We start from the raw sequence: 57671 nt of genomic DNA, 5'->3' as shown, positions 1-57671 counted from the left end.
AAATCGGTGCAAAAGGTAAAACATTAATCGATGTAATTCAAAACGGTGAAGCACAACTTGTTGTGAACACATTAACAAAAGGCAAGCAACCAGCACGTGACGGCTTCCGTATTCGTCGTGAGTCAGTAGAAAACGGTGTACCATGTTTAACATCACTTGATACTGCTGAAGCGATGCTACGTGTAATCGAGTCGATGACATTCACTGCTGAAGAAATGCCAAAAGCGGAGGTAGTACACTAATATGATTCGCCAAGAACGAATGACGGTCGTTCAGCAATCGAAAATTGCTCATAATATTTTTGAGCTTACAGTACAAGGCGAGCTTGTCCAGGAAATGACTCCTGGGCAGTTCGTGCATGTACGTGTAGCCGATATGTTCGAACCGCTATTACGACGTCCAATTAGTATTGCCAATATTAATAAGGAAACAAATGAATTTACGATGATCTATCGTGCAGAGGGTCGTGGAACTGAAATTTTATCGTTAAAACAAGTAGGCGATACGATAGATATTTTAGGGCCAATCGGTAATGGCTTCCCGGTTGATGCAGTACCAGAGGGCGGTACGGCATTGCTTGTAGGAGGCGGTATCGGTGTACCTCCATTATATGAATTAGCTAAGCAATTAAATGCACGTGGTATACGTACAATTCATGTATTAGGATTCCAATCGGAAAATGTTTGTTTTTATGAAGAACAGTTTAGCCATTTAGGCGATACACATTATGTCACAGCGGACGGAACAAAAGGAACAAAGGGGTTTGTGACAAACTTATTAGATGAGTTACAGCCTGAGTTTGATGTGTTCTATTCATGTGGACCACTGCCGATGTTAAAAGCACTAGAAGCACAATTCCCAGATAAACCAGGTTATTTATCCTTTGAAGAACGTATGGCTTGTGGGATTGGTGCATGTTTCGCTTGTGTATGCAACACAACAGAAAATGTCGAAAAAGATTATGTAAAAGTATGCTCAGATGGGCCAGTATTCCCGAAAGGAGTTGTGGCACTATGAGCCGTATCAATATTTCGTTACCAGGATTAGAACTAAAGAACCCAATTATGCCAGCGTCAGGCTGTTTTGGCTTCGGTCGTGAATACGCACAACTGTATGATTTATCAAAGCTAGGTGCGATTATGATTAAAGCGACGACAGTAGAAACACGTAGCGGGAATCCAACGCCACGTGTAGCAGAAACTTCAGCGGGTATGTTAAATGCGATTGGGCTTCAAAACCCAGGAATTGAGAAAGTAATGGCAGAAGAACTTCCTTTCTTAGAAGGGTATGATGTACCAATTATCGCGAACGTTGCGGGTACTGAAGTGGCAGACTATGTAGAAGTAGCGGAGCGTATTTCGAAAGCACCGAACGTTCATGCATTAGAATTAAATATTTCATGCCCGAACGTTAAGTGTGGGGGCATTCAATTCGGTACAGATCCAGCGACTGCGCGTGAATTAGTAGAGGCCGTTAAAGCGGTATCAAGTGTGCCAGTCTACGTAAAACTTTCACCGAACGTAACCAATATTGTGGATATCGCAAAAGCGGTAGAAGCAGGTGGTGCAGACGGAATTACGATGATTAATACACTGATCGGTATGCGTCTGCACGAAAAAACAGGAAAGCCAGTGATTGCAAATGGCACGGGCGGTTTATCAGGCCCAGCGGTTAAACCAGTAGCGATTCGTATGGTATATGAAGTATATAAAAATGTAAATATTCCGATTATTGGAATGGGCGGTGTGATGAACGCACAAGACGTAGTCGACTTTATGTCAGCAGGTGCTTCAGCTGTCGCGGTTGGTACGGCAAACTTTGTCGATCATTTCGTATGCCCGACGATCATTGATGCGCTACCAGCAAAGTTAGACGAGCTAGGTGTGGAGCATATTACAGAACTTATTGGAAGGAGTCACCGTTAACATGAACGATAAACCGATTATTGCACTAGACTTTCCAGGTGAGAAAGAAGTGTTTCAATTTTTAAGCCAGTTTGAGGAGCAACTTTTTGTCAAAGTGGGCATGGAGTTATATATGCAGGAAGGGCCAGATATCGTGCGCAAAATTAAAGAACAAGGCCACGACATTTTCCTAGATTTAAAACTTCATGACATTCCAAATACGGTAAAGTCTGCAATGAAAGGTTTAGCACGATTAGGTGTGGACTTAGTTAATGTTCATGCAGCAGGTGGCAAACATATGATGGAAGGTGCACTGGAAGGCTTAGAGGCAGGTACCCCTGTAGGGAAAAAGCGTGCAGCTTTAATCGCCGTAACACAACTAACATCAACGACAGAAGAACAAATGCGCAACGAACAACGCATTGATCTGCCTTTAATTGATGCTGTACTACATTATGCACAGCTCACAAAATCAGCTGGTTTAAATGGGGTTGTTTGTTCAGTGCATGAAGCACGTGCCATTGCAGAGGTATGCGGTGAGGACTTCCTTCGCGTAACGCCAGGTATTCGCATGGCAGGCGGAGAAATACATGACCAAAAACGCATTGCAACACCGGACGGGGCACGTCAAGACGGTTCGTCATTAATCGTAGTAGGACGTGCTATTACAGGCGCAGCTAATCCAGTAGCTGCATATAAAGAAGTTTGTGAATTATGGGAGGCAAAATAATTATGACATTACAAAACGAAATCGCACACGCTATGCTAAAGGTTGGGGCAGTAGAATTAAACCCAACAGATTTATTTACTTGGGCTTCAGGTATTAAATCACCTATTTATTGTGACACACGTTTAACGATTTCAGATCCTGTTATTCGTAAACAGCTAGCAAATGGATTAGCACAAAACATTAAAGAATTTTTCCCTGAAACAGAAGTAGTAGCAGGAACTGCCACAGCAGGTATCCCACACGCTGCTTGGGTATCGGATATTTTAGAGTTACCAATGGTATACGTACGCTCAAAAGCAAAAGAGCACGGCCGCGGCAACCAAATCGAAGGCAAATACGCACCAGGTCAAAAAGTAGTTGTAGTAGAAGATATCGTATCAACAGGCGGCTCTTCGATTACAGCAGTTGAAGCATTACGCGCAGCAGGCTGTGAAGTAGTAGGCGTCGTATGTGTGTATACATACAACTTACCAAAAGCAGAAAAAGCATTCGACGAAATCGGCGTGAAATATGTATCCTTAACAAACTTCGATTACTTAGTAGAAGCAGCAAACGAATCAGGCGCAATTCAAGCAGATCAAATCCCGTTCTTGAAAGAGTGGCACGCAAAACTTAAAGCTGGAGAGCTTTAAGTTTTGTATGCGACGAGGATTGTGATTGCGTAGCAATGACAACCGCAGGAGCATAGTGGATGGAAGCCCAGCATGAGCTGGGCTTTTTTGCGTAAAGCAGGGAATTTACAAAAAATAATTGAAATTATTGTGGTTCTATATAGAGTTGGCGGAGTAGCAGTAAAAAAAGGAAGAGTGTAGCGTGTCTCTACATAGAAAATTTAAGTAAAATTTAACCTAATTTTAACCTTTATAATCTATAGTAGAAGCTAATGGAGCTTATATAATTCTTATGAATATTCAAAAAATAACACCTTGCATTGATAGGAAGTTTCATTTCTGAAGATGTTAAAGCTTTTTAGAAGGAGGTGTAAATATATGGTAACTATACAAATTCTACCGTTACCGCCTGTGCAAAAACCAGGAAAAGGAAGTGGTTTTGGTAAATAATAAGGCTAGAAAAAAGGGTTTGACCTATTAAGGTTAAACCCTGTAATGTCCTACTATTAGAATTTATATATTAAGTGATAGATATTAAGCACGGTGATGGCTCATGTTGAAACATTGAGAGGAAGATGGGTCAAGGAGTGCATTGAGAAATCATTGTAGTGAATGAACTATGCTAAAAGATTCAAGATTCTATTTTATGAATGAAGCATAAATATTCTTGATCAAAATATTTAAAATTATAGTGGTCATTTTACATATATATCTATTTTCATTAATGGAAATTGGGTGACATTCGTTCATAGTGATGGAGGGTGAAGAGATGAAATTGGTTCTATGTAAGAAGGAAGAAGATTATGAGAAGTTCATCCTATTCTTTTTGCGTAATCGAAATATATTTTCTAATGATTATTCATTACTAGAAGCTGTTGGCAGTCTTTATATTATGATGGGTGAAACAAATATTGTTAATTTTATCAATGATGAAGACGAGATAATCGCGGCAATTTGCTATTCATATGGGACACGTGAAAATAATTTTGAGGACAAACATATGGTATTCGTAGATTGTGCCATTGTAGAAAAGCAGTATCAAGGTAGCTTAGTATTCGTTCGTTATTTTCAACAATGGATAAACTATCTTGAAAGAGAGGATGGAAAGCCAGAGGAAATTCAATTTCATGCGCATCGTCATCATAAATATGTCCATGGTTTATATAATAAATTTGCTAAAGTTATAGGAGAAACAGAAGATCAGTTCGGTATAAAGGATGTGTTTTCCGTAGAATATGATCGTTTGGTAGCCTACCTTGACAGATTTAATAGAGAGAAAGTGTATAAATAATAACCCAATTTGTTACTTATCATTTTTATTTATATTTCCCTAAAAAATATTTCTTCACCTTTATTTGTGATTCAGAAAAAACTCTAGCAATCCGTTAGCTAGATTAGCGCCACTCATAATCATTCCTTCTTTAACCTATAGACCAACTATTATTCGTCAAAATGATGAAAAAGGGTACAGTGATATATTGTTTATAAGTCTTGCATATATATTCTAAAAATACTCATGTTCTCACTACTTTCGCATAAATATTAAGAGGATTTTTAATTTTAATATTTCCACTTTTAAGAGTAAAAATGAAAACATTATCCTATTTTCTTGAAAAGATGAAGGAATTAGTGGGCGAAGATTATATATCGACTAGAAAAGATGAGTGCTACAATTAGCAATTCAAGCATATGATTTTTTAAACTATCAAACTAGCTAGTCAATAAAGCAAAGACACAACTTGCGCTAAAATAGAGCGAGTTGTGTCTTTTAAATTCATTACAGTTTAACAATCCAGCCAAAAGGATCTTCTAGCTTACCAGTTTGTATACCTGTTAATGTATCATATAATAATTGTGAGACTGCCCCAATCTCACCGTTGTTCAGGACAAACTTTTCGTCTAAATATTTTAACTCGCCAATTGGTGAAATAACAGCAGCTGTCCCTGTTCCGAATGCTTCTTCTAATTGTCCGTCTTTATGTGCTTGGATGATTTCGTCAATAGAAATGCGGCGTTCCTCAACTGGGATTTGTTTATAATGTAAAATGTTGATGATCGAATCACGTGTAATCCCAGCTAAAATACTGCCGTTTAATGCAGGAGTGATTACTTTCCCGTTAATTTTGAAGAAGATATTCATGCTGCCTACTTCTTCTACGAATTTATGTTCTTTCCCATCTAACCATAATGTTTGATCATAGCCATTTTCATTTGCCAGTTTTTGTCCTTTTAAGCTACTTGCATAGTTGCCACCTGTTTTTGCTTCCCCAGTACCACCGGCAACCGCACGTACATATTGCTGCTCTACTAAAATTTTGACAGGGTTTAAGCCGTTTGCATAATATGAGCCTACCGGTGATAGGATAATCATAAATTGGTATGTTTGAGATGGGGCTACACTTAAATAGGAATCTGTCGCAATTACAAATGGACGAATGTATAAAGACGTACCTGGTGCATTTGGAATCCATTCACGTTCAATTGTGAGTAATTGCTTTAATGCCTCTAATGCCAGCTCTTCATCTACAGCTGGAATACATAGTCGCTCACTCGATAAATTTAATCGTTTAAAGTTGTTTTGTGGGCGGAATAATAACACTTCATTTTCTTCTGTTACATAGGCTTTTAATCCTTCAAATACAGTTTGCCCGTAGTGGAATACTTTACTAGAAGGGTCTAATGTAATTGGTTGATAAGGAACGATACGTGGGTCATGCCAACCTTGCCCTTCTGTATAATCTAAAATAAACATATGGTCTGTGAAAAATTTACCGAATCCAAGAGCGGATGCTTCTGGTTTTTGCTTTTTGTTTGGTGCTAACTCAATCTTGATTTTCATTATAAATGTCCCCCATTAATACAAAAAATAACATATGGATTTTCCTATTAAGTATAGCTGATTTTCGCTGATTTTCAATCAAATTTGAATATTTGAATGAATTATCAGACTATTAAAGCGGATAGTTACTAACTTGTTTATTAGAACCATTTTTCTATTAATCATCTTAAAACTTTTGCGCTTTGCTATAGCTATAGCCAATTAGAAATGGAGAGTAAATATTTCCCCTCTACGAATTAAAGTCGATTATTTTCATGCCTGGATTGTGTCGCATAGCGAAAACGATATACAACTTAATTTTAAATAAGTGACAAAGTAGGTCTATTTATCTAAATGGCACTTATCCTAAAATAAGTTGTATGTTAAAATCGACCAGTAGCGAATTTGGACGTTTTTTCAGCGTATGTAAAATTTTTTTATTAAAAATTTTTATCCAATCGTTTATTTTGATTGAAATAGCGAGATATTTATTTTTTTATACATGCTCACATCATAAAGACATGTATCAAACATTTTGGATGACGATATATTTCTCGAAAAAAGCTCAATTCATTTCGTTTTTTACCCCAAAAGCTGTTTTTTCTCTCTCCACAGAAGTTGCCTTTTTGGTAAATTTCTATCTTTTTCATCACAGCCGCTATTTGTAAAGCACTTTATTTTCAATGAAAGTGTCCCTTTTTCACCAAAATACAAACAGATGAGACGATTCGCGTGTAAGGTGTACACTAATTTTTAAAGCTAATCGTTATGTTGGAACATTCAAATACGCTTCTATTACAAACATAAATTAGGAAGGTTCCGTCTACCAAATATGTTGAGACGGAACCTTCTTATTGGTTGTTACTTGTTTTTCAATTGTAAAATCAGGTTTTCATCTGGTGTGACAAACAATGTTTTTTGTTCGAAGTAAATCACGAACCCAGGCTTAGATCCATTTGGCTTTTTCACTTGGCGAATTTCAGTATAATCGACTGGCACGGAAGAGGATTCACGTGCTTTGCTGAAATATGCACTTAACATCGCTGCTTCATGCAATGTCGTTTCGTCAGGTGTATCGCAGTGAATGACGACGTGTGAACCTGGGATATCTTTTGTATGCAGCCAAATATCAGTTTTCTTTGCCAATTTAAACGTTAAATAATCATTTTGTTTATTGTTTTTACCGACGGAAATTGCAATCCCTGTAGAAGACATAAATTGCTCGGGTGTTGGCTTTGTCGGTTTTTTCTTTTTCTTTGAAGCACGTAAGCGAAGATAGCCTTGCTCTGCTAATTCCTCACGAATTTCTTCAATATCAGCAGGGGCCGCTTGCTGTACTTGCTGAGCGAGCATGTCAAAATATGAAATGTCATCCTCTGTTTTTTTCTTTTGTTCTTCGATCATCACGAGCGCATTTTTAGCCTTGTTGTATTTTGTGTAATAGCTTTGTGCATTTTCAATCGGCGTTTTTCGAGGGCTTACAGGAATCGTTACTTTTTCACCTGTGTAATAATTATCGACGGTCACATGCTCTACCCCTTTTTCAAATTGGTAGAGGCTTGCCATTAGCAGTTCGCCGTATAGTTGAAACTCATGCAGTTTACTTGCACGCTCGTAATCTTGATCGAGCTTTTTAAGCTTTAACTTTAATTTATCGAGTTCGTTTGTCAGCCAACGCTCTAAATCACCCGCTTGTTGTTTGACCCGGTCGCGTTCAGCACGAGCGAAGAAAACACGGTCGAGTAATGTACTTAAATTAGGGTAATCTGTTTCTTTTCCATTTAAATGGGTTAGACTGGTTGGTGAAAAATATGCTTTCCCTTCTACTTCTTTATAGGTTGGGTGTTTTGCCACGTAAATTTCTTCCATAAATGTACGAATCGTCTTTACTAACTCTCCTTGTTGAATGCGGTGTAATAATTCATTCGCATGCAGAGGGGAGAAGCCGATAAAGCGATTCATAATATCTTTTGCTGTTACATCGTTTGCAAAAAAGGTACGCAGTTCATCGTCTGTTACTTCGTTTATATGCTGCTTATTTTGCGCGGGCGGCGCGATATATAGTTGCCCTGGTAAAACAGTACGATAGCTATTCATCGAAGGAGAGAGATGCTTTAAACTATCGATAATTTTATCGTTCTCCGTATCCACTAAAATCAGGTTACTATGACGTCCCATCACTTCGATAATGAGCTTGCGATAAACGGTATCACCAATTTCATTTTTACTTTCGATACCGAGTGTAAGGACGCGCTCTCCGCTCATATGCTGCAGTGCTGTAATAAAACCGCCTTCTATATGTTTACGTAAAAGCATGCAAAACATAGGTGGTTCTGCTGGATTTTCGACGGTTTGTTCCGTGAGATGGACACGTGCATAGGAAGGGTGGATGGAAATTAGTAATTTATGATTTCCGCCTTTTGCACGAATATGTAAGATAACTTCGAGTGCATTCGGCTGATGAATTTTTGTAATACGTCCTGATAAAAGCTGCGATAATTCTTTCGCCATCGCGCTTGTAAATAATCCGTCAAATGCCATTGTTCATTCCTCTTTCATTTATAGCTTGTTGCTACATTTTTGTAAAAACTTATAATCGGTAAATCCTAAAACATACATTACCATTTGAGTAACCGTTGCTTTCCGCTCCGGCACTCGCTTTCCACGGGCGAGATCAAGCCTCCTCGTCGCTCATCCTTCGCTCCTGCGGGGTCTTGATTGTCTCGCTTTTCCCGTAGGAGTCTCGTGCCTCCGCTATAAGCAACTAATGTTCAATACAATAATTAGCTGCTCAAAAATAATGGAAAATTCTCATTGATGAAAGTAAAGGCTGGGCGATTATACATGCAAACAGAAAGAAAATAATTTCTTTTAAAGAAGAGAAATATTCTTCTAGGATATCGAGAAGTATTCACTTTTGCCGTAGCGCGCCATAGCCACAGGAGCCGGAACAGGAGATCCAAACAGGCCCATGCCTGTTTTAGCTCCTGTGTAGGCTGTGGCAAAGCGCGGAGGCTGCGATTATGCTTTCGTTTAATATCTTTTACTATTTACAGGGTATTTTTAGAATGTATTTTTGCTCATCTACTCTCTCTTATGATAGCATTTTTTCTTGTGTGTGCGGATGTTTACATATTTCTATAAAACAAACATCATAACGGGTTAAACATATGCTATAATTATTGCAGTATGCAAAAAAGGATGTGACGAACCTTGGTGCGTAGTATGACGGGCTTTGGCAGGGGTGTCACAACGACGAAATCTCATCAATTGACTGTTGAAGTTCGTGCTGTGAATCATCGTTTTTTAGAAATTAATACAAAGTTTCCGAAAGAGTGGATGGAGTCTGAAGTGTTAGCGAAGAAAATGCTATCCCAAGCTTTATCACGCGGAAAGCTCGATGTTATTATTTTTCTAAAGGAGCTCCAAACAGCTGAGCAAAAAATTCAAATTAATTGGCCCCTTTTAGAGGCATATCGCAAAGCGAAAGAAGAACTTTCGCTCAATATGTTGATGGAAGAAAAATGGACGATGCAAGAAATTGCCATGCTCGATCAAGTGCTCGTTGTACAGGAGGAAGAACTTGTACAAGAGGAAGTGCTAACAGCTATCGAACAGGCATTACAGCAAGCCATCACGCAATTAATACAGATGCGTGAAAGAGAGGGCGCGGAGTTAAAAGCAGTGATGTTACAATATAAGGAACAATTGCAAGCGCAAGTTCAATGTATTCGTACAACATCAGGCGATGCCGTACTGAAGTATCGTGAGCGATTAAAGCAACGTGTAGAAGAATTTACGAGTGGACAACTATTAGAGGACCGCTTATTAACAGAAGTAGCATTATTTGCAGAGCGCGTTGATATTAGCGAAGAGCTGGATCGTTTGGAAAGTCATTTCCATCAGTTGGAAGAGACGCTAGAAGAGGACATTCCAATTGGTCGTAAACTTGACTTTTTAATGCAGGAAATGCATCGTGAAATTAATACGATTGGTTCGAAAAATCAGTCATCGGAAAGCTCGATAGCGGTCGTCCAAGCGAAAACGATTTTAGAAAAAATGCGCGAGCAAGTTCAAAATATTGAATAGTTAGAAGGAGTTATAGATGAAGAAACAACGTGGCTTATTAATCGTATTATCAGGTCCATCTGGTGTGGGAAAAGGAACTGTTCGAAAAGAGCTATTCTCGCAGTCCAATACGAATTATGAATATTCTATTTCAATGACAACACGTAATCCTCGCGAAGGAGAAGTAGATGGTGTAGACTATTTCTTTAAGACACGTGAGGAATTTGAAGCATTAATTGAACAAGGTGGTTTACTTGAGCATGCACAGTTTGTCGGTAATTACTACGGTACACCGCTTGCTTATGTAAATGAAACATTAGATGCGGGGCGCGATGTATTTTTAGAGATTGAAGTACAAGGTGCCAAGCAAATTCGAGAAAAAGCACCAGATGCATTATTTATTTTCTTAGCACCGCCGAGTCTTTCTGAGTTAAAATCACGTTTAGTAGGGCGTGGTACGGAGACAGAAGACGTTATTGCAAAACGTATTGCAACAGCGGAAGAAGAGCTTGAAATGATGAGCCTATACGATTACGTTGTAGAAAACGACGAAGTACACAATGCATGTGATAAAATTAACGCGATTATTAAAGCGGAACATTGCCGTCGCGAGCGTGTAGAAAAAATTTATTTATCAATGTTGAAGGGAGAATAAATCCATGTTATATCCATCAGTAGATGCTTTAAAAAAGGAAATTGATTCAAAATACTCTTTAGTAAGCTTAGCTTCTAAGCGTGCACGTCAAATGCAAGAAGAAGGTGGCGAGCGCCTTCATAAATACGTTTCTTACAAGCCGGTAGGAAAAGCGTTAGAAGAAGTAGCAGCTGGTGTACTAGAGAAAGAACAGCAAGATGAATCAACAATTTACGAGGATGAAGTGTAAGTTTAGCTGATTTATCCGTACGTTGATCATCTAAGTAGTCCTAATTATATGTAAAGTATTTAGTAGCTCCCGGAGAAAACTCTTTGGGAGCTTATCATTTGAAGGGGGCAAACTAAATGCAAAACAAAAATATTTTACTTTGCGTAACGGGCGGTATTGCTGTCTATAAAGCAGTGGCACTGACAAGTAAATTAACGCAAGCGGGTTTTCATGTAAAAGTAATGATGACAGCATCTGCACAAAAATTTGTGAACCCTTTAAGCTTTCAGGTGATGTCAAAAAATGATGTGTTTTTCGATACATTTGATGAAAAAGATTCAAGTGTGATCGCACATATTGATTTAGCAGATTGGGCGGATCTTATTTTAGTCGCACCGGCTACAGCGAATGTCATTGGTAAACTGGCGAATGGCATTGCAGATGATATGGTGACAACGACATTACTGGCAACGACGGCGCCGGTATGGCTAGCGCCCGCAATGAATGTGCATATGTATGATCATCCAGCAGTAAGACGCAATATTGCACAGCTACATACAGATGGGTACCGTTTTGTTGAACCTTCCGAAGGCTATTTAGCATGTGGTTATGTAGGGAAGGGGCGTCTAGAAGAGCCAGAGAAAATAACAGCGTTAGTCATGCAACATTTTGCACCGAAAAAACAACCGCTTAAAGGGAAAAAAGTGGTTGTATCAGCTGGCCCAACCCGTGAGCGTGTTGACCCCGTTCGCTTTTTAACGAATTTCTCATCAGGGAAGATGGGGTACTCCATGGCAGAAGCAGCACGTGATTTAGGCGCAGATGTTGTGCTTGTTTCTGGTCCAACGAATTTACCTAAGCCAACGGGTATGACAGTAATCGATGTAGAAAGTGCTCAAAATATGTTTGATGCGATTTGGGGACAATACGAATCAGCTGATATCGTCATTAAAACAGCCGCTGTAGCAGATTATCGCCCAAAAAATGTGCATGGTCAGAAAATGAAAAAGCAACCAGGCGATGCCGTTTTAGAACTAGAACGTACAACCGATATTTTAGCGACGCTTGGAGCGAATAAAACACACCAGTTGTTAATTGGATTTGCTGCAGAAACGAATGATGTAGAAAGCTACGGGGCACAAAAGCTACAAAAGAAAAATGCGGATTATATTGTCGCAAATGACGTGACAGAAGCCGGCTCTGGTTTTGGTACAGACACGAATAGTGTGATTTTAATCGGACAGGACTACAAGCAAAAGTTTGCGCATCTACCTAAAAAGGAGTTAGCACGACAGTTGCTTGAAACGATTGCAGAAAGAGAAGATTTTAAATGACATTAGTCGTTGCACAAGTCATTGTGGATGTAGCCGCCTATCCAGTGGATCGACCGTTTGATTATGTCGTTCCAGATGCGTGGCAGTCATTAATCGAAGTGGGGAGTCGTGTGAAAGTCCCTTTTGGCCCGCGTAACGTACTTGGTTTTGTTGTCGCGTTACAACACGAAACAGATGTACCAATGGATAAAATGAAGCCTGTTGCACAAATATTAGATATTGAACCGGTATTAACAGGGGAAATGCTGAAATTATCAAAATGGCTGAAGCAACAAACGATTTGCTATGAAATTGATGCATTGCAAGCGATGCTGCCATCTGCCTTACGTGCAAAGTATGAAAAAATTGTGCATGTGACAGGGGAAGTAACGGCGCTACCGGACACCTTACAGGCTCATTTTAATAAGAACGGTAAAGCAAACTTGAAAAATTTTGAAAAAGAAGGATTGCTTCGGGAAGTAAAGCAAGCGCTAAAAGATGGTCTCGTTACAGTTGAAAATAGTGTGAAACAGCAAGGCGCAGTGAAAGAAATTCGCAAAGTACAGATTGCTTCGGATTTAGTGAAGTTAACAGAAGTAGAGGCTTCCATTGCTAATCGGGCAGCCAAGCAAAAACAGCTTGTCCAGTGGATGATGAAGCATCCGGGCCAAATGTTTTTACCAGATGATTTGTGTCGTGAAGCCGGTGTAACAATGGGCGTATTACAATCTGTCATTGAAAAAGGAGCCGCTTCTTTGATGAAAGAGGAAGTATACCGCGATCCATTCACAAAGGAAGTAGCAAAAACCGATTTTTTAACACTAACGGATGAGCAAGCGACGGCTTTAATGGCTATTACGCAAGCAATGGATACACAACGTGCAGAAACATTTTTACTGCAAGGTGTCACAGGTAGTGGGAAAACGGAAGTGTATTTACAAGCCATTCAACATACGCTGAGAGAAGATAAGGAGTCCATTGTACTTGTACCTGAGATTTCATTAACTCCCCAAATGACGGAGCGCTTCCGTTCGCGTTTTGGAGAACTCGTAGCCGTTCTTCATAGCGGGCTTTCAGTTGGTGAAAAGTATGATGAGTGGCGGAAAATTCAGCAAGGTAAAGTAAAAGTTGTTGTTGGTGCTCGTTCTGCGATTTTTGCCCCGTTTGAAAATGTCGGACTTATCATTTTAGATGAAGAACATGAATCCACATATAAACAAGAGGATGCCCCACGCTATCATGCACGGGATGTTGCGATTTGGCGTGGTCAGTATCATGGATGCCCTGTTATTTTAGGTAGTGCAACGCCAAGTCTTGAATCATTTGCTCGAGCGAAAAAAAATGTGTATACATTATTAACGTTAAAAAATCGCGCGATGAGGCAAGCTTTACCGACAGTACATGTTGTCGATATGCGTGAAGAATTAAAGTTAGGGAATCGCTCGATGTTTTCGATCAGCTTAGTAGAAGCGATTCGGGAACGTTTAATGAAAAAAGAGCAAACGGTGCTGTTTTTAAACCGTCGTGGCTACTCTTCCTTTGTCTTATGTCGTGATTGTGGGACGGTAGTAGAATGTCCGAATTGTGATATTTCGTTAACGTATCATCGCTCCAGTGAGAAATTAAAATGTCATTATTGTGGGTATGAAGAGTATGTGCCACAGTCTTGCCCGCAATGTCAGAGTGAGCATATTCGTTTCTTCGGTACAGGGACACAAAAAGTAGAGGAAGAGATATATAAGCTATTTCCGGAAGCGCGTGTTCTTCGAATGGATGTTGATACAACAAGTAAAAAAGGTGCACACGAGGAAATTTTAGATGCTTTTGGACGAGGGGAAGCCGATATTTTGCTTGGTACGCAAATGATTGCAAAGGGACTTGATTTTCCCAATATTACACTTGTTGGTGTATTAAGTGCTGATACGAGCTTGCATCTTCCAGATTATCGTTCCGCAGAGCGTACGTTTCAACTCCTGACACAAGTAAGTGGACGAGCGGGTAGACATGAAAAACCGGGAGAGGTTATCGTGCAAACGTACACACCCGAACATTATACAATTGAATTGTCAAAAGAACAGTTATACGAACCGTTTTATGAGCGTGAAATGCATATGCGCCGTCAAGCAGGCTACCCGCCCTATTATTATTTAGCGCTTGTACAAGTATCGCATGAAGATGTCATGATGGCGGCTGAGTATGCAGCGAGAGCAACTGAATATTTACGGTCGAACTTACCATTTAACGTATCTATTATCGGGCCCACAACAGCAAGTATTAGCCGTCTCCAAAATAGATATCGCTATCAATGTTTGATAAAATACAAAATAGAACCAAACCTCATTCCGGTACTATTACAGCTGATAAAACTGTATCGCTCGGAATGGATAAAAAAAGGAATCCTGCTCACCATTGATTTAGACCCATCAATGATTTGAGCTTGTGAAAGAGGTAAAAATGTATGGCAATTAGAGAAGTAGTAAAAGCACCTGCAAAGGTTTTATCTTCAAAAACGAGAGAAGTAGAAGTGATCGATGAGAATATCATTGCACTTTTAGATGATTTATATGACACGATGGTAGAGCATGACGGCGTTGGCATTGCGGCACCGCAAGTAAATGTCGATCTACGTGTAGCCATTGTTGAACTAGGGGAAGATATTTTAGAAATGATTAACCCCGTTGTGCTTGAAACACGTGGCGAAGCGGAAGATATTGAAGGTTGCTTAAGCTTCCCGGATCTTTTCGGTTTAGTAAAGCGCCCGACATACGTAAAAATTGAAGCGGCAGACCGTGAAGGACAGATTTATGAGTTAGAAGCAGAAGATTTCGAAGCACGTTGCATTTTACATGAAATCGATCATTTAGATGGTGTATTATTCGACGCCAAAATGACGCGTGTGTTAACGCAAGAAGAACTAGATGAACTGTACGCGGATGTTGAGGAGGAATAATATGACAAAGGTCGTATTTATGGGAACGCCCGCTTTCTCAGCACCAATTTTACGTATGTTGCATGAAGAGGGCTATCATATTTTAGCGGTTGTTACGCAACCAGACCGTCCAGTAGGGCGCAAAAAAATACTTACACCACCACCAGTAAAGGAAGAAGCGGTACGTCTTGGTTTACCAGTAATTCAGCCGGAGAAATTACGCGGTTCAGAGGAGCTACAGCAAATTATTGGATTAGGTGCAGATCTGATTATTACAGCGGCATTTGGTCAAATTTTACCGAAAGAGCTACTAGATGCTCCGCGCTTAGGGTGTATTAATGTGCATGCATCTTTATTGCCGCAATACCGTGGCGGTGCCCCAATCCATCAAGCAATCATTGATGGACAAAAGACAACAGGGGTTACGATTATGTATATGGCAGAAAAGCTGGATGCAGGTGGTATTATTTCCCAACGCGAAATCATGATTGAAGATACAGACCATACAGGGAGCATGTTCGAAAAATTAAGCGAAGTAGGTCGCGAGCTATTAAAAGAGACATTGCCTGCAATTATTGATGGAACGAATGCCCGCATTGTACAAGATGAGTCACTCGTAACATATGCAAGCAATATTAGTCGTGAGCAAGAGCGCATTGACTGGACAAAAGATGCGTGTACGATTTACAACCAAGTACGTGGTCTGCATCCATGGCCAGTTGCTTATACAACATTCGAAGCGGCAAACGTAAAAATTTGGTGGGTGCAAGTGGGCTCTACAGCGCATGATCGTGAACCAGGAGAAGTTGTAGCGATTCATAAAGATCGTTTTGAGGTCGCAACAGGTGCAGGTGGTACATTAGCGGTACTAGACTTACAACCAGCCGGGAAAAAACGTATGACAGCAGAAGAATATTTACGTGGCACTGGTTCAAAACTACAGATAGGGGACCGCTTTGAATGAGTAAAAAGAAGCAACAAATTTGGGATGGAAATGTACGTGATGCGGCATTAACCATTTTGCTAGCCGTTGATAAAAATCAAGCGTATAGTAATCTTTTGTTACATCAAACGATTGAAAAATATAAGATTGATGCAAAAGACCGTAGTTTATTAACAGAAATTACGTACGGTACATTACAGCATAAATTCACGCTGGATTACTATTTAGAACCATTTATTCATGGGAAAGTCGATTTATGGGTACGTTGGCTACTGCGTATGTCGCTTTATCAAATGGAATATTTATCGCGTATTCCACCACATGCTGCAGTGAATGAGGCGGTAGAAATTGCGAAACGTCGTGGACATAAGGGCATTGCATCGATGGTGAACGGTATTCTCCGTTCGATTCTGCGTGAGGGTTTACGAGCAACGGCGGATATTACAGATCCAGTAGAGCGTCTTTCGATTGAAACGAGTCATCCGAAGTGGTTAGTGGAACGTTGGGTAGAAAGCTACGGTTATGAGAATACGGCAAATATGCTACGTGAAAATAATATTCCACCGGTACAAACTGTACGTGTGAATACAACACGTGCAACTGCCGAACAAGTATTAGCGTCGCTTGAAGCAGAAGGAATAAAGGCACACCAAAGTGATGTCATGCCTGAATGTATTCATTTAACAAATGGTACAGCCGCTCGTACAACTGCATTTAAAGAGGGCTTGATAACGATTCAAGATGAAAGCTCCATGTTACCAGCGAATGTATTAAATCCTCAGCCTGGCATGAAAGTGCTCGATATGTGTGCGGCACCAGGTGGGAAGACGACACATTTAGCAGAGAAAATGCAAAATGAAGGCTCCATTTTAGCGATGGACTTGCATCCTCATAAGCTCGATTTAATTGATGAAAACACGGCACGACTTGGGCTTGAGATTGTAGAAACGGCTCCAATCGATGGGCGTAAGGCGGCAAGTTTCTTAGCAAAAGAGAGCTTTGATGCGGTATTAGTCGATGCTCCGTGCTCAGGGCTTGGTGTTATGCGTCGTAAGCCAGATATTAAATATACGAAGCGTGAGGAAGACCTAGAAAGTCTTCAAACAATTCAGCTTGCGATTTTAGACAATGCCGTACAAGTATTAAAGCCAGGTGGACGTTTAGTATATAGTACATGTACAGTGGATAAACGAGAAAATGAAGGTACGGTAGAAGCGTTTTTAACTGCGCATCCAGAGATGGAAAGTGAAGCTTTAACTAATTTACCGGAACAACTATTAGCGAAACAAAACAGCGGTATGCTCCAAGTATTTCCGCAAGATTTTGGCAGTGATGGCTTTTTTGTTGCTGCTTTTCGTAAAAAAGGAGAAACAATTTAACTAATGGATCAACATAAATTTGATGAACGTATTCAAGATTTAGTGGAAGAGGCGGAAGACAAACCAGTTCGTCGTGAGAAAAAAGAGAAGCCGCAGTTAAAAGAATCGATTTATTCTCTTCGTCCAGAGGAGTTACAAGAATGGTTGAAGGAACATGGAGAAAAACCATTCCGTGCGGGCCAGATTTTTGATTGGCTATACAATAAGCGCGTAAAAACGTTTGAAGAAATGTCAAACTTATCAAAAGGGCTACGTGAAAAATTAGAAGCAAACTTTGCCTTAACAACACTTTCAACCATTATTAAACAAGAGTCAACAGATGGCACGATTAAATTTTTATTCCAATTACAGGACGGCTATTCAATTGAAACGGTTTTAATGCGTCATGATTATGGGAACTCCATTTGTGTGACAACACAAGTAGGATGTCGTATTGGCTGTACGTTTTGTGCATCGACATTAGGTGGTTTGAAGCGTCACTTAATGGCGGGGGAAATTGTAGAGCAGGTTGTCAAAGTACAGCAACAGTTAGACGAAACAAATGAACGTGTAAGCTCTATCGTAATCATGGGTATTGGTGAACCGTTTGATAACTATGATGCGATGATGAACTTCTTGAAAATTGTCAATAATGATAAAGGATTAAACATCGGTGCACGTCATATTACCGTTTCGACATCAGGGATCGTACCGAAAATTTATCAGTTTGCAGACGAGCAATTACAAATTAATTTTGCTGTCTCCTTGCATGCACCAAATCAAGAAGCGCGTCAAAAGTTGATGCCGATTGCACGTGCATATAAAATTGATGAATTGCTAGAAGCTGTTCGTTATTATACGAAGAAAACAGGACGCCGTGTCACATTTGAATATGGTCTAATGTCGGGGGAAAATGATTCTGTGGAAGTGGCAGAAGAGTTAGCGGCATTAATCAAAAATATTAAATGTCACGTCAACTTAATTCCGATTAACTACGTACCAGAGCGCGATTATGTACGTACATCGCGTAGTAAAATTTTTGAATTTGAAAAAACGTTAAAGAACAATGGGATTAACGTTACGATTCGCCGTGAACAAGGTGCGGATATTGCCGCGGCATGTGGTCAATTACGTGCACAAGAACGATCAGAAGAAACAAAGTAGGTGGTCATTGTGAACTTTACAGTCGAAAGTGATGTTGGATTAAAACGTACAGTGAATGAAGATCGGGTCGCATTTGTTGAACGACCTGATCAATTGAAGCTGGCGATTTTAGCGGACGGTATGGGTGGACATAATGCAGGCGACGTAGCAAGTGAAATGGCAATTGAGCAAATGCAAGCACTATTTTTGCAAGCAACAGCCTTACAGCTTTCTTCCGTAGAAAGCTGTAAGGAATGGCTTCACGATGCTGTATCTGAGATTAATCATCAAATTTATCAATATTCATTATCACATGAAGGCTGTCAAGGCATGGGGACTACACTCATTGCTGTACTCATTGACGAAAAGCGTTGCACAATTAGTCATGTAGGCGATAGCCGGGTATATCATTTTACAGATGACACTGCCGCACTTGTTACACGCGATCACTCGTATGTCAACATTTTGGTAGAGAGCGGTGAAATTAGTGAAGAGGAAGCACAAAATCACCCCCAAAAGAATTTTATTTTAAAAGCACTTGGTACAGAAAGTTCCATTCAACCTGACTTCTATGATGTAACACTAGAGGAAAGTTCCTATTTACTAATTTGTTCAGATGGATTAAGTAATAAGCTATCGGTTGATGAAATGATCGCCATTATTACGCTTCCGATGCCGCTACAGGAAAAAGGAAAAAAATTAATTCAACTAGCAAATGATTGTGGTGGCGAAGATAATATTTCCCTTGTACTGATGACTAGAAATAAGGAGGTGTAGGCATGTTGATTGGAAAACGAGTAAGTGAGCGCTATGAAATTTTATCGCTCATCGGTGGTGGTGGAATGAGCAATGTATATCTTGCTCACGATATCATTTTAGGCCGTGATGTAGCGATTAAAATTTTACGTTATGATTTTACAAATGAAGAAGAATTGCATCGCCGTTTTCAGCGTGAAGCGTTGTCTGCTACAAGCCTAACACATCCGAACATTGTCAGTGTATATGACGTTGGGGAAGACGGAGATATGCACTATATTGTGATGGAGCATATTAAAGGCAAAACTTTAAAGCAATACATACAGGAGTTTTCACCAGTATCGGCTGCCAAAAGTGTGCAAATTATGAAGCAGTTGACATCCGCGATTGCACATGCCCATGAAAATGGGATTATTCACCGTGATATTAAGCCTCAAAATATTTTAGTTGATATGGAAGGGAATGTGAAAATAACGGATTTTGGTATAGCGACGACATTAAATGCAACAAGCTATACACAAACCAATTCTGTTATGGGCACGGTTCATTATTTATCACCTGAGCAAGCGCGTGGTGGCATTGCGACAAAAAAATCAGATATTTATTCCTTAGGTATCGTGTTATATGAACTACTAACAGGGGAGTTGCCATTTTCAGGAGAATCTGCTGTATCGATTGCATTAAAACATTTACAATCAGAGACACCATCTATTCGGGCAATCGATGCATCGATTCCACAAACGCTGGAAAATGTTGTGTTAAAGGCAACGGCAAAAGATCCAAATCATCGTTATGCCAGTGTGGATGAAATAGAAGAAGATTTACAAACGTGTTTATCGGTAGCACGTCAACACGAGCCGAAATTTATACCGCCATTAGATGATGACGCAACGAAAGCGATTCCGATTATTAAAGAAAAAGTTTCGACGAATGATATCTTACAGACAAAAAAAGTAGAGCCTGTAAGACCTCAAAGTCAATTATCAACAGAGGTGCCAAAGGAGTCACTGACTAAACCTAAGAAGAAAAAATGGCCGCTTATTGTTGGCGCACTCGTAACACTGACGCTATTATTTCTTGTATTCATGTTTACATTAACACCGAACAAAAAGGAAATACCAGATGTCTCTACTTTAACGGTAGAGGAAGCGACGACTATGTTAGAAGATGCTGGTTTTGTACTAGGTGAGCCAATTGAACTTCACGATGATGAAGTGGAAAAAGATCATGTCATTAAAACAAATCCAAAAGCAGGTTTGTCTCGTGCTAAGGGATCGGAAATCCAGTTAGTTGTAAGTCTTGGAAGTGAAACAATTACGCTAGATAATTATGTAGGTGTTCAACTGACACAGGTGTTGCCGATTATCGAAAAAGGTGGATTTAAAGATGTTGACATTGTAGAAGTGTTCGATAGCAAGCAGCCCCCAGGAGAAATCATTAGTCAAGAACCTGAGGCGAATACCGAAGTGGTAGCAAAAGATACGGTATTAAAGTTACAAGTTAGTAAAGGGAAAAATACGGTTATGGTCTCCGATTTAAGGAACTTTACTGAAGCGGCAGCGAAAGAATATGCTCGTAATTCAGGTTTTAACATTCAATTTGGTACACCTGAGCATTCAGAAACTGTTGCAGCTGGTAGTGTGATGTCACAAACACCGAAAGCTAATACGCCACTAGAGGTAGGGGCAACTATAAAAGTTGTTCTTTCCAAAGGTCCAGCAGAAAAAAATGTCAAGTGGTATTACAAAACGGTTGATATTCCGTATGAAGGTGGAGTAGATGAAAACGGTGAGCCAATCCCACAAACGATACAAGTTTATATTCAAGATAAATTGCATACAATGGCTGACCCGATAGAGGAATTTACGATTACTGAAGATACAACATATCAGATTCAACTTGAAATTGTAGAAGGTGAAAAAGCGGCATACCGTATTGCGCGTGATTCAGCTGATTTTGCAAAAGAAACGATTTCATATGATGAAATAATACGATGATTTCAAAGGGAGGGTTTTCATGGCGCAAGGCCAAATTCGAAAAGCATTAAGTGGATATTATTATGTAGAGCAAGATGGGGAGTTAATTCAATGCCGTGGGCGCGGGGTATTTCGCAACCGCGGCGAATCACCGCTTGTGGGTGATGTAGTTGATTTTACACGTGAGGGTGAGTCAGATGGCTATGTAATGAAAATTCATCCACGTAAAAACGAACTTGTTCGACCACCGATCGCGAATGTCGATCAAGCAATCCTTGTATTTTCTGTGAAAGAACCAGACTTTAATACAATTTTGCTTGACCGTTTTTTAGTCGTATTGGAGTCATTCCATATCGAACCGATTATTTGTTTAACAAAAATGGATTTGCTAACAGATGAGGAGCTGGGACAGCTAACCGCTTATATTGAAGACTATAAAAAGATAGGCTATGAAGTCATGACTACCTTTAAAGAAGACGCCTCTTTAATGGCGCGTATTCAACCGATGTTAACGGGGAAAACGACCGTATTAGCTGGACAATCAGGTGTTGGGAAATCTACATTATTAAATACATTACTCCCTGAACTAAATTTAAAAACAGGCATCATTTCACAAAGCTTAGGCCGCGGAAAGCATACAACACGCCATGTGGAGTTAATCGAAGTGTGTGGGGGATTACTAGCAGATACACCAGGCTTTAGTTCCTTTGATTTTGATACGATTGAAAAAGAAGAACTCACGGCGTGTTTCCCAGAGTTTTTGCGCATTTCAGAAGGGTGTAAATTCCGAGGTTGCTTACATATGAAGGAGCCCAAATGCGCGGTTAAGAGTGCGCTAGAAACAGGTGATATTAAAGAGTATCGCTATGCACATTATGAACAATTTTTACAAGAAATATTTGATCGAAAGCCGAGGTACTAAACATGATTAAAATTGCACCATCGATTTTAGCTGCAAACTTTGCAAAATTAGGTGAAGAAGTAAAAGAAGTAGAAGCTGCAGGAGCAGAGTTGATTCACATTGATGTAATGGATGGACATTTTGTACCAAATATTTCATTTGGTGCGATTGCGCTAGAGGCGATTCGCCCATTATCTACATTACCGATGGATGTTCATTTAATGATTGAAAATCCAGATCAATACATCGAACAGTTTGCAAAAGCGGGCGCTGATTATATTACAGTGCATGTGGAAGCTTGTCGTCACTTACATCGTACGATTCAATTGATTCGTTCATTTGGTGTAAAACCAGGCGTTGTATTAAACCCACATACGCCAATTGAATCCATTTTACACATTTTAGAGGATGTAGATATGGTCCTATTTATGACCGTAAACCCAGGCTTTGGTGGTCAGAAATTTATCTCTTCTGTGTTACCGAAAATCGAAGCGTTATCAGCTATTATTAAAGAACGCGGTTTAGCGATTGATATCGAAATCGATGGTGGTATTACAGCAGAAACAATCGTCCCTTGTGCAAAAGCAGGCGCTACTATTTTCGTTGCAGGCTCTGCTATTTACGGAAAAGAAGATCGTGCGGCGGCATTGCAAGAAATTAAGCAAGCAGGTCTTAATGCCATTCAATGATTGTAGCTATTTGTGCGGGCGGCCCCATTCGTGAGGTCGCCTTTAATGTAAACGTAGACAAATGGATTGGTGTAGACCGGGGTGCTTATTATTTAATAGAGCAGGGAATTATGCCAGATGCCATTGTGGGAGATTTTGATTCCGTTAGTGAAGGGGAATTTACGCGTATTTCAGCAGTCGTTGCACACGTTGAAACCTTTCAGTCCGAAAAAGATGAGACGGATACAGATTTAGCCTTAATACGTGCGATTGAATTTACGCCGAGCGAAGTGCTTCTAACTGGTGTGACAGGGGGACGTCTAGATCATCAGGAAGCAGCACTACGTTCCCTATATCGCATGCAGCTTGCTTATCCACATATTCAGTTTAAAATAATAAATACACAAAATGAGTTACATTTTTTAATGCCAGGTCGTCACAAACTGGAAAAAACAGTACATTCATATGTGTCGTTTTTTGCTTATGGGGAAGATGTTTGCCAGGTAACATTGCGCGGCGTTAAATATGAAACGACGAATGAAACCATTACACAAGCGACTTCGAGATTTACAAGTAATGAAATCCTATTAGATGATGCGTATATCACGTTCTCTTCCGGCATATGTTTAGTTGTAAGAAGCATGGACTAGGAGGGAGCTATTTTGAAAGTATATACATTTCAGTTACCAAAGTTTTTGAGTAATATGACAAGAGCTTGCATTCGATTATTTCGTCGTGAGAAAAAATAAAAAGGGGGTGGGTAACCATTTAGTAATGGCTACTCACTCCCTTATTTTTTATATAAAATGAAAAAAAGAGCATCAACGCAAGAGGCTGATGCTCGGTACGCGATTAAACGCGCTCGATTTTACCTGATTTTAATGCACGAGCAGAAACCCATACGCGTTTTGGCTTACCGTCAACTAGGATACGAACTTTTTGTAAGTTAGCGCCCCAAGTACGTTTAGAAGCGTTCATAGCGTGTGAACGGTTGTTGCCTGTACGAGCTTTACGGCCAGTAATAACACATTGTTTTGGCATGTAAATTCCCTCCTTACAGATGAATCTGAAAGCTTGTTTTTCAGTTCGATATTTCACATACCATAATAATTTAACATAGACTGAAAGACCTTGCAAGATATTTCGTACATACTTTCAAGAAAAAAACCTTTACACCCAAAAACTATATAAATTGATAGCAGTTCATACTAGTTTTCATTTTAACGGGTAGACTTATGTGAACGTTTTCTTTTATAATTAAGCTTTGTGTAGTACAATGTAGACAGTCAAAAAGAGCCAAGGAGGCATACTTATGTCAGTAGAATTAAAAAACGAATTCGGCCAAATTGATATTTCAAATGATGTTATTGCACAAATTGCAGGTGGCGCAGCGATCGAATGCTACGGCATTGTAGGGATGGCTTCGAAGCACCAAATTCGCGATGGACTAACAGATATTTTACGTAAAGAAAACTTTGCAAAAGGTGTAATCATCCGTCAAGAGGGCGAAGATTTACATATCGATATGTATATTATCGTAAGCTACGGTACAAAAATTTCTGAAATTGCTTATCAAGTACAATCAAAAGTAAAATATACAGTAAATAAAACATTAGGTATGAGCGTAAAATCAGTGAATATTTTCGTTCAAGGCGTTCGTGTAATGAACGTGTAAGAGGAGGATTCAAATCGAATGAAGTCATTAGACGGAATTAAATTTGCAGAAATGGTACAAATGGGGGCGCATCACCTATACCAAAATGCAAGTTATGTAGATTCGTTAAACGTATTCCCGGTACCGGATGGAGATACAGGGACGAACATGAACTTATCAATGACATCAGGTGCAAAAGAAACAGAAAGCAACACGAGTGAGCATATCGGTAAAACGGCACAAGCGTTAGCGAAGGGCTTACTCATGGGAGCACGCGGAAATTCAGGTGTTATTTTATCGCAGCTATTTCGTGGCTTTAGTAAAACGATTGAAAAAGACGCGACAATCGATGCAAAAGGATTAGCGGCAGCGTTCCAAGGTGGCGTTGATACGGCGTATAAAGCGGTGATGAAGCCGGTAGAAGGTACCATTCTAACCGTTGCTCGCGAGGCAGCGGCAAAAGGTGTTGAAGTAGCCGAAAACACAGACGATTTAATTGAGTTAATGGAAGCGTTTGTGGTAGAAGCAAAGGCCTCACTCAATCGTACACCCGATATGCTACCTGTATTAAAGGAAGTAGGCGTAGTGGACAGTGGCGGACAAGGCTTACTCTTTGTGTATGAAGGTTTCCTTGCGGCATTAAAAGGTGAAGCATTACCTGAGAAGAACGATGCTTCTTTAGATGACTTAATTAATGCAGAGCATCATCGTGTACAAGATTTCATGAATACAGAAGATATTGAATTCGGTTACTGTACGGAAATTATGGTGCGCTTTGAAGAAGGAAAAGAGCCATTTAACGAAGAAGCGTTCCGCAATGAGTTGAATCCAATGGGCGACTCATTACTTGTTATTTCTGATGATGAGATTGCGAAAGTACATATCCATACAGAAACACCTGGTAATGTGTTAAGTGCAGGTCAAAAATACGGTAGCCTTATGAAAATTAAAGTCGATAATATGCGTGAACAGCATTCTGCTATTGTGGGCGATGCAACAGCTGCTCCTGCGAAAAAACAAGAAAAAATTCCGTACGCTATCGTGACAATCGCGATGGGGGAAGGGATTGCCAACTTGTTAAAGTCAATCGGTGCATCTTACGTGATTGAAGGCGGCCAAACGATGAATCCATCAACGGAAGATATCGTGAAAGCGGTAAAAGAAATTGGTGCAGAGCGTGTGCTTATTTTACCGAATAACAAAAATATCATTATGGCAGCAGAACAAGCAGCAGAGCTTCTTGATATTGAAGCCGCTGTCGTGCCAACGAAAACAATACCTCAAGGGATGGCAGCTATTTTAGCGTTCAACCCAGAGGTAAGTGTGAACGACAATAAAGGAAATATGACAGCAGGTTTTGCGCATGTGAAAACAGGCCAAGTAACCTATGCAGTGCGTGATACATCAATCGATGGGGTAGAAATCCGTAAAGATGATTATATGGCGCTTGCAGAAGGTAAAATTATTTTATCAACACCTGAGATGATGGATGCAGCAAAAGAAGTAATCAACCAGTTAGTAGATGAAGACAGCGAAATTATTACAGTAATTTACGGTGAAGATACAACTGCAGCGCAAGCAAATGAGCTTGCAAGCTTTATCGAAGAAAACTTTGAAGATGCAGAAGTGGAAATCGTTGAAGGAAAGCAATCGCTATATCCGTTTATTTTATCAGTTGAATAATGGAGCTAGGCCGACTGAGCTAATGCTTGGAGTCGGGGGTTCCTATCCAAAATGATTAAATTGGGAGTGTAGGCATTTGCCTGCACTCTCTTTTTGGGTAGGTTTCGTTGCTGTCCGCACAGGTTCGATAGTGTCTAGACCTATTTAGGTGCGTGTTATCTGTTTATAGATTATTGAAAGTATGAATAATTTGTGTCAATGTATAGACATTGATACACTTAAAATATGAATTGAATTGTGAGAATATTGAAGTGAGAAGGTGACTTTATGAAATTTACATCTGTATTTGATATTATCGGCCCGGTGATGATTGGTCCATCGAGCTCGCATACGGCGGGGGCTGCTCGTATTGGGCGTATTGCGCGTGATTTATTTGGTCGTCAGCCGAAATGGGTCAAAGTGCATTTATATGGATCGTTTGCAGAAACATATCGTGGGCATGGCACAGATATCGCGATTATTGGCGGCTTATTAGATTACGATACGGACGATGAGCGGATTAAAACCGCTTTTTCTAATGCAAAGGAAGTGGGGATGAGCTTTGAATTTATCCCGGAAGAAGCAAATAAAGAACATCCGAATACGGCGCGTCTTGTCATGGGGGATGAAATCGGTGAAATGAGTGTCGAAGGTATTTCCATAGGTGGCGGTAAAATCGAAATTAGTGAAGTCAAGGGCTTTAAGCTGCGTTTAACAGGTGGCATGCCAGCCATTCTCGTTGTGCACAATGACCGTACGGGATGTATCGCTAATGTTGCGAACTGTCTTGCGATGCACAATGTCAATATCGGGCATATGGAAGTATCTCGTATTGAGCGAGGGCATACAGCACTGATGGTCATTGAAGTGGATCAAAATATTGACGACCGTATTCTACAACAAATCGCTTACATCCCGCATATTACGAAAGTATCGAAAATGAATACGTAAGGGAGGGTGCATGATGGATGTATTATTTCAAAATGTAAGAGAATTAGTAGCACTTGCAGAAAAAGAAAACAAATTAATATCGGAAATTATGATTGAACAAGAAATAAAAATTAGTGGTCGCACGAGAGAAATCATTCTAGAGCAGATGGACCGCAACTTAACAGTCATGGAAGAAGCAATCGAACGTGGGCTAAAAGGTGTGCAATCCGTCACCGGTTTAACAGGTGGGGATGCGGTACTATTACAAAATTACATTGCGACGGGTAAATCGTTATGTGGCGACTTGCTATTAGATGCTGTCAGCAAGGCGGTCGCGACGAATGAGGTCAATGCAGCAATGGGCACAATTTGTGCTACGCCAACAGCGGGTTCAGCCGGTGTTGTACCAGGGACATTGTTTGCAGTAAAACACAAATTAAATCCGACACGTGAACAAATGATTCGTTATCTCTTTACATCGGGTGCATTCGGTTTTGTTGTCGCTAATAATGCGTCCATTTCTGGTGCGGCGGGTGGTTGCCAAGCAGAAGTTGGTTCAGCAGCAGCGATGGCAGCAGCAGCGATTGTTGAAATGGCGGGTGGTACGCCGCAACAATGTGCAGAGGGGTTTGCGATTACATTGAAAAACATGCTAGGACTTGTATGTGATCCTGTTGCTGGTTTAGTAGAGGTACCATGTGTTAAACGAAATGCCATGGGCGCAGCTAATGCGCTTGTCGCAGCGGATATGGCGCTTGCAGGTGTAACAAGCCGTATTCCATGTGATGAAGTAATCGGTGCGATGTATCGCATCGGTCAAGCCATGAGCCCGAATTTAAAAGAAACGGCAAGAGGCGGCTTAGCAGCGACACCAACAGGGAAAGCGCTAGCGCAAAAAATATTTGGTGGTGCTACGAACTAAATGAAACACGCGTGCTCGTTATGAGAACGCGTGTTTTTATGTTATGCTAAAGAAAAGTACATAAAGGAAGTGGGAAATTGGTTATGACACAACCTGTATCCAACTTAAAAGGTGTCGGCAAGGAAACAGCTGAACAATTAGCATCGCTCGGAGTTCATACGATCGAGGACCTCATTTGGATGTTTCCATACCGCCATGAAGATTTTACATTAAAGAATTTAGCTGAAACACCACACAACGAAAAAGTAACAATTGAAGCGCGCGTGGAAAGTGTACCGGCTGTAACGTTTATGGGGAAAAAATCACGTCTAACCGTCACCGTTTTAGCCGGTCGTCACTTAGTGAAAGTGGTGATGTTCAATCAACATTATTTAAAGCAAAAACTAGTACCAGGCGCCATTATTACAGTGTCAGGGAAATGGGATCGAGGTCGCCAAGTGGTCGTCGGTTCATCTGTTAAATTTGGACCGAAGCAAGATCAAGGTGATTTTGAACCTGTGTATAGTTTACGTAATACGATTCATTTAAACCGCTTTCGAAAATTAATGCGGCAAGCCCTTGATGAGGCGGGGCATGTCATTTCTGAAACATTGCCAGCTAGTATGCGGGAACAATATAAGCTATTGCCGATGCAGGAAGCGCTTGAAGGGGTGCACTTCCCGAAAGATACAGAGCATGCGAAGCAAGCAAGGCGTCGTTTTGTGTTTGAAGAGTTACTCATCTTTCAACTGCGTATTCAAGCATTACGTAAAGCACGTCGGGACAATGAAAAAGGACTATCCATTGCCTATAATTTAGAAAAGCTTCGTAATTTTATTGCCACGTTGCCGTATGAACTGACCGGTGCACAAAAAAGAGTCGTGAACGAGATTTGTAAAGATTTAAAAACACCACATCGAATGAATCGACTGTTACAAGGGGATGTTGGTTCTGGTAAAACGGTTGTCGCGGCGATAGGGTTGTATGCATCTGTCACAGCGGGCTATCAAGGTGCGTTAATGGCACCGACAGAAATTTTAGCAGAGCAGCATGCAGAAAACTTATATGCTTGGTTTGAACCGATTGGGGTACGTGTTGCTTTATTATCTGGTTCTACAAAAACAAAAGCCCGAAGAGACATTTTAGAACGATTAGCAAATGGTGAAATTGATATTTTAATTGGGACACATGCGCTTATTCAGCCAGATGTAGCATTTAAAAATCTAGGATTTGTGATTACGGATGAGCAGCATCGTTTCGGCGTGGAGCAACGTCGCATTTTGCGCGATAAAGGGGAAAACCCCGACGTCTTATTTATGACGGCTACACCGATTCCGAGAACGCTTGCTATTACAGCGTTTGGTGAAATGGATGTATCTATTATTGATGAACTACCTGCGGGACGTAAGCAAATTGAAACACATTGGATGAAGCATGAGCAACTAGGCGCTGTGTTAACAAAAATGGACGCGGAGTTAAAAGCAGGGCGACAAGCTTACGTCATTTGTCCGCTGATTGAAGAATCGGATAAGCTAGATGTTCAAAATGCAGTTGACGTATACGAGCAATTGACGACTTATTTTCTAGGACGTTTTAAGGTGGGGTTAATGCATGGGCGCTTGTCAGCGGATGAAAAAGATCAAGTGATGCGAGCGTTTAGTGAAGGGGAATTGGATATACTTGTGTCAACAACTGTAGTCGAAGTAGGGGTCAATGTACCGAATGCCACGTTTATGCTTATTTATGATGCGGAACGTTTCGGATTAGCTCAACTGCATCAATTACGTGGACGTGTTGGACGTGGTGAACATCAATCGTATTGTGTGCTTTTAGCTGATCCTAAAACAGACGAAGGAAAAGAGCGCATGATGTCCATGACGGAGACAAATGACGGTTTTCGGTTAGCCGAAAAAGATTTAGAGCTACGAGGTCCAGGTGATTTCTTTGGGAAAAAACAGAGCGGGTTGCCCGAGTTTAAAATGGCTGATCTTGTGCATGATTATCGTGCGCTAGATATAGCACGGCAAGATGCTGTCCGGTTAATTGAAAGTGAAGAATTTTGGTGTGCTGATGAATATGCGCCGCTACGTCAAATGCTTGAACGGTCGGGTGTTTTAGAAGGAGAGCGCATTGATTAAAAACATATGTTGCGTGTTTCTAGAAAGACATTTTTAGGAATATAAGCAACATATGTTTTTTCTTGCAAATTTCAAATAAATACCGTACACTTGTTCGTATGAGGGGGGAGACATATGAAATCAATTCATCCGTTTTTAATGTTTAAAGGCGGTGCCTCAGAAGTAATCGATACATATGCATCGTGGTTTACTGATTTTGAAGTTATATCTAAGCAATTGATTCCACAAACAGAATTCATTGCATTGGCAGAAATCTGTATACATGGTCAAAAAATTTTGCTAAATGATACACAACAGCAGCATGCATTTGATTTTACACCATCTTTTTCGTTTTTCATTGAATGTGAGTCCGAACAAGAAGTTCATGCATTAGCAGAAAAGATGAAGGATGGTGGGCAAGCTTTAATGCCGCTTGGGCAATATGGGTTTTCAACGTTGTTTGGCTGGTATCAAGACCGTTTTGGTGTATCGTGGCAAATAAATTTTAATAACTAAGGAGAGGGAATGATGGCAATTCATCCGTATTTTGTATTTGATGGAGAAGCAAAAGAAGCAGTAGCATATTATGCAGAGGCTTTTGGGGTGAAGGATTACCAACTCATGACATTCGGTGAGGCACCACAACATCCGGATCATCCAATTCCACAAGAAGCTAAGGGCCGTGTTATGCACGCCATGTTACAATTACCAACAGCAAAATTAATGTTTTCTGATACTTTCCCAGGGCAGGAGCAAGTGAAGAAAGGCAATCAAATAACGCTAGCGTATGTTTTAGATGATGAACAGGAACTACGCCGTGTGTTTAACTTTTTTGCGCAAGAGGGTAAAGTGATGATGCCGCTTCAAGAAACATTTTGGAGCAAATGTTACGGTAGTGTAACCGACCGCTTCGGTATTGAATGGCAAATCAGTTATGAAGGATGATTGGATAAGACCTCTAAGATTCGATACTAAAATCTATTCTTGATAACAGAAGAATTGTTGTAAAAGCACATGGAGTGAAGGGCGGCGACTCCTGCGGGATAAGCTTGAGCGGAAAGCCCCGCAGGAACGTAGTGACGAGGAGATTGAAGCCAAGCCCGCGGAAAGCGTCCCCCCGTAACGGAATGTGCGGTCAAGTACATATTTTGGTAAAAATCTCTTTTTAGTGAATAATCTTTCAATCGTATGCAAATTATACTTTTTTACGGGCGCAATAACAAAAAGTTGTTGCGTTCTTTTTTCACTTTATGTATATTGGTGTTAGTACCAAGTGCTAATACTTAATAAGAAGGTGACGAAGGTTATGAAACGTACAAAAAAAGAACGCCAACAATTGCTAACAGAAACAATTGCAGATAATCCATTCGTCACTGATGAACAGTTAGCACAGCAATTTGGTGTAAGTGTTCAAACGATTCGATTGGACCGCATGGAATTGTCTATTCCTGAATTGCGTGAACGTATTAAAGACGTAGCAGCAAGAAATTATGAAAATGAAATTAAATCGCTCCCATTAGACGAAGTAATTGGAGAAATTATTGATATTGAATTAGATAAACGTGCTTTTTCTATTTTTGATGTAGGAGAGGAGCATGTGTTTCAACGAAATGGTATTGCACGAGGGCATCATTTATTTGCGCAAGCAAACTCTCTAGCAGTAGCTGTTATTAACGATGAATTAGCGTTAACAGTAAAATCCAACGTTGCTTTCGTTAAGCCTGTCAAAGCAGGTGACAGAGTCATAACGAAAGCGGTCGTGCGCACGCAACAATCAGAGAAAAATCGAACAATTGTTGATGTCACGTCGACAGTCAATAATGAAGTTGTGTTCATAGGAGAATTTGAGATGTATCGCACGAAAGGTGGAAACGAAACATGAAATTAGCAGTAGATGGTATGGGTGGCGATAATGCTCCACAAGCAATTATAGAAGGTGTTATGCAAGCACTCGAGGATTTTACAGATATCGAAATTTTATTGTACGGTCGTCAAGAGGCGATGACACCTTATTTAAAGGAACATCCGCGCTTAACAGTTATTCACTGTGAAGAAGTGGTAGAAGCAGACGATGATCCAGCACGCGCCGTTCGTCGGAAAAAAGATTCGTCTATGGCACGCATGCTCGAAGCAGTAGCAGACGGAACAGCGGATGCTTGTCTTTCGGCAGGTAATACGGGTGCATTGATGGCAGGCGGATTGTTTAAAGTAGGAAGAATTGAGGGAGTAGGACGCCCAGCACTTGCGACAACATTACCGACAATTGATGGCAAAGGCTTCCTTATGCTAGACCTTGGGGCAAATGCGGATGCTAAGCCAGAGAATTTGTTACAATATGCCATTATGGGTGATATTTACGCGAAAAAAGTCCGCGGTTATCATGCGCCTCGCGTGGGTTTATTAAATATTGGTACTGAAGAAAAAAAGGGTAATGAGCTGACAAAAGCAACCTTTGATTTACTGAAAGAAGCGAATATGAATTTTGAAGGCAACGTGGAGGCGCGTGAGCTATTAAATGGCGTAGCGGATGTTGTTGTAACAGATGGCTTTACAGGAAATATGGTGTTAAAGACAATCGAAGGTACAGCAGGTACACTATTTGCGATGTTAAAAGGCGCATTTACTTCTTCAACAAAAGCAAAAATTGGCGCTGTGTTAGCTAAAAATGGCTTAAAAGATTTAAAGACAAAGATGGATTATACAGAATACGGTGGGGCTGCGTTGTTCGGTCTAAAAGCACCAGTTATTAAAGCGCATGGTTCATCCAATGCGAGGGCGATTTACAGTGCCATTAAACAAGCGCGTACAATGGTTGAACATGATGTATGTGCGACAATTCAAGCAACGATTACGGTAGAGTAATCACATTTGGCAAAGGGGAATTAAACATGACAAAAATAGCTTTTATTTTTCCGGGACAAGGCTCACAACAAGTAGGTATGGGGGCAGAGCTTGTCGCAGTAAATGAAAATAGTAAGGCGTTTTATACTCAAGCAGATGCTGTACTTGGTTTTTCATTATCAAAATTGATGTTTGAAGGGCCGCAAGAGGAGCTTACTTTAACGTATAACGCGCAGCCGGCATTACTAACAACGGGTGTCATGATTGCTCGTCAATTAATGGATGCTGGGATTAAACCGGATTATACAGCCGGTCATTCTTTAGGAGAATATAGTGCATTTGTTGCGTCAAATGTATTGACGTTTGAAGAGGCCGTACAAGTTGTTCATAAACGTGGCTTATATATGGACGAAGCAGTGCCTGCGGGTGAGGGGGCAATGGCTGCTATTTTAGGGATGGAATCGACTGAATTACAACAAGTTTGTGAAGATGTAAGTGCAACAGGCGAAGTCGCACAACTTGCTAATTTGAATTGTCCGGGGCAAATCGTTATTTCTGGTACGAAAGCAGGGATTGAACAAGCTTGTGCGCTAGCGAAAGAACGTGGCGCCAAACGAGCAATTCCGCTAACGGTTAGTGGACCGTTCCATAGTACATTGATGCAACCAGCAGCGGAAAAATTGGCTGATGCCATTGAGCAAGTCGATTTTAAAGTGCCTTCTATCCCTGTTGTAAGTAATGTTACATCGACGCTGCTTGAAGATGTACAGGCGATTAAACAGGAAATGATTGATCAAGTATCAAGTCCTGTACAATGGGAGCAAAATGTACGCACATTAATGGATTTAGGTGTAACCGTATTTATTGAATGTGGTCCAGGAAAAGTACTATCAGGGCTTGTGAAAAAAATTGACCGAGGCGCAACAGTATACGGTGTCTATGATGAAGCAACAATGGCACAAGTGATTGAAGCGTCGAAAGGGTGGAACACACAATGAGTTTAACAGGTAAAACGGCAGTGGTAACAGGTGGTTCGCGTGGTATTGGTCGCGCGATTTGTATCGAGCTTGCGAAACAAGGCGCAAACGTTGTTGTGAATTTTAGCGGTAGTGAAGAAAAAGCGAAAGCGGTTGTTTCAGAAGTAGAAGCGCTTGGTGTAAAAGCAATGGCTGTACAAGCAAATGTAGCAGATAGCGATGCGGTAGAGGCTATGATGAAACAGGCGGTAGAAACGTTTGGTTCACTTGATATTTTAGTAAACAATGCAGGCATTACACGTGATAATTTACTAATGCGTATGAAAGAACAAGAATGGGATGACGTTATTGATACGAATTTGAAAGGTGTATTCCTTTGTACAAAGGCTGTCACACGTCAAATGATGAAACAACGTGCAGGTCGCATTATTAACATTTCATCCATTGTTGGTGTCGCAGGTAACCCAGGGCAAGCGAATTACGTGGCGGCGAAAGCAGGTGTCATCGGTTTAACAAAAACATGTGCACAAGAGTTAGCAAGTCGCAACATTTTAGTGAATGCTATTGCACCGGGCTTTATTACAACAGAAATGACAGATAGTTTACCAGAAGAGTTAAAGGAATCAATGTTAAAGCAAATTCCGTTAGCGAAATTAGGACAACCAGAAGATATTGCAAAAGCGGTTGTATTTTTTGCATCCGAAAATGCGAATTATATTACAGGGCAGACATTACATATTGATGGCGGCCTAGTGATGTAACAACCGATTCATTGAGGGGAGGTGACTGATTTGGCTACAGTAATAGAGCGTGTAACGAAAGTAATTATCGACCGTTTAGGTGTTGATGAAAGCGAAGTAAAACCAGAAGCTTCATTCCGTGAAGATTTAGGTGCAGACTCATTAGATGTTGTAGAGCTTGTTATGGAACTTGAAGATGAGTTCGATATGGAAATTTCTGATGAAGATGCAGAAAAAATCGCAACAGTTGGGGATGCAATCACTTACATCGAAAACAAACAGAACTAATTATAAAGAGACACATAAATGCGGGAAATCGTGTTTATGTGTCTCTTTTTACTCATAATTTTCGTGAATGTGCAAAAAACCAAGGATAAACAGCGCATTTTATGAGAATCCCTTTGCGCAAAAGGTTTTAACGATGTAAACTAAACGATAGAAACTGAGTAGGAAGGCAGATTTGTCCATGACGATAAGAAAAAAAGGGAATCATCAGAAAGCTGGTATATTGCCAGAAAAAGTTCGCACTCATTTTGAACAGTTGCAGCAAGAGTTGAACGTAGTATTTAGCAACAAAAACTTATTATATCAAGCATTTACACATTCATCCTATGTGAATGAACATCGTCGCAAGCTATTTACGGACAATGAACGACTTGAGTTTCTAGGAGATGCTGTATTAGAGCTATCGGTGTCGAAATTTTTATTCGAAAAATATCCACAAATGAGTGAGGGTGAGCTAACAAAGCTACGTGCGTCTATTGTTTGCGAGCCGTCATTAGTTATTTTTGCAAATGAATTAAAATTTGGACAATATGTATTACTTGGAAAAGGTGAAGAACTGACAGGTGGTCGAGAGCGCCCAGCATTACTAGCAGACGTATTTGAATCATTTGTCGGTGCACTTTATTTAGATCAAGGGCTTGAAACGGTCGTCGCATTCCTAGAGAAAATTGTGTTCCCGAAAGTAGAAAACGGTGCTTTTTCGCATGTGATGGATTTCAAAAGCCAACTACAGGAAATGGTACAACAATCGAATAATGGGCTATTACATTATGAGATTGTCGATGAAAAAGGTCCAGCACATAATCGGACATTTGTCTCGCGTGTGCTATTAAATGATGAAGAGCTCGGTATTGGGCGAGGGAAGTCTAAGAAAGAGGCTGAGCAACAAGCGGCGCAAAGTGCGATGCAAAGGCTAAGACAGCAGGCACAAAAGGAGGAGTAACATGTTCTTAAAACGACTTGAAGTAGTTGGCTTCAAATCTTTTGCGGAGCGTATTGGTATTGATTTCGTCCCCGGTGTTACGGCTGTTGTAGGTCCGAATGGTAGTGGGAAAAGTAATGTAACAGATGCAATTCGTTGGGTTTTAGGTGAACAATCGGCAAAATCATTGCGTGGTTCAAAAATGGAAGATGTTATTTTTGCTGGCAGTGAGTCTCGCAAACCACTCAATTTTGCGGAAGTAGCGCTAATTTTAGATAATACAGATGAACGAATCCCGATACCTTACACGGAAATTAGTGTGACAAGACGTGTGTATCGTTCAGGTGATAGTGAGTATCTACTCAACAATCAACATTGTCGCCTGAAGGATATTACGGACTTGTTTATGGATTCAGGACTGGGCAAAGAGGCGTTTTCAATTATTTCCCAAGGCCGTGTAGACTCTATTTTAAATAGCCGTCCGGATGATCGACGCCTTATTTTTGAAGAAGCAGCAGGTGTTTTAAAATATAAACAACGCAAGAAAAAAGCCGAGCTCAAGCTTACTGAAACAGAAGAAAATTTACATCGTGTCTTAGATATTTTACATGAACTCGATAATCGTTTAGAGCCGCTTCAAATCCAAGCTTCTGCTGCTAAAGATTATGTCCGTATGAAGTCAGAGCTGAAAGATTTTGATATTTCGCTTATTGTCCACGACTTAACGGCATGTGAAGCACAATTAAAAGCGTTACAAGATGAATTGGCTGACCTTGAAGCAAATGAACTACTACATGCGGGTGAAATGACAATGCTTGAAAAAAGTTTGCGCCAAGTACGAGCAGAGTTAAAAACGCTTGACAGTCATTTAGATACGTCCCAAGAAAATTTAGTAGAAGCAACGGCTGAGGTGGAACGTTGGGATGGACGAAAAGCGCTTATGCATGAAAAGCGTTCGAATGCGGAAAAGCACTTGAAACAATTAGAAGCGCAGCTCGTCGTATCACAGCAGGAAGCAAAGAAGCAAGCATTAAACAAATCAGAGAAAATGGTGCTATTTGCAGAAAAACAAAAAGAGGTTGGGTCACTCCGCCAAGCAATTAAACAGTTAGAGCAGGCATTAACACGGTCAGCTTCTGAAATCGAAGAGGAAATCGACGTATATAAACATCAATATATCGATTTATTAAATGAAGAAGCCACGATTAAAAATGAATTAAAGCATATCAATCAGCAATTACAACAACAACAAGAAACAGCTGAACGTATGACGGATCGCTCAGTGGAAATGCAAAAAGAGTTAACACGTGTCATGGCTGAAAAAGAAGTAATTGCTGAGCGATTAGTGAATCTTCAACAACAGTTAAAAGACAAGCTTGCGTTACATGAAGAGATGCAAGGTTCGTTACAGCAGCTAACAGTTCAACTGGATGAGAAGCAAGATTTACTGTATAAAGCGTATCAGCATCAGCAACAGTTAAAAGCGCGTCGTGAAACACTAGAAGAATTGGAAGCGGATTTCTCGGGCTTCTTCCAAGGTGTAAAAGAAGTACTGCTAGCACGAGATAGAGGAGAGCTGTTAGGGATTGAAGGTGCTGTGGCGGAACTTGTTCAAGTCACAGGACAATATTCGCAAGCCATTGAAACAGCACTGGGCGCAGCGAGTCAACATATTGTGACGCAAAACGAACAATATGCACAGCAAGCAATTAATTGGTTAAAACAAAAACGTGCAGGGCGAGCTACTTTTTTACCGAAAAACGTTATGAAATCACGCCGCCTAAGCGATGCACACATTTCTGCTGTATCCAGTCATCCAGCCTTTGTCAATATGGCGTATAATCTTGTGACTTTTGATGAATCGAATCGTTCGATTGTTGAAAATTTACTTGGGAATGTACTGGTTGCTTCACATTTAGAAGGTGCTAGCCAAATGGCGCGATTACTTGGCTTTAAGTATCGTGTCGTGACACTTGATGGTGATATTGTAAATGCAGGTGGTTCATTAACGGGTGGATCAGTCAAACAGCAAACATCCTTATTTACACGGAAGGCGGAGCTTGATACATTATCCGCAAAAATTGCTGAAATGGAGCATTCCATTCAATTGGCTGAGCGTACAGTAACTGTTGAAAAAGAAAAGGTAGCAAATTTACGCCAAGATTTAGAAGAAGTACGTTTACTTGTAGAAGAGTTACGGGCACAGGAACAGAAGCATAACACAACTTTATTTGAGCTAGATATGCAAGAAAAGAACTTAACTACGAGTGTTACACTTGCTACAAGTGAGCAAACGTCTATGGTCACACGTGGGCAAACGCTTGCTGAACAAAAAGCACAAGCAGAGGTACGTCTTGCTGAATTAGCAACAGAGCTTACTGAAATTAATGAATTAGTAGAGCAATTAACATTGGCAAAAGCGCAAGGTGATACGCAAAAGGATGTACTCCGTGATGAAATAGGAGAAAAGCGCTCGCAACTTGCCGTAGCACAAGAACAGCTTTCACAAGTTCAGATTGCAATCGCGGATATGGATCTGCAAATGGCCAAAACAAATGAAACAATCGAAAAGATTTCCCAGGAAATCGAGTGGTTCCATTCAGATGCTGACGCCAATGGTCCTACAATGGAGGAAATTGAGCAAGCAATCATCGATTGGGGAGCAAAACGTGAATCGTTACTTACAATGATTACGGAAAAGAAAGAACAAAAGGACGAATTACAACGCAAGCTTTCTGTTATCGAAGAAGATTTAAAAGAGAAGCAACGTATCCATAAAAGCTTTATGGAAGCGATTAATACGTTATCGATTAAACGAAGTCGACTACAATATGAGCAAGGGAACTTCAGCGCGCAGCTCAAAGAAAACTATGAACTTGATTTTGAGGCGGCGAAGGTACTGGCAGAAGCAATTGATGATGTCGCGCAAGTCCGCCGAAAAGTCAAATTACTAAAGCAATCGATTGAGGAGTTAGGCCCTGTTAACTTAACCGCAATCGATGAATTTGAACGTGTGCAGGAGCGGCATGCCTTTTTATCTGAGCAACGCAGTGATTTATTAGCAGCGAAAGAAACGCTGCATGAAGCCATTAAAGAAATGGATGCAGAAATGACTGCTCGCTTTAATGAAACATTTACAAATGTAAAAGCACAATTTAAAGCGGTGTTCCGTGAATTATTTGGAGGCGGTCAGGCAGATTTAGTCTTAGTTGACCCTGACAATTTACTAGAAACGGGCATTGAGATTGTTGCGCAACCACCTGGGAAGAAATTGCAAAGTTTGAGTTTACTATCAGGGGGAGAACGCGCTTTAACAGCAATCGCCTTATTATTTGCGATTTTAAATACACGTCCAGTACCGTTCTGTATTTTAGACGAAGTAGAGGCAGCACTGGATGAATCCAATGTCATTCGGTATAGTCAATATTTAAAGAAATTTAGTAAAGAAACACAATTCATCGTCATTACACATCGTAAAGGGACGATGGAAGGTGCAGATGTTTTATATGGCATTACAATGCAAGAATCAGGTGTATCGAAGCTTGTTTCGGTGAAACTTGAAGAGGAAGAAGTGCCAGTAGGTGAAGGAGTGTAGGGAATGAGCTTTTTTAAACGTTTAAAAGAAAAGTTAATCGGTTCATCAGAAGAAGAAAAGGTAAAAGATGAACTTGCTGAGCAGGAAGAAGCTAAGCAGGATGATTTAGCCGATGTAGAAGAAACAATACTACAGGAGGATACGAAAGTAGAAGAGCCTGTAATAGTTGAAGAGGTGGAGCAGCCAACTGTAGAAGTAGAAGTAGAAGTAGAAGTAGAAGAGCTGTCGCAAGTAGCGGAACCGGTTGCAGAAGTAACTGAAGAACAGAAAAAACCTTCCGCTTGGTCTATTACACAAAAGTTTAAAGCCGGTTTAGCGAAAACACGTGACTCATTTACATCAAAAGTAAACGATCTTGTGGCGCGTTACCGCAAAGTGGATGAAGACTTCTTCGAGGAACTGGAAGACGTATTGTTACAAGCGGACGTTGGCTTTGAAACGGTCATGGAGTTAATGGACAAGTTGCGTTTTGAAGTACAACGTAAAAATATTAAAGATACAGAAGGCATTCAAACGATTATTTCAGAAAAGCTTGTGGAAATTTATGAGGCGGGCGAAGAAAATTTAACTGAATTAAATGTACAACCAAACGGGGAACTCACGGTTATTTTATTCGTTGGGGTGAATGGTGTTGGTAAAACGACAACCATTGGTAAGCTCGCACACCGCCTAAAATCAGAAGGTAAAACAGTTATGCTAGCAGCAGGTGATACATTCCGTGCAGGTGCAATCGATCAGCTTCAAGTATGGGGCGACCGAGTAGGGTGTGAAGTGATTAAGCAATCAGAAGGGTCAGATCCGGCAGCGGTCATGTACGATGCGATTCGCGCGGCGAAAAATCGCAATGCGGATGTGTTAATTTGTGATACAGCAGGACGATTACAAAATAAAGTCAACCTAATGAACGAGCTTGAAAAAGTACACCGTGTCATTTCACGTGAAGTACCAAATGCACCACACGAAGTATTATTAGCACTTGATGCTACAACAGGTCAAAATGCATTAGTACAGGCGCAAATGTTCAAAGAGGCAACGAACGTAACCGGTATTGTCTTAACGAAGCTAGACGGCACAGCAAAAGGTGGTATCGTTCTTGCGATTCGTAATAAATTACACATTCCGGTGAAATTTGTCGGTCTCGGGGAGAAAATGGACGACCTACAACCATTTGATGCAGAACGCTATGTATACGGTTTATTTGCAGAAGGCTTAGAAAAAGAACTAGAAAAAATAGAAGACTAATCAAAAGTGGCTCAGAAATAATTCTGGGTCACTTTTTTCATTTACTACTATTAATGAACAAATGCTGAAACATATATTACCATTGTGTTAAACGTTGATTTCCGCTCCATTCGGCTCGCTTTCCACGGGCATGGCTTCAGCCTCCTCGTCGCTCGTACCTCGCTCCTGCGGGGTCTTCAGCTCATGCTTTTCCCGTAGGAGTCTCGCCGATTCCGCTTCAATCAACGGGCAAGTCATTTTTGATCACGTTTTTCTAAAAAAATGCTTCTATAAAGGAAATATCTTGTTAATCAATACACTTGGTGGAATACAATAATCAGCTGCTAAAAATAAAGAAAGATTCTTACTTTATTACGATAGAGGCTGTGCAATTATACTTGCAAATAGAAAGAAATTGATTTCTTTTAGAGAAGAGGAATGTTTTTCTAGCATATCGAGAAGTATTCACTTTTGCCGTAGCGCGCCATAGCCACAGGAGCCAAGATTTTCTTTGCGACGAAAGCGGAGCGTCAGGAGCAGGAACAGGAGATTCAAACAGGCCACGCCTGTTTTAGCTCCTGTGTAGGCTGTGGCAAAGCGCGGAGGCTACGATTACGCTTTTATGTAATATCTTTTACTATTTACCTGGTATTTTTGCTCATTACGAGTATAAACCAAGTGTGTAGCCACAAAATCAATTTGCAAAAATTCTACTATAATCTGCAAGTAAATTCCCTTGACACTTCCCCTTGAAAAGCTATATGATACAGTAGAATAAATATGAATGGAGAGATGAAAATGCTACTTGAAAAGACAACACGCATGAACTTTCTCTTCGACTTTTATCAAGCGTTATTAACAGAAAAGCAGCGCAGTTATATGGAGCTTTATTACTTAGATGATCATTCACTCGGTGAAATTGCGGAATCGTATGAAATATCTCGCCAAGCGGTGTATGATAATATTCGCCGTACAGAAGCTATGCTTGAGGAATATGAAGATAAATTACGCTTATTAGAAAAATTTCAGCAACGCCAGCGTATGTTACAGCAGCTGACGGTAGCCGTTCAAGACGATGATGCGACGTTAGAAGCGCGTCTTGCGTTAATTGAACAACTGAAGGAATCGGATTAGGAGGCGAACAATTTGGCATTTGAAGGTTTAGCAGAGCGACTCCAAGGAACCATTCAAAAAATTAAAGGTAAAGGGAAAGTAACTGAACAAGACGTAAAAGAAATGATGCGTGAAGTACGGTTTGCTTTAATTGAGGCCGATGTTAACTTAAAAGTCGTAAAAGAATTCGTCAAAAAAGTAAGTGAACGTGCAGTTGGTATCGATGTGATGAAATCGTTAACACCAGGTCAACAAGTCATTAAAATCGTACAAGATGAGCTGACAGCCTTAATGGGTGGAGAACAAAGCCCGATTAAATTTAATAATCGACCACCGACAGTCATTATGATGGTCGGCTTACAAGGTGCTGGTAAAACGACAACAACAGGGAAGCTAGCGAACGTATTACGTAGAAAATACAATAAAAAGCCGCTGTTAGTAGCTGCTGACGTATATCGTCCAGCGGCTGTAAACCAGCTTCAAACACTTGGGAAGCAGCTTTCTATTCCTGTATTTGCTCTTGGAACAGATATTTCGCCAGTCGAAATTGCACGTCAAGCCATTGAGCATGCAAAGGAAGAACATCACGATGTAGTTATCATCGATACAGCAGGTCGTTTACACATTGATGAGGCACTCATGCAAGAGTTAAAAGATATTCGTGCATTAAAAGAGCCCGACGAAGTATTCCTTGTTGTCGATGCGATGACAGGTCAAGATGCGGTAAATGTAGCACAAAGCTTCAATGAGGCAGTCGGTATTACGGGCGTTGTGTTGACGAAACTTGACGGTGATACACGTGGTGGTGCTGCATTATCGATCCGTTCGGTAACGGAGAAGCCAATTAAATTCGTCGGTATGGGAGAGAAAATGGACGCGCTGGAGCCGTTCCACCCAGAACGTATGGCCTCTCGTATTCTTGGGATGGGTGATGTGCTTTCATTAATCGAAAAAGCACAAGCGCAAGTGGACATGGACAAAGCGAAAGAGCTAGAAGAAAAGTTCATGACACAAACATTTACGTTTGATGACTTTGTCGAGCAACTACAAGCTGTGAAAAAGATGGGACCTTTAGATGAGTTGTTAAAAATGCTCCCGGGCGCAAACAAAATTAAAGGTTTAGATAATGTTAAAGTAGATGAAAAGCAAATGGGGCGCATTGAGGCCATTATTTACTCGATGACGCCTGCTGAAAAAACAAATCCTGATTTGATTAATGCAAGTCGTAAAAAGCGTATTGCAAATGGTTCAGGTACGACGATTCAAGAAGTAAACCGCTTATTAAAGCAGTTTGAAGAAATGAAAAAAATGATGAAACAAATGACAGGTATGGCACAAGGCAAAGGCAAGAAAAAGATGAAATTACCTGGTTTTGATTCATTGTTTAAATAAAAATTTAGGTGTTAAGAAAAAACACTTTACAAACTCAAGAGACATTGCTAATATAATATCTTGTGTGAAACTTATTCGGAGGTGCTTATAAATGGCAGTTAAAATTCGCTTAAAACGTATGGGAGCTAAAAAATCTCCTTTCTATCGTATCGTAGTAGCTGATGCTCGTTCACCACGTGACGGTCGTCAAATCGAAACAGTAGGTACTTACAACCCACTTACAGTTCCTGCTACAGTACAAATCGATGAAGAGAAAGCTCTTAAATGGTTAGCTGATGGTGCAAAACCATCTGATACTGTTCGTAACCTGTTCTCAGAACAAGGTATCATGGAGAAATTCCATAACCAAAAATTCAGTAAATAATCGGAGGTATCTGTATGCAACAGCTGATTGAAGCAATCGTGAAACCGTTAGTCGATTATCCCGATGATGTTCGTATTGAGACGGACGAAAATGATAATCGAATTGTTTATAAGCTTTTTGTTCATCCAGAGGATCGAGGGAAAGTCATAGGCAAGCAAGGTCGTGTCGCAAAAGCGATTCGCACAATTGTTTACTCAGCATCGAGCGGATACCATAAGAAAAAGACTTACGTCGATATATTGGATTAAAAAAAGGATATTCCGAAGCGAATATCCGCACAATAAAAAGAGGAGGAGGCGCGTATGCTTTCTTCTCTTTTTCTATACAAGAGGTGATATGATGGAATGGTTTAACGTAGGACGTATTGTAAATACGCATGGCATTCGCGGTGAAGTGCGTGTATTATCTTCAACCGATTTTGAGGAAGTACGATTTGCACCAGGTAGTAAACTAGCGGTCTTTAAAAAGGATGAAAAGCGTCCCATTTGGGTAACGGTAGCAAGTGCACGTCGTCATAAAAACTTTATTTTATTAACGTTTGAAGGCTTCAATAACATTAATTTAGTGGAGCCTTTTAAAGAAGGGCTTTTAAAAGTGACGATGGACCAACTAGAAGAAGATGAGCTAGCAGAAAATGAATATTATCATTTTGAAATTATGGACTGCGAAGTGTACTCAGAAGAGGGCGAACTCATCGGTGTTGTCACAGATATTTTACAAACAGGTGCTAATGATGTATGGGAGATTAAAGCAAAAGGCGGCAAAAAGCATTACATCCCGTATATTGAAGATGTTGTAAAAGAGATTGATGTAGAAGAGAAAAAAATCATTATTCATGTAATGGAAGGCTTACTATAATGATGAAAATTCACGTATTAAGCTTATTTCCGGAAATGTTTGAAGGCGTTTTCGGTGCATCCATTTTAAAGAAGGCGCAGGAAAAAGGGGCAGTTGACTTAGCGGTAACGGATATTCGTGAGTTTAGTGGCAATAAGCATAAGCAAGTGGACGATTACCCGTACGGTGGTGGTGCAGGGATGGTATTAAAGCCCGAACCGATGTTTAATGCGGTTGAGACGATTACGGAAGGGCGCACACCGCGTGTTATTTTAATGTGTCCACAAGGAGAGCGCTTTACGCAGAAGAAGGCCGAGGAGCTCGCGCAAGAGGAAGACTTAGTGTTCCTATGTGGACATTACGAAGGCTATGACGAGCGCATTCGCCAGCACCTTGTGACGGATGAGATTTCGATTGGCGATTTTGTCTTAACAGGTGGAGAATTACCTGCGATGACGGTGATTGACGCGGTCGTACGCTTATTGCCGGGCGTATTAGGTCAGGCAGATTCGCATATTCAAGATTCGTTCTCGACGGGTTTACTAGAGCATCCGCATTATACACGTCCTGCGGATTTCCGTGGCATGAAGGTGCCAGATGTATTAACGAGTGGTAACCATGCAAAAATCGAAGAATGGCGCCAAGAGCAATCGTTAAAACGTACGCTTGAGCGTCGTCCGGATTTATTAGAGGCGTTACAATTAACGCCGAAGCAACTGAAGGTTTTAGAGAAATTACAGCAAGACAAAATGTAAGCAAAACTACTTGACACTCATGATACAGTGTGATAAACTTCAATTTGTGCAAAATGCACTGAATTACGGTGTTCCGCTGTGGCCAACTATGAGCGTGCAAGAGCATCTGTCTAAGGAGAGAAACGAAATGTCTAACATTATCACAGAAATCACTAAAGAACAACTTCGTACTGATTTACCTTCATTCCGTCCTGGTGACACTGTAAAGGTACACGTTAAAGTTGTTGAGGGTACTCGTGAGCGTATCCAGTTATTCGAAGGCGTAGTAATCAAACGTCGCGGTGGCGGCATCAGTGAAACTTTCACTGTGCGTAAAATTTCTTACGGTGTTGGTGTTGAGCGTACATTCCCTGTACACACGCCAAAAATCGCTAAATTAGAAGTTACTCGTCGCGGTAAAGTACGTCGCGCTAAACTTTACTACTTACGTAACCTACGTGGTAAAGCTGCACGTATTAAAGAAATTCGCTAATAATTTTTTGAGAATGGAGCTTGTGATATACAGGCTCCATTTCTTTTGGCGAATATAAAATTAGTAGTATTTATGGATATTTGCAGGTAGGTTTTTATAGGGATTTAGCAATAGGGAAAGGCATGCAATAGACAATTTTTTTGCTTCAAATACATATTTCCTTTACAATATAGGTGGATAGACGAGGGGGACATTTGTGTGGAAAAAGTGGAGAAAGAAAAAAATGAGTTATGGGAATGGATCAAAGCATTACTTATTGCCTTTGCAATAGCGGCATTCATTCGTTATTTTTTATTTACACCAATTGTGGTAGATGGAGATTCCATGATGCCAACCCTTGAAGATGGCGATCGAATGATTGTAAATAAAGTTGGCTATAAAATCGGAAATCCAGATCGTTTTGATATCGTCGTGTTTCATGCACCGGAAGGGAAAGACTATATTAAACGTGTCATTGGTTTACCGGGCGATCACGTAGAATATATCGATGATCAGTTATACATTAATGGTGAGCCAATTGATGAGCCGTATTTAAATCAATATAAAGCAGAAATCACAGAAGGCAATTTAACAGGTGATTTTACATTACAGGACATTGAGCCGAATTTAGATGTTATTCCGGAAGGTTATGTGTTTGTGATGGGAGATAATCGCCGCTTTAGTAAAGATAGTCGCCATATTGGGATTGTAAGTATTGATGAAATGATTGGCAATACCAATTTAATCTTTTGGCCAATAAGTGATATTAAAATTGTAAAATAATGTACGAGAGGGGATGCGATATCTCCTCTTTTCATTATTGGATAGTGACAAGTCCCTCTCTTTAATGTTAGCGGAGTAGGGATCTGTTTGAGAAAGGATGTTTCAGATGACAATTCAATGGTTCCCGGGGCATATGGCAAAAGCACGCCGTGAAGTATCAGAGAAACTAAAATTAGTCGATATTATTTTTGAGCTAGTTGATGCACGCCTTCCGCTTTCCTCGCGTAATCCTATGATTGACCAAGTCATCAATCAAAAGCCACGCCTCCTGATTTTAAACAAGCAAGATATGGCGGACGAGGCAGAGACGCGTAAATGGATTGCGTATTTTGAGGAACGTGGTCATAAAGCAGTCGCAATCAATTCACTAGAAGGAAAAGGTTTGCAGACGGTAACAAAGGTAGCGCAAGACATACTAGCGGAAAAATGGGCGCGGATGAAAGCAAAAGGGATGAAGCCGCGTGCCATTCGTGCGATGATCGTTGGTATCCCGAATGTTGGCAAATCGACGCTCATTAACCGTTTAGCGAAAAAAAATATTGCGAAAACAGGAAATACACCAGGTGTGACAAAAGCACAACAGTGGATTAAAGTAGGAAAAGAATTAGAACTACTTGATACACCCGGTATTCTTTGGCCTAAATTTGAGGATCAAGAAGTGGGTTATAAATTAGCGTTAACAGGTGCTATTAAAGATCAAATTATGAATATGGAAGATTTAGCAGTGTACGGTCTTCGCTTTCTTGCAACACATTACCCACAACGTATGGAAGAACGTTATCAATTACAGTTTGTGCACGAGGACTTAGTACAGACATTTGATCATATCGGTAAGCTTCGTCGCGTATTTGGACAAGGTGGAGAAATCGATTATGATCAAGTATCAGAGTTAATCGTTCGTGATATTCGTTCCCTGCATTTAGGGAAATTAACGTTTGATTTTGTCGATGAGCAAATGGAAAAAGAGTTATTAGAGCAATAATCAAGGGGAGTGTCCAGAAAGTGAAAACTTTCCAGACACTCTTTTCTTTTACAAACATAAAAATAAACCGATATATAATATAGAACGAGCAAGGAGATTGGCAATGCGGACGATTAAAGAAATTACAGCTGCTTTAAAACAGGCAGAACAATTACAACCATGGATGAAGGAATTGCAACAGGATGAGCGAGCAAGCGTACAAAAAGCATGGCTACAATTTGAAAAGCGCATGGCCAAAAAACAGGCCGTATTAGATGCTCATCGTGAGAAGTGTGCGTTTGATGCATCATTTTTGCCCTATCCAGAAGCATGTATTGCGGGGGTAGATGAGGCCGGACGTGGGCCACTTGCAGGACCTGTTGTGACAGCTGCTGTAGTGCTACCTAATCATTGTAAAGCACTCGTTGGTATCAATGACTCGAAGCAACTATCAAAAGAAATGCGTGAAAATTACGTAGCCCGTATTAAAGAGCACGCAATTAGCTATTGTATTCATTTTCAATCAGCTGAAATGATTGATACATTAAATATATATGAGGCAACGAAGCAGTCGATGGTTGAAAGTGTGAAAGGGCTTGCTGTTACACCAGATGTCGTATTAGCGGATGCGATGACATTGCCGATTGATATTCCGCAGCATGCTGTGATTAAAGGAGATGCCAAAAGCTTAGCTATTGCGGCGGCTTCTATTTTAGCGAAAACAGCACGTGATCAATACATGGAACAACTACATGTTCAATTTCCGCAATACGGTTTTAATCAACATGCAGGGTATGGTACAAAACAACATTTAGCGGCGCTTGAGCAATTTGGACCAACCGAGCATCACCGTAAAAGTTTTGAACCGATTAAATCGATGATAAAGAGGTGAGGATTTTGACATTTACGTCATTCAATCCAGTTCAATCACAACCGCAAACGATGCAGGCAAATAAGCCTTTAGTATTACGTGAAGGACAAATTTTTCATGGCACGATCAATAAGTTATATCCTGACCAAACCGCAGAAGTACAAGTAGGTCAACAAAAATTAGTGGCAACACTTGAAACGCCTTTAAAAGTTGGCGATTCGCACTTTTTTCAAGTATCCAGTACTGGCGCACAAACGGAACTAAAAGTGGTAACCGGACCGATGACACAGGCGATGACACCACAGCAGCAAATGAATCAACTGCTTCAAAATATGAATCTGCCACCAACGAAAGAGTTGCAGCAAGTAATGAGTCATTTTATGAAAGAGCAAATGCCGATTTCACGTGAGCAGTTACTCGCAGCTGAAAGTTGGATAAAAACTTTACCTGAGGGCGTCACAAAACAAGATGCACTAGTGGCAATCCAGCGCATGGTTGAGCTAAAGATGCCCTTCACAACGCAAGTATTTCAATCGCTCGTACAAGGGGCGAAATTAGACGGTATGAGTGCAACGCTACAAAATTTTATGAATCAACTAGCGAACGCGAATAATATAAACGAGCAATTAAAAAACAACTTAATCACACAATTGCAAACTATTGCAAAACCATTGGATGCCGAAACGGGGGGCGTGCTCTTGGCGCGCGCTGTTCAAACGTTAACCGACAATACCGTATCAATGACGAACCGCCTGCAAGCATTGAATATGTTAAAAGAAGCCGGCATCTTACCACAAAATGCAACATTAGCAAACTGGCAATCGCAACAAGGGCAGTCGCAACCACTCTCGACCCAACCTGTACAAGCCGGGCAGCTTATTCAACAAGTGATGATGGCAAAGCAGGAAGAAAGCGCACAAATGCTACAAAATGTGCGGACATTTGTTCAAAATGAAACGCTATTAACGACTGAGCAAAAAGGGCAACTTCAGCAATTCATGGACCGCTTTACACAACTACCGCAAACGAAGCAGGCAATCGAAATATTTGCTCGTCAATTACAAGAACAATTGTTAAAATCATTTTCAGCAAATAATGACGTTCACTTATTCACACAAAATAAACAGGGATTGTCAGCGAAAGATCAAATGCTCTCCCTTTTAAAGCCTGATGCAGCAGTTGCACGTCACGATGCCATGTTTCAAGCATTAGTACGTGCTAGTATGGAATCGACACAACCTGCTGTGCAAGCGGCTGTTACTCAAGCGGAGGCACAGGTACAAAATGCAGTAGATAGTAAGGCGATGGAACAAGCAATGAAAACGGTGTTAAAAGGGTTGGGGATTAGTTATGAAGCGGCATTAGCGAATAAAGCAAATGATATGCAAGCGCTGGCTCAACAAGTGAAACCGCAACTTTTGGCGCTGTTACAAGAGGCGCAAATCCCCCCGGCATTGCGAGATTCTGCTGAAATGTTCATGGCGCGTATGAACGGCATGCAATTGCTTTCAGGAGAAAATGGTCATCAACACCAGCTTGTCATGCAAGTGCCGCTTGATTTTTTTGGCAAGCAAATGGATGCGACATTACAGTGGAATGGGAGAATGAGAGATGACGGAAAAATTGATGCCGATTTCGCACGTGTGCTCTTTTATTTAAACATGGAATCTTTGCAAGAGACGGTCATTGATATGCAAGTGCAAAACCGTATTGTGACGATTAACGTGTTTAATGATGATCCGCAATTAAATCTACTGGCAGACTCCCTTAAACAAGCATTGAAAGCTGGGCTTGCGGATAAGGAGTATCGTTTATCGGGTGTGTTTATTAAACAGTTTGAGAAGGGAATAGTCGAAAAAGTCACAAAAATGTCAAATCTAGATTCTGAATCACACAACGGAGTGGATATTCGCGTATGAACGACAAGAAATATGCACGAAAAGAGGCAATTGCGTTATCTTATAATCCAACGAAATCATCTGGACCTAACGTAGTGGCGAAAGGAAAAGGGAAAATTGCTGAAAATATTTTAGAGCAAGCGATGCTGCATGATGTGCCTATTCATGAAGATCCCAACCTTGTGCAATTGCTAGGGCAGTTAGATTTAAATGAATCGATCCCAGAGGAATTATACCAAGCGGTAGCGGAAGTCTTTGCTTTTATTTACCATTTAGATCGAAGACATGGTGAAATAAAACACTTAAAAAAGTCGTGTAAATTAGACTGATTTACACGGCTTTTTTCGTTTTCTTTGAATGAAGTACGATAAAATCGCATAAAAAGCCAAAAAAATACACATGAAGACTAATATAGACATTATCAGAATCTTTGTATAAAATAGACCTTGTTAAAAATTTTTTTAATTGTCTGATGGGAGGATGTATTATGAATATCCATGAATATCAAGGGAAAGAGATCTTGAGAAAATATGGGGTAGCAGTACCAAATGGCCGAGTTGCTTTCTCGCCAGATGAGGCTGTGAAAGTCGCGAAAGAATTGGGGAGTAACGTGACTGTCGTAAAAGCTCAAATTCATGCAGGGGGTCGCGGTAAAGCGGGCGGTGTTAAGATTGCGAAAAATCTTGATGAAGTACGCACGTACGCAAAAGAATTACTTGGAAAGGTGTTAGTAACACACCAAACAGGTCCAGAAGGTAAAGAGGTAAAACGCCTTTACATTGAGGAAGGATCAGATATTCGTAAAGAATATTATTTAAGTTATATATTAGACCGTGCCACTTCTCGTGTAACATTAATGGGGTCAGAAGAAGGCGGTATGGATATTGAAGAAGTAGCAGAAACAAATCCTGAAAAAATATTCAAGGAAGTAGTAGACCCTGTAATTGGTCTAACAGCATTCCAAGCGCGTCGTATGGCGTTCAATATGAATATTCCAGCAAAATTAGTAAATAAAGCTGCCAAGCTAATGTTAGGCTTATATGAAGCGTTTATTGATAAAGATGCCTCAATCGTTGAAATTAACCCGTTAGTTGTAACAGGGGATGATGAGGTTATGGCGTTAGATGCGAAGTTTAATTTTGATAGCAATGCATTGTATCGTCAAAAAGATATTGTGGAACTTCGCGACTTTGATGAGGAAGATCCAAAGGAAATTGAAGCATCTAAGTATGACTTAAGTTATATTTCGTTAGATGGCAACATCGGTTGTATGGTAAATGGTGCTGGTCTTGCGATGGCAACAATGGATACGATTAGTTACTACGGCGGAAGCCCTGCTAACTTCCTGGATGTTGGGGGCGGTGCGACAGCAGAAAAAGTAACAGAAGCGTTTAAAATTATTCTTTCAGATGCGAACGTAAAAGGTATTTTCGTTAATATCTTTGGCGGTATTATGAAGTGTGACGTTATTGCTGAAGGGGTTATTACAGCAGCAAAACAAGTAGGTCTTAAAGTACCGTTAGTTGTTCGTCTAGAAGGAACGAATGTAGAACGTGGTAAACAATTATTAAATGAATCCGGTTTAAATATTGTCGCTGCTGATTCAATGGCAGACGGCGCTCAAAAAATCGTAGGACTTGTGAGCTAAAGGAAGGCGGGGAGAAGTAATGAGCGTATTTATTAATAAAGATACTAAAGTAATTGTACAAGGGATTACAGGGGATACAGCACTTTTCCATACAAAGCAAATGATTGAGTATGGTACAAAAGTCGTTGCAGGTGTAACACCTGGAAAAGGTGGACAGGAAATCGAAGGCGTACCGGTATTTAACACGGTTCAAGCAGCGGTAGAAGCTACTGGTGCCAACGTATCCGTAATTTATGTGCCAGCTCCTTTTGCAGCAGATGCGATTATGGAAGCAGTAGATGCGGAACTTGATTTAACAATTTGTATTACAGAGCATATTCCTGTACTTGATATGGTCAAAGTAAAGCGCTATATGGAAGGGAAAAAGACACGCTTAGTCGGTCCGAACTGTCCAGGTGTTATTACAGCAGATGAATGTAAAATCGGTATTATGCCAGGTTATATTCATACAAAAGGTCATGTAGGGGTTGTATCACGCTCTGGTACATTAACTTACGAGGCAGTACACCAATTAACACAAGAAGGTATCGGTCAAACAACGGCAGTTGGGATTGGTGGAGACCCTGTAAATGGGACAAACTTCATCGATGTATTAAAAGCATTCAATGAAGATCCTGAAACGTATGCGGTTGTTATGATTGGTGAAATCGGTGGTACAGCGGAAGAAGAAGCTGCTGAATGGATTAAAGCAAATATGACAAAACCAGTTGTAGGCTTTATCGGTGGTCAAACAGCACCTCCAGGAAAGCGTATGGGACACGCAGGCGCGATTATTTCTGGTGGTAAAGGTACGGCAGCAGAAAAAATCAAAGCGATGAATGCGGCAGGTATTGAGGTAGCGCCAACACCATCTGTTATTGGCGAAACGTTAATTAAAGTCATCAAAGAAAAAGGTCTATACGAAAAATGTAAGACGCATTAAAATGAAGATGTAGCGCGGGTGGGGGTTCGCGCTACATCTTTTCTTGTACAGTCATTTTTTCTTCTATTATAAAAGGAGTGATAAAATGACAACCTTGCACAAATTATTAGCACTTCATTATGCATATCCGCTAACATTAAATAAACTACATTACTTATTGCGTAATATTCAAACACTTAATGAATTGGAAACGATTTCAGTCTCAAATTTAGCTCAAATGATTAATATAAAAAAGGAAACTGCATATACACTAAAAAGGACATATGTTTCTCTATGTCAAACGGATTTACTAGAATTTTATGCATCAAAAGATATTGAAGTTATTCCGTATACAAGTAATTTATACCCAAAACAATTATTCCAACTTAGTGATCCGCCAGCAGTGTTATATTGCAAAGGAGATAGCAACCTGCTTACAGCCCAAAACAAAATTGCTTGTATTGGTTCAAGGGAAGCGACTGCTTACTCAGCAGAAGCGTTTAAACAAATTATCCCGCCACTTATTCAACATCATTATGTAATTGTCAGTGGTCTTGCGAAAGGTGCAGATACATTGGCACATCGAGCAGCGGTGCATTATGGTGGGAAAACAATTGCTGTACTAGGACACGGCCTCGAAACAATCTATCCGAGAAGTAATGAGCAACTTGCAAACCATTTAAGTCAACATCATTTATTAGTAACTGAATACCCACCACATGTTGGAGCAAAAAAACATCATTTCCCAATGCGCAATCGAATTATTAGTGGGCTTTCGAATGCATTAGTCGTAACAGAAGCAGCACTTCGCAGTGGTACACTCATTACAACAGAGCTTGCTTTAGAGCAAGGAAAAGATGTATTTGCAGTACCTGGACCTATTACATCGCTACAATCTGCTGGTACAAATAATTTGATCAGAGAAGGTGCCATTCCGATATGGAACGGGTATCAAATTATTGAGGAATTACAAATGTTTCAAATGAAAGATTGAAAAAAAGTTGCATTCTATGTAAATCTGTTATACATTTTGCAACAGGAATTGATTTGTAAAAAACAACAAGTAACCTCTATAAGGGGGAAGATGAATGGCAGATTATTTAGTAATAGTGGAATCACCTGCAAAGGCGAAAACGATTGAACGCTATTTAGGGAAAAAATATAAAGTGAAGGCATCTATCGGACATGTACGCGATTTACCGCGTAGTCAGATGGGGATTAATACAGAAAATAATTATGAACCTAAATATATAACAATCCGCGGAAAAGGACCTGTATTGCAGGAATTAAAAACAGCGGCAAAAAAAGCGAAGAAAATATATCTTGCAGCCGATCCTGACCGAGAAGGGGAAGCGATTGCTTGGCACTTAGCGACCGCTTTAAATATCGATACAACATCCGATTGCCGTGTTGTATTTAATGAAATTACAAAGGATGCAATTTTAGAAAGCTTTAAGCATCCACGTGCGATTAATATGGACTTAGTTGATGCACAACAAGCTCGTCGAATTTTAGACCGTCTTGTTGGTTATAATATTAGTCCGATCTTGTGGAAAAAGGTGAAAAAGGGATTATCAGCAGGCCGAGTACAATCGGTGGCACTTCGTCTAATTATTGATCGCGAAAATGAGATTAAAAACTTTGTCCCAGAAGAATACTGGTCCATTGAGGGGCTTTTTGAAAAAGGGAAAAAACAATTCGATGCTTTGTTTTATGGTACAAATGAAGAAAAGGTAAAACTGACAAATGAACAGCAAGTGAAAGCTGTATTAGCACAGTTAAAAGGCGATGAATTTGAAGTACTCAATGTTGTCAAAAAAGAGCGTAAACGCAATGCAGCTCCTGCCTTTACGACATCATCCTTACAACAAGAAGCAGCGCGTAAACTAAACTTCCGTGCAAAAAAGACGATGATGCTCGCGCAACAACTGTATGAAGGGATCGATATCGGCAAAAAAGAAGGAACAATCGGTTTAATTACGTACATGCGTACAGATTCGACACGTATTTCCGATACGGCGAAAACAGAAGTAGTCGGTTATATCGAACAGAAATACGGGAAAGATTATGTTGTTGGTGAAGTGAAGCAAGGGAAAAAGCAAGCGAATGCTCAAGATGCGCACGAAGCCATTCGTCCAACAAGTGTGATGCGCACACCAGATGAATTGAAAACGGTACTTAGCCGAGATCAACTAAGACTATATCGTTTAATTTGGGAACGCTTTATTGCGAGTCAAATGGCACCGGCCGTTTTAGATACGGTAACAGTTGATTTACAAAATGAAGGCGTTCAGTTCCGTGCGAATGGATCGCATGTAAAGTTTCCAGGGTTTATGAAGCTATACATTGAAGGAACAGACGATCAAACTGAAGAAACGACAAAGCTGTTACCAGAAATGGCGATAGGGGATAAAGTAAAAACGGCCAATATTGAGCCGAAACAACATTTTACGCAACCACCACCACGCTATTCGGAAGCGCGTTTAGTGAAAGCGTTAGAGGAACTAGGGATCGGGCGTCCATCGACATACGCACCTACTTTAGATACAATTCAAAAGCGCGGGTATGTACAGCTAGATGCAAAACGTTTTGTCCCAACAGAGCTTGGCGAAATCGTTCATCAAGCAACGTTAGAATTCTTCCCTGAAATCATTAACATCGAGTTTACGGCACAGATGGAACAAAACCTAGATGGTATTGAAGAAGGCATTACGAGGTGGGTAGAAGTCATTGATGCGTTTTACAAAGACTTTGAGCCGCGCGTGAAGCATGCAGATGAAGTGATGGAGAAAATCGAGATTAAAGATGAGCCAGCTGGTGAAGACTGTGAAAAATGTGGTGCGCCAATGGTTTATAAGCTCGGCCGTTATGGCAAGTTTATGGCTTGTTCTAATTTCCCAGATTGCCGTAATACAAAAGCAATTATGAAGCCAATCGGTGTGAAATGTCCATCCTGTGAAGAAGGCGAAGTTGTTGAACGAAAAAGCAAAACAAAACGGATTTTCTACGGATGTAATCAATATCCAGAATGTGAATTTGTCTCATGGGATAAGCCAATTAATAGACCTTGTCCGAAATGTAGTGCATTATTAGTAGAGAAGAAATTGAAAAAAGGTGTTCAAATCCAATGTACGAACGCAGAGTGTGACTACGAGGAAACACCATCAGAATAAAGAGGTAAAGTTAAATGACACAACAGGTAGTAAACGTAATTGGTGCTGGCTTAGCAGGAAGTGAAGCAGCGTGGCAAATTGCTAAGCGGGGTATAAAGGTACGCCTTTATGAAATGCGCCCTGTAAAACAGACGCCAGCACATCACACAGATAAATTTGCAGAGCTTGTCTGCTCAAACTCACTGCGTGCGAATAATTTAACCAATGCAGTTGGTGTGATTAAAGAAGAAATGCGGATGTTAGACTCGGTGATTATGGCAGCAGCAGATAAATGTGCGGTTCCTGCGGGAGGAGCACTTGCCGTAGACCGTCATGAATTTGCAGGATATGTGACAGAGGCTGTCAAAAACCATCCGCTGGTGGAAGTCATTCATGAAGAAGTGACAGAAATCCCAGAAGGTATTACAGTCATTGCAACGGGTCCTTTAACATCTGAAAGCTTAGCGAATAAAGTGAAAGAGCTGACAGGGGAAGAGTATTTATACTTTTATGATGCGGCTGCACCAATTCTTGAAAAAGATAGCATCGATATGGAAAAAGTATACTTAAAATCACGCTATGATAAAGGCGAAGCGGCCTACTTAAACTGTCCGATGACGAAAGAAGAGTTCGATGCATTTCGTGAAGCATTAATTACAGCGGAATGTGCACCGTTAAAAGAATTCGAAAAAGAAAAGTATTTCGAAGGCTGTATGCCAATTGAAGTAATGGCAACTCGCGGAGAGAAAACAATGCTATTTGGCCCAATGAAGCCAGTAGGACTGGAAGATCCGAAAACTGGGAAGCGTCCGTACGCTGTTGTACAGCTACGTCAAGATGATGCAGCAGGTACGCTTTACAATATTGTTGGCTTCCAAACGCATTTAAAATGGCCAGAACAAAAGCGCGTGTTCTCGATGATTCCGGGGCTTGAAAACTTAGAAATTGTACGCTATGGGGTTATGCATCGAAATACGTTCATTAACTCACCGAAAGTGTTGAATAGCACATATCAACTACGCTCGAACCCAAATATTTTCTTTGCTGGTCAAATGACAGGTGTTGAAGGATATGTGGAATCAGCGGGTAGTGGCTTAATCGCAGGCATTAATGCAGCTCGCCTAGCTAAAGGGGAAGAATTATTGTACTTCCCGCATGAAACGGCACTTGGTTCTATGGCACGTTATATTACAGAAGCTGACGCTAAAAACTTCCAGCCGATGAATGTAAACTTTGGATTATTCCCTGATTTAGGTGAACGGATTAAATCAAAAGTAGAACGTGCAGAACGCCATGCTAATCGCGCTTTAGAAACAATTCGGAATTTTACGAATAAACAAACAATATAATTGCCAAAAGCCTCTAAAGATTGATATACTTTTAGAGGCTTTTTATATTACGGTCTTTTTTTGTGGTACTAATTGGATAAAGAATTGTGAATTTGTGAACAAACAAATAAAATTTAAAATATTTAAGTATATTTCACTTGCACTATTCCGTATATAGGTATAGTGTCATTATGGATGTTTTAAAGCCAGCTATCTTCTTTAAATATAGTTCATTAAAGTACTACCGATGGAGGTAGGGAACATGTTAAATAATCCACAACAAGCTTTAAGCCAATTTATTAAATATGTACAACTAGAGAGAAATTTTTCAGTACATACTGTACGAGAATACGAGGCAGACATTCAGCAGTTTTTAGCCTTTCTTAAGCAA

At 40.4% G+C, this 57671-nt stretch carries 57 protein-coding genes (2 of these 57 cut by a window edge); 54 read left to right on the top strand and 3 right to left on the bottom strand.

The features are described from left to right. The 6 genes from carB to AC3II9_RS10770 all read left to right on the top strand — a co-directional run. Positions 1–242, top strand: the 3' end of a protein-coding gene (gene carB, locus AC3II9_RS10795; protein WP_489155359.1) for a carbamoyl-phosphate synthase large subunit. The gene continues 2956 nt to the left of window position 1, outside the view; the window shows 242 of its 3198 coding nt (coding positions 2957–3198); its start codon lies beyond the left edge, outside the window; it ends in the stop codon at positions 240–242. Between the two features lies 1 nt (position 243). Beyond that, positions 244–1017: a dihydroorotate dehydrogenase electron transfer subunit gene (locus AC3II9_RS10790; RefSeq protein WP_391366357.1), complete on the top strand. Its 774-nt coding sequence runs from the start codon at positions 244–246 to the stop codon at positions 1015–1017. Further along, the gene (locus AC3II9_RS10785; RefSeq protein ID WP_489155357.1) at positions 1014–1925 is read left to right on the top strand and encodes a dihydroorotate dehydrogenase; all 912 of its coding nucleotides are present in this window, start codon (positions 1014–1016) and stop codon (positions 1923–1925) included. Before AC3II9_RS10790 ends, AC3II9_RS10785 begins: the two co-directional genes overlap by 4 nt. Before the next feature lies 1 nt (position 1926). Beyond that, complete coding sequence (gene pyrF / locus AC3II9_RS10780; protein WP_489155356.1) at positions 1927–2634, top strand: orotidine-5'-phosphate decarboxylase; 708 nt, start codon at positions 1927–1929, stop codon at positions 2632–2634. 2 nt (positions 2635–2636) lie between these two features. Beyond that, positions 2637–3266 (top strand): orotate phosphoribosyltransferase, encoded by a 630-nt coding sequence (gene pyrE / locus AC3II9_RS10775; protein WP_391366360.1) that lies wholly within the window; start codon positions 2637–2639, stop codon positions 3264–3266. Between the two features lie 748 nt (positions 3267–4014). Further along, on the top strand, positions 4015–4536 hold the full coding sequence (locus tag AC3II9_RS10770) for a hypothetical protein (RefSeq protein WP_489155355.1): 522 nt from the start codon (positions 4015–4017) through the stop codon (positions 4534–4536). Positions 4537–5022: 486 nt separating this feature from the next. Here AC3II9_RS10770 and AC3II9_RS10765 read toward each other — a convergent pair whose 3' ends face one another. Together AC3II9_RS10765 and AC3II9_RS10760 are read right to left on the bottom strand one after the other, a co-directional pair. Continuing rightward, positions 5023–6084, bottom strand: a complete 1062-nt coding sequence (locus tag AC3II9_RS10765; RefSeq protein WP_489155354.1) for a branched-chain amino acid aminotransferase — start codon at positions 6082–6084, stop codon at positions 5023–5025. A gap of 840 nt (positions 6085–6924) precedes the next feature. Further along, positions 6925–8604, bottom strand: coding sequence for an Rqc2 family fibronectin-binding protein (locus tag AC3II9_RS10760; RefSeq protein ID WP_489155352.1), 1680 nt, complete (start codon positions 8602–8604; stop codon positions 6925–6927). A gap of 672 nt (positions 8605–9276) precedes the next feature. Here AC3II9_RS10760 and AC3II9_RS10755 point away from each other — a divergent pair. The 15 genes from AC3II9_RS10755 (at position 9277) to spoVM (ending at position 23730) form a co-directional block, all read left to right on the top strand. Then, the gene (locus tag AC3II9_RS10755; protein WP_391366364.1) at positions 9277–10152 is read left to right on the top strand and encodes a YicC/YloC family endoribonuclease; all 876 of its coding nucleotides are present in this window, start codon (positions 9277–9279) and stop codon (positions 10150–10152) included. Positions 10153–10168: 16 nt separating this feature from the next. Continuing rightward, positions 10169–10786, top strand: coding sequence for a guanylate kinase (gene gmk, locus AC3II9_RS10750; RefSeq protein WP_431029423.1), 618 nt, complete (start codon positions 10169–10171; stop codon positions 10784–10786). A 4-nt stretch (positions 10787–10790) separates the two neighbouring features. After that, a complete protein-coding gene (gene rpoZ, locus AC3II9_RS10745; protein ID WP_489155350.1) occupies positions 10791–11015 on the top strand; it encodes a DNA-directed RNA polymerase subunit omega in 225 nt (74 codons plus the stop codon). Between the two features lie 116 nt (positions 11016–11131). After that, positions 11132–12328 carry a bifunctional phosphopantothenoylcysteine decarboxylase/phosphopantothenate--cysteine ligase CoaBC gene (coaBC, locus tag AC3II9_RS10740; RefSeq protein WP_489155348.1) on the top strand — a complete coding sequence of 399 codons (1197 nt, stop codon included), beginning with the start codon at positions 11132–11134 and terminating at the stop codon, positions 12326–12328. Continuing rightward, positions 12325–14742 (top strand): primosomal protein N', encoded by a 2418-nt coding sequence (priA, locus tag AC3II9_RS10735; RefSeq protein ID WP_489155346.1) that lies wholly within the window; start codon positions 12325–12327, stop codon positions 14740–14742. The genes coaBC and priA overlap by 4 nt, the downstream gene beginning before the upstream one ends. A 23-nt stretch (positions 14743–14765) precedes the next feature. Continuing rightward, complete coding sequence (gene def, locus AC3II9_RS10730) at positions 14766–15257, top strand: peptide deformylase (protein ID WP_391366369.1); 492 nt, start codon at positions 14766–14768, stop codon at positions 15255–15257. Position 15258: 1 nt separating this feature from the next. After that, positions 15259–16200 (top strand): methionyl-tRNA formyltransferase, encoded by a 942-nt coding sequence (gene fmt / locus AC3II9_RS10725; protein WP_489155344.1) that lies wholly within the window; start codon positions 15259–15261, stop codon positions 16198–16200. Further along, positions 16197–17558: a 16S rRNA (cytosine(967)-C(5))-methyltransferase RsmB gene (gene rsmB, locus AC3II9_RS10720; RefSeq protein ID WP_489155342.1), complete on the top strand. Its 1362-nt coding sequence runs from the start codon at positions 16197–16199 to the stop codon at positions 17556–17558. Before fmt ends, rsmB begins: the two co-directional genes overlap by 4 nt. Before the next feature lie 3 nt (positions 17559–17561). After that, positions 17562–18701: a dual-specificity RNA methyltransferase RlmN gene (gene rlmN, locus AC3II9_RS10715; protein ID WP_391366372.1), complete on the top strand. Its 1140-nt coding sequence runs from the start codon at positions 17562–17564 to the stop codon at positions 18699–18701. A gap of 9 nt (positions 18702–18710) precedes the next feature. After that, positions 18711–19457 carry a Stp1/IreP family PP2C-type Ser/Thr phosphatase gene (locus AC3II9_RS10710; RefSeq protein ID WP_489155340.1) on the top strand — a complete coding sequence of 249 codons (747 nt, stop codon included), beginning with the start codon at positions 18711–18713 and terminating at the stop codon, positions 19455–19457. A gap of 2 nt (positions 19458–19459) precedes the next feature. Continuing rightward, a complete protein-coding gene (gene pknB, locus AC3II9_RS10705) occupies positions 19460–21433 on the top strand; it encodes a Stk1 family PASTA domain-containing Ser/Thr kinase (RefSeq protein WP_489155339.1) in 1974 nt (657 codons plus the stop codon). A 19-nt stretch (positions 21434–21452) separates the two neighbouring features. Continuing rightward, entirely contained in the window at positions 21453–22334 is an 882-nt protein-coding gene (gene rsgA, locus AC3II9_RS10700; protein ID WP_489155338.1) for a ribosome small subunit-dependent GTPase A, read from the top strand. 2 nt (positions 22335–22336) lie between these two features. Continuing rightward, on the top strand, positions 22337–23002 hold the full coding sequence (gene rpe, locus AC3II9_RS10695) for a ribulose-phosphate 3-epimerase (protein ID WP_489155336.1): 666 nt from the start codon (positions 22337–22339) through the stop codon (positions 23000–23002). Then, complete coding sequence (locus AC3II9_RS10690) at positions 22999–23631, top strand: thiamine diphosphokinase (RefSeq protein ID WP_489155335.1); 633 nt, start codon at positions 22999–23001, stop codon at positions 23629–23631. The genes rpe and AC3II9_RS10690 overlap by 4 nt, the downstream gene beginning before the upstream one ends. Positions 23632–23643: 12 nt before the next feature. Continuing rightward, on the top strand, positions 23644–23730 hold the full coding sequence (spoVM, locus tag AC3II9_RS10685) for a stage V sporulation protein SpoVM (RefSeq protein WP_391367280.1): 87 nt from the start codon (positions 23644–23646) through the stop codon (positions 23728–23730). 103 nt (positions 23731–23833) lie between these two features. Here the strand turns inward: spoVM and rpmB are convergent, their stop codons facing one another. Next, the gene (rpmB, locus tag AC3II9_RS10680; protein WP_049668398.1) at positions 23834–24022 is read right to left on the bottom strand and encodes a 50S ribosomal protein L28; all 189 of its coding nucleotides are present in this window, start codon (positions 24020–24022) and stop codon (positions 23834–23836) included. A gap of 271 nt (positions 24023–24293) precedes the next feature. On the opposite strand from rpmB, the gene AC3II9_RS10675 reads away from it, so the two are divergent. The 33 genes from AC3II9_RS10675 to xerC all read left to right on the top strand — a co-directional run. Further along, the gene (locus tag AC3II9_RS10675) at positions 24294–24656 is read left to right on the top strand and encodes an Asp23/Gls24 family envelope stress response protein (RefSeq protein WP_391366378.1); all 363 of its coding nucleotides are present in this window, start codon (positions 24294–24296) and stop codon (positions 24654–24656) included. A gap of 18 nt (positions 24657–24674) precedes the next feature. Beyond that, positions 24675–26318, top strand: coding sequence for a DAK2 domain-containing protein (locus AC3II9_RS10670; RefSeq protein ID WP_489155333.1), 1644 nt, complete (start codon positions 24675–24677; stop codon positions 26316–26318). Between the two features lie 267 nt (positions 26319–26585). Next, on the top strand, positions 26586–27248 hold the full coding sequence (gene sdaAB, locus AC3II9_RS10665; protein WP_489155331.1) for an L-serine ammonia-lyase, iron-sulfur-dependent subunit beta: 663 nt from the start codon (positions 26586–26588) through the stop codon (positions 27246–27248). 13 nt (positions 27249–27261) lie between these two features. Then, positions 27262–28149: an L-serine ammonia-lyase, iron-sulfur-dependent, subunit alpha gene (gene sdaAA / locus AC3II9_RS10660; protein WP_489155329.1), complete on the top strand. Its 888-nt coding sequence runs from the start codon at positions 27262–27264 to the stop codon at positions 28147–28149. 83 nt (positions 28150–28232) lie between these two features. After that, positions 28233–30266 carry an ATP-dependent DNA helicase RecG gene (recG, locus tag AC3II9_RS10655; RefSeq protein WP_489155327.1) on the top strand — a complete coding sequence of 678 codons (2034 nt, stop codon included), beginning with the start codon at positions 28233–28235 and terminating at the stop codon, positions 30264–30266. A 114-nt stretch (positions 30267–30380) separates the two neighbouring features. Then, positions 30381–30761, top strand: a complete 381-nt coding sequence (locus AC3II9_RS10650; RefSeq protein ID WP_489155325.1) for a VOC family protein — start codon at positions 30381–30383, stop codon at positions 30759–30761. Between the two features lie 12 nt (positions 30762–30773). Beyond that, entirely contained in the window at positions 30774–31190 is a 417-nt protein-coding gene (locus tag AC3II9_RS10645; protein ID WP_489155323.1) for a VOC family protein, read from the top strand. A gap of 361 nt (positions 31191–31551) precedes the next feature. Continuing rightward, on the top strand, positions 31552–32127 hold the full coding sequence (fapR, locus tag AC3II9_RS10640) for a transcription factor FapR (RefSeq protein WP_391366384.1): 576 nt from the start codon (positions 31552–31554) through the stop codon (positions 32125–32127). Next, complete coding sequence (plsX, locus tag AC3II9_RS10635) at positions 32124–33107, top strand: phosphate acyltransferase PlsX (protein ID WP_489155321.1); 984 nt, start codon at positions 32124–32126, stop codon at positions 33105–33107. Before fapR ends, plsX begins: the two co-directional genes overlap by 4 nt. A gap of 26 nt (positions 33108–33133) precedes the next feature. Further along, on the top strand, positions 33134–34084 hold the full coding sequence (gene fabD / locus AC3II9_RS10630) for an ACP S-malonyltransferase (RefSeq protein ID WP_489155319.1): 951 nt from the start codon (positions 33134–33136) through the stop codon (positions 34082–34084). Beyond that, positions 34081–34824, top strand: a complete 744-nt coding sequence (gene fabG, locus AC3II9_RS10625; RefSeq protein ID WP_489155317.1) for a 3-oxoacyl-[acyl-carrier-protein] reductase — start codon at positions 34081–34083, stop codon at positions 34822–34824. Before fabD ends, fabG begins: the two co-directional genes overlap by 4 nt. Positions 34825–34854: 30 nt before the next feature. Continuing rightward, a complete protein-coding gene (gene acpP, locus AC3II9_RS10620; RefSeq protein WP_391366388.1) occupies positions 34855–35091 on the top strand; it encodes an acyl carrier protein in 237 nt (78 codons plus the stop codon). Between the two features lie 178 nt (positions 35092–35269). After that, positions 35270–36031, top strand: a complete 762-nt coding sequence (rnc, locus tag AC3II9_RS10615; RefSeq protein ID WP_489155315.1) for a ribonuclease III — start codon at positions 35270–35272, stop codon at positions 36029–36031. Position 36032: 1 nt separating this feature from the next. After that, positions 36033–39605: a chromosome segregation protein SMC gene (gene smc / locus AC3II9_RS10610; RefSeq protein ID WP_489155313.1), complete on the top strand. Its 3573-nt coding sequence runs from the start codon at positions 36033–36035 to the stop codon at positions 39603–39605. Positions 39606–39608: 3 nt separating this feature from the next. Beyond that, positions 39609–40847 carry a signal recognition particle-docking protein FtsY gene (gene ftsY, locus AC3II9_RS10605; protein WP_489155311.1) on the top strand — a complete coding sequence of 413 codons (1239 nt, stop codon included), beginning with the start codon at positions 39609–39611 and terminating at the stop codon, positions 40845–40847. A 777-nt stretch (positions 40848–41624) separates the two neighbouring features. Beyond that, complete coding sequence (locus AC3II9_RS10600; RefSeq protein WP_489155309.1) at positions 41625–41960, top strand: putative DNA-binding protein; 336 nt, start codon at positions 41625–41627, stop codon at positions 41958–41960. Positions 41961–41972: 12 nt separating this feature from the next. Further along, positions 41973–43331, top strand: a complete 1359-nt coding sequence (gene ffh, locus AC3II9_RS10595) for a signal recognition particle protein (protein ID WP_391366393.1) — start codon at positions 41973–41975, stop codon at positions 43329–43331. A 91-nt stretch (positions 43332–43422) separates the two neighbouring features. Then, a complete protein-coding gene (gene rpsP / locus AC3II9_RS10590) occupies positions 43423–43695 on the top strand; it encodes a 30S ribosomal protein S16 (protein WP_391366394.1) in 273 nt (90 codons plus the stop codon). A 14-nt stretch (positions 43696–43709) separates the two neighbouring features. Beyond that, positions 43710–43943: a KH domain-containing protein gene (locus tag AC3II9_RS10585; protein WP_391366395.1), complete on the top strand. Its 234-nt coding sequence runs from the start codon at positions 43710–43712 to the stop codon at positions 43941–43943. Between the two features lie 91 nt (positions 43944–44034). Then, positions 44035–44553 (top strand): ribosome maturation factor RimM, encoded by a 519-nt coding sequence (gene rimM / locus AC3II9_RS10580; protein ID WP_489155307.1) that lies wholly within the window; start codon positions 44035–44037, stop codon positions 44551–44553. 2 nt (positions 44554–44555) lie between these two features. Then, positions 44556–45287: a tRNA (guanosine(37)-N1)-methyltransferase TrmD gene (gene trmD / locus AC3II9_RS10575; protein WP_489155369.1), complete on the top strand. Its 732-nt coding sequence runs from the start codon at positions 44556–44558 to the stop codon at positions 45285–45287. 127 nt (positions 45288–45414) lie between these two features. After that, positions 45415–45759 (top strand): 50S ribosomal protein L19, encoded by a 345-nt coding sequence (gene rplS / locus AC3II9_RS10570; RefSeq protein WP_391366397.1) that lies wholly within the window; start codon positions 45415–45417, stop codon positions 45757–45759. A 198-nt stretch (positions 45760–45957) separates the two neighbouring features. Continuing rightward, entirely contained in the window at positions 45958–46521 is a 564-nt protein-coding gene (gene lepB / locus AC3II9_RS10565; protein WP_489155305.1) for a signal peptidase I, read from the top strand. Between the two features lie 106 nt (positions 46522–46627). Further along, positions 46628–47503 carry a ribosome biogenesis GTPase YlqF gene (gene ylqF / locus AC3II9_RS10560; protein ID WP_489155303.1) on the top strand — a complete coding sequence of 292 codons (876 nt, stop codon included), beginning with the start codon at positions 46628–46630 and terminating at the stop codon, positions 47501–47503. A 103-nt stretch (positions 47504–47606) separates the two neighbouring features. Continuing rightward, positions 47607–48374, top strand: a complete 768-nt coding sequence (gene rnhB, locus AC3II9_RS10555; protein WP_489155301.1) for a ribonuclease HII — start codon at positions 47607–47609, stop codon at positions 48372–48374. Next, the gene (locus tag AC3II9_RS10550; RefSeq protein ID WP_489155299.1) at positions 48371–50272 is read left to right on the top strand and encodes a hypothetical protein; all 1902 of its coding nucleotides are present in this window, start codon (positions 48371–48373) and stop codon (positions 50270–50272) included. The genes rnhB and AC3II9_RS10550 overlap by 4 nt, the downstream gene beginning before the upstream one ends. Next, positions 50269–50580: an EscU/YscU/HrcU family type III secretion system export apparatus switch protein gene (locus tag AC3II9_RS10545; RefSeq protein ID WP_489155297.1), complete on the top strand. Its 312-nt coding sequence runs from the start codon at positions 50269–50271 to the stop codon at positions 50578–50580. The genes AC3II9_RS10550 and AC3II9_RS10545 overlap by 4 nt, the downstream gene beginning before the upstream one ends. A 158-nt stretch (positions 50581–50738) precedes the next feature. Beyond that, positions 50739–51899, top strand: a complete 1161-nt coding sequence (gene sucC / locus AC3II9_RS10540) for an ADP-forming succinate--CoA ligase subunit beta (protein WP_391366403.1) — start codon at positions 50739–50741, stop codon at positions 51897–51899. A 19-nt stretch (positions 51900–51918) separates the two neighbouring features. Next, entirely contained in the window at positions 51919–52821 is a 903-nt protein-coding gene (gene sucD, locus AC3II9_RS10535) for a succinate--CoA ligase subunit alpha (RefSeq protein ID WP_391366404.1), read from the top strand. Positions 52822–52906: 85 nt separating this feature from the next. After that, positions 52907–53794: a DNA-processing protein DprA gene (gene dprA, locus AC3II9_RS10530; protein WP_489155295.1), complete on the top strand. Its 888-nt coding sequence runs from the start codon at positions 52907–52909 to the stop codon at positions 53792–53794. Between the two features lie 94 nt (positions 53795–53888). Next, a complete protein-coding gene (topA, locus tag AC3II9_RS10525; RefSeq protein ID WP_489155293.1) occupies positions 53889–55973 on the top strand; it encodes a type I DNA topoisomerase in 2085 nt (694 codons plus the stop codon). A gap of 14 nt (positions 55974–55987) precedes the next feature. After that, positions 55988–57301, top strand: a complete 1314-nt coding sequence (trmFO, locus tag AC3II9_RS10520; RefSeq protein WP_489155291.1) for an FADH(2)-oxidizing methylenetetrahydrofolate--tRNA-(uracil(54)-C(5))-methyltransferase TrmFO — start codon at positions 55988–55990, stop codon at positions 57299–57301. 241 nt (positions 57302–57542) lie between these two features. Beyond that, positions 57543–57671: the 5' portion of a tyrosine recombinase XerC gene (gene xerC, locus AC3II9_RS10515; protein ID WP_489155289.1), read on the top strand. It continues 771 nt past the right edge of the window; only the first 129 of its 900 coding nucleotides appear in the window; it begins with the start codon at positions 57543–57545; its stop codon lies off the right edge, out of view.

This window comes from Lysinibacillus sp. RU7 (assembly GCF_057837305.1).
The sequence above is the reverse complement of the archived record's forward strand: the minus strand, read 5'-3'. Positions and strand labels throughout refer to the sequence as shown.

What these genes read in the sequence shown, in the direction of transcription:
- AC3II9_RS10600 (WP_489155309.1), top strand. Translation starts at nt 41,625, where the DNA reads ATGCTACTTGAAAAGACAACACGCATGAACTTTCTCTTCGACTTTTAT.
- AC3II9_RS10645 (WP_489155323.1), top strand. Translation starts at nt 30,774, where the DNA reads ATGGCAATTCATCCGTATTTTGTATTTGATGGAGAAGCAAAAGAAGCA.
- rpsP (WP_391366394.1), top strand. Translation starts at nt 43,423, where the DNA reads ATGGCAGTTAAAATTCGCTTAAAACGTATGGGAGCTAAAAAATCTCCT.
- AC3II9_RS10790 (WP_391366357.1), top strand. Translation starts at nt 244, where the DNA reads ATGATTCGCCAAGAACGAATGACGGTCGTTCAGCAATCGAAAATTGCT.
- recG (WP_489155327.1), top strand. Translation starts at nt 28,233, where the DNA reads ATGACACAACCTGTATCCAACTTAAAAGGTGTCGGCAAGGAAACAGCT.
- topA (WP_489155293.1), top strand. Translation starts at nt 53,889, where the DNA reads ATGGCAGATTATTTAGTAATAGTGGAATCACCTGCAAAGGCGAAAACG.
- AC3II9_RS10675 (WP_391366378.1), top strand. Translation starts at nt 24,294, where the DNA reads ATGTCAGTAGAATTAAAAAACGAATTCGGCCAAATTGATATTTCAAAT.
- rpe (WP_489155336.1), top strand. Translation starts at nt 22,337, where the DNA reads ATGATTAAAATTGCACCATCGATTTTAGCTGCAAACTTTGCAAAATTA.
- dprA (WP_489155295.1), top strand. Translation starts at nt 52,907, where the DNA reads ATGACAACCTTGCACAAATTATTAGCACTTCATTATGCATATCCGCTA.
- plsX (WP_489155321.1), top strand. Translation starts at nt 32,124, where the DNA reads ATGAAATTAGCAGTAGATGGTATGGGTGGCGATAATGCTCCACAAGCA.
- ylqF (WP_489155303.1), top strand. Translation starts at nt 46,628, where the DNA reads ATGACAATTCAATGGTTCCCGGGGCATATGGCAAAAGCACGCCGTGAA.
- sdaAB (WP_489155331.1), top strand. Translation starts at nt 26,586, where the DNA reads ATGAAATTTACATCTGTATTTGATATTATCGGCCCGGTGATGATTGGT.
- rlmN (WP_391366372.1), top strand. Translation starts at nt 17,562, where the DNA reads ATGGATCAACATAAATTTGATGAACGTATTCAAGATTTAGTGGAAGAG.
- AC3II9_RS10690 (WP_489155335.1), top strand. Translation starts at nt 22,999, where the DNA reads ATGATTGTAGCTATTTGTGCGGGCGGCCCCATTCGTGAGGTCGCCTTT.
- AC3II9_RS10650 (WP_489155325.1), top strand. Translation starts at nt 30,381, where the DNA reads ATGAAATCAATTCATCCGTTTTTAATGTTTAAAGGCGGTGCCTCAGAA.
- fabG (WP_489155317.1), top strand. Translation starts at nt 34,081, where the DNA reads ATGAGTTTAACAGGTAAAACGGCAGTGGTAACAGGTGGTTCGCGTGGT.
- pknB (WP_489155339.1), top strand. Translation starts at nt 19,460, where the DNA reads ATGTTGATTGGAAAACGAGTAAGTGAGCGCTATGAAATTTTATCGCTC.
- rsgA (WP_489155338.1), top strand. Translation starts at nt 21,453, where the DNA reads ATGGCGCAAGGCCAAATTCGAAAAGCATTAAGTGGATATTATTATGTA.
- pyrF (WP_489155356.1), top strand. Translation starts at nt 1,927, where the DNA reads ATGAACGATAAACCGATTATTGCACTAGACTTTCCAGGTGAGAAAGAA.
- coaBC (WP_489155348.1), top strand. Translation starts at nt 11,132, where the DNA reads ATGCAAAACAAAAATATTTTACTTTGCGTAACGGGCGGTATTGCTGTC.
- trmD (WP_489155369.1), top strand. Translation starts at nt 44,556, where the DNA reads ATGAAAATTCACGTATTAAGCTTATTTCCGGAAATGTTTGAAGGCGTT.
- ftsY (WP_489155311.1), top strand. Translation starts at nt 39,609, where the DNA reads ATGAGCTTTTTTAAACGTTTAAAAGAAAAGTTAATCGGTTCATCAGAA.
- rimM (WP_489155307.1), top strand. Translation starts at nt 44,035, where the DNA reads ATGGAATGGTTTAACGTAGGACGTATTGTAAATACGCATGGCATTCGC.
- AC3II9_RS10770 (WP_489155355.1), top strand. Translation starts at nt 4,015, where the DNA reads ATGAAATTGGTTCTATGTAAGAAGGAAGAAGATTATGAGAAGTTCATC.
- rplS (WP_391366397.1), top strand. Translation starts at nt 45,415, where the DNA reads ATGTCTAACATTATCACAGAAATCACTAAAGAACAACTTCGTACTGAT.
- fmt (WP_489155344.1), top strand. Translation starts at nt 15,259, where the DNA reads ATGACAAAGGTCGTATTTATGGGAACGCCCGCTTTCTCAGCACCAATT.
- trmFO (WP_489155291.1), top strand. Translation starts at nt 55,988, where the DNA reads ATGACACAACAGGTAGTAAACGTAATTGGTGCTGGCTTAGCAGGAAGT.
- AC3II9_RS10760 (WP_489155352.1), bottom strand. Translation starts at nt 8,604, where the DNA reads ATGGCATTTGACGGATTATTTACAAGCGCGATGGCGAAAGAATTATCG.
- def (WP_391366369.1), top strand. Translation starts at nt 14,766, where the DNA reads ATGGCAATTAGAGAAGTAGTAAAAGCACCTGCAAAGGTTTTATCTTCA.
- priA (WP_489155346.1), top strand. Translation starts at nt 12,325, where the DNA reads ATGACATTAGTCGTTGCACAAGTCATTGTGGATGTAGCCGCCTATCCA.
- rnhB (WP_489155301.1), top strand. Translation starts at nt 47,607, where the DNA reads ATGCGGACGATTAAAGAAATTACAGCTGCTTTAAAACAGGCAGAACAA.
- pyrE (WP_391366360.1), top strand. Translation starts at nt 2,637, where the DNA reads ATGACATTACAAAACGAAATCGCACACGCTATGCTAAAGGTTGGGGCA.
- AC3II9_RS10765 (WP_489155354.1), bottom strand. Translation starts at nt 6,084, where the DNA reads ATGAAAATCAAGATTGAGTTAGCACCAAACAAAAAGCAAAAACCAGAA.
- AC3II9_RS10585 (WP_391366395.1), top strand. Translation starts at nt 43,710, where the DNA reads ATGCAACAGCTGATTGAAGCAATCGTGAAACCGTTAGTCGATTATCCC.
- rnc (WP_489155315.1), top strand. Translation starts at nt 35,270, where the DNA reads ATGACGATAAGAAAAAAAGGGAATCATCAGAAAGCTGGTATATTGCCA.
- AC3II9_RS10785 (WP_489155357.1), top strand. Translation starts at nt 1,014, where the DNA reads ATGAGCCGTATCAATATTTCGTTACCAGGATTAGAACTAAAGAACCCA.
- sucD (WP_391366404.1), top strand. Translation starts at nt 51,919, where the DNA reads ATGAGCGTATTTATTAATAAAGATACTAAAGTAATTGTACAAGGGATT.
- AC3II9_RS10545 (WP_489155297.1), top strand. Translation starts at nt 50,269, where the DNA reads ATGAACGACAAGAAATATGCACGAAAAGAGGCAATTGCGTTATCTTAT.
- fapR (WP_391366384.1), top strand. Translation starts at nt 31,552, where the DNA reads ATGAAACGTACAAAAAAAGAACGCCAACAATTGCTAACAGAAACAATT.
- rpoZ (WP_489155350.1), top strand. Translation starts at nt 10,791, where the DNA reads ATGTTATATCCATCAGTAGATGCTTTAAAAAAGGAAATTGATTCAAAA.
- sdaAA (WP_489155329.1), top strand. Translation starts at nt 27,262, where the DNA reads ATGGATGTATTATTTCAAAATGTAAGAGAATTAGTAGCACTTGCAGAA.
- gmk (WP_431029423.1), top strand. Translation starts at nt 10,169, where the DNA reads ATGAAGAAACAACGTGGCTTATTAATCGTATTATCAGGTCCATCTGGT.
- smc (WP_489155313.1), top strand. Translation starts at nt 36,033, where the DNA reads ATGTTCTTAAAACGACTTGAAGTAGTTGGCTTCAAATCTTTTGCGGAG.
- rsmB (WP_489155342.1), top strand. Translation starts at nt 16,197, where the DNA reads ATGAGTAAAAAGAAGCAACAAATTTGGGATGGAAATGTACGTGATGCG.
- sucC (WP_391366403.1), top strand. Translation starts at nt 50,739, where the DNA reads ATGAATATCCATGAATATCAAGGGAAAGAGATCTTGAGAAAATATGGG.
- fabD (WP_489155319.1), top strand. Translation starts at nt 33,134, where the DNA reads ATGACAAAAATAGCTTTTATTTTTCCGGGACAAGGCTCACAACAAGTA.
- AC3II9_RS10670 (WP_489155333.1), top strand. Translation starts at nt 24,675, where the DNA reads ATGAAGTCATTAGACGGAATTAAATTTGCAGAAATGGTACAAATGGGG.
- rpmB (WP_049668398.1), bottom strand. Translation starts at nt 24,022, where the DNA reads ATGCCAAAACAATGTGTTATTACTGGCCGTAAAGCTCGTACAGGCAAC.